Raw genomic sequence first — 56509 nt, forward strand, 5'->3', positions numbered from 1 at the left:
CAAGGAGTTTTCCGTTTCGACTGCGCCGGAAGTGGGGCGAATTATAGGCTTCCAGATTCTGCCGTCAAGGGTTAATTCAAATTATCTATCAACAATGGTCGAAAACGTCGAAAGCCCTGCTTATATAAGAGGCGCACAAACAGTGTGAGCAGTATATTGCTCATGAAGTATGAGTTGAGCATCATGTACCGCGCATATACCTTTCTGTCTCTACTACTCCGGATGATGCCTCGTAATGACTGACCAGCCCCGCAGCCTCGCCTCGACTCTGTTCCCGGTCGGCCTGCTGCTTATTGCCATGGCTTCAATCCAATCCGGTGCCTCTCTTGCCAAAAGCATGTTCCCCGTTGTGGGAGCCCAAGGCACTACGACGCTACGCCTGATTTTTGCCAGCATCATCATGTTGCTGCTGCTACGCCCTTGGCGCGCCAAACTCACAGCCAGGTCCTTGCGCACGGTAGTCGTCTACGGGATGGCACTTGGAGGCATGAACTTCCTCTTCTATATGTCACTCAGAAGCGTCCCTCTGGGAATTGCGGTTGCCCTGGAGTTCACCGGCCCCCTGGCGGTTGCTATATATGCGTCACGCCGGGCGATCGACTTTCTGTGGATCGGCTTGGCGGTCATCGGCCTGCTACTGCTGATCCCCGCGGGCGACACCAGTGCCGGAATCGACCTTATAGGTGCTGGTTATGCGCTTGGCGCGGGTATCTGCTGGGCGTTATATATCCTGTTCGGCCAAAAGGCCGGTGCAGACAACGGCGTTCAAACCGCCGCACTGGGTGTAATGATTGCCGCTTTATTCGTAGCGCCTATCGGCATCGTCCATGCAGGAGCAGCCTTATTGACTCCGTCCTTGATCCCGATAGCCATTGGAGTCGCCATTCTCTCTACTGCCCTGCCCTACACCCTGGAGATGGTGGCCCTCACCAGAATGCCAGCTCGCACCTTTGGCACCTTGATGAGCATCGAACCTGCTTTCGGTGCCTTGTCAGGGCTGTTGTTCCTTCACGAATACCTGTCCCTGGCCCAATGGCTGGCCATTGCTTGCATCATCCTCGCCTCCGTCGGTGCCACCATGACTATGCGCCGCGAATCCAGTCCCTTGCTCGCAGCCGATTGAAACTGGATTTGACGAAGCTCTGGCATTTACCGCTCAATTAGGCCATGTTTAGGCTGTAACTCTGTGTAAGCCTTGGATTTTTCGAATAGGGACATCGTCAACGCGACACGCTAGAGCGGATAAAGCCAGACTCGGGTGCCAGACCCGAAGCGAGCTAAAAGGAAGGGCATGAAACGAGTTTTGATACTGTTAGCCGTACTTGCCATTGCAGGCTGTGCTGCGACCTCAAAAACCGAAACAAAGCGCGGAAAGACGGGACTGCATATCAACTGCTCTGGCCTGTCCTCTTCCTGGGACAAGTGTTACACCAGTGCCGCCAATTCATGCGGCGCCAAGGGCTACAAAGTGATCGCCAAATCGGGCGACGCTGTAGAAGACCCCGGTGACTACCCCTTCGGCCTCAATCCCGCCGGCTATACGAGCCGCAGCATGATCGTCATCTGTAAATAAGCTGACACCGCTTCATTCAACGTGCAGTCTTCTGATCTGGTGACCGATCTCGGCGTAACTCGACTCCAGGACTTTGCTTTGAATCCGGGGATTTACCAGCATCCGCGCCACAACCAGCGCGCCAATGCATTGCGACAAAATCGCCCACGCCAGAGAGTCGCTGCCTAATGTCCGGGCCCAGCATTCCTGCAATCGGCATATCCACTGCTCCGCCTGCTGCCGAACAGCGATGTCGGAGCGAGCGATTTCGGCTCCCAACGCCGGCAAGGCACAACCTGTCTCGGGCTGCTCAACGTGCGCCATGCTCAAATAATGTTTGAGACAACGCTCAAGCCTTGCCCGATTCTGCTCACCATCCCCGCTTAACCGCTCAAGACTCTGACTCAGCTCTCGCTCGACAATCGAACTGAACAGCTCATCTTTTGACGAAAAGTGACTGTAGAAAGCCCCACCGCTGAGCCCTATCGCTTTCATCAAACCGTCGACGCCGACCGTGGAAAAACCTTCTTTCTTGGCCGACACAGCACTGCTTTCCAGCAATCGCTCTCTGGTTTCCTGCTTGTGGCTGGCTGAATAACGCATCGCTCCCCCCTATGAATCTATCACCTTGACGCATTAGAGATCGTAGCATAACGTTCGTTTAGCTAACGATCGTTTACTAAAAAGGCGATACCCATGACTACAGCCATAAATAACAACAAAGTCGTATTGGTGGTCGGTGCAGGCGATGCCACCGGTGGTGCAATAGCCAAGCGTTTTGCCCAGGAGGGATTTATCGCCTGCGTCACTCGGCGTAGCGCTGACAAGTTGCAACCCCTGGTCGATGCCATCCAGGCAGCAGGGGGCCAGGCACATGGCTTCGCCTGCGATGCACGCAAAGAAGAGGATGTGATTGCGCTGGTCGAACAGATCGAGAGCCAGATCGGCCCGATCGAAGCCTTCGTCTTCAACATCGGCGCCAATGTACCGTGCAGCATCCTTGAAGAAACCGCGCGCAAGTATTTCAAGATCTGGGAAATGGCCTGTTTCTCGGGATTCCTGAACGCTCGTGAAGTCGCCAAACGCATGGCCACCCGCCAACGGGGCACTATCCTGTTCACCGGTGCGACAGCCGGGATGCGTGGAGCTGCCGGTTTCGCCGCGTTTGCCGGCGCCAAACATGGAATTCGCGCATTGGCCCAAAGCATGGCCCGCGAACTGGGTCCTATGAACATCCATGTCGCTCATATCGTCGTCGACGGTGCCATTGATACGGACTTTATTCGCGACAGCTTCCCGCAGAAGTACGCGCTCAAGGATCAAGACGGCATCCTTAATCCGGAACACATTGCCGAGAACTATTGGTACCTGCACTGTCAGCCGCGAGATGCCTGGACCTTCGAGCTGGATCTACGACCATGGAGCGAACGCTGGTAAGCCCTCCCCAATAACAATAATCAGAGAGCACCCACCATGAGCAAAACCGTAGAGTTCTTCTTCGACCTCGGCAGCCCCAGCACTTACCTGGCCTATACCCAATTACCAAAAATCTGCGCCCAAACCGGCAGCCAGCTTATCTATCAACCCATGCTGCTGGGCGGTGTATTCAAAGCCACCGGCAACGCCTCCCCCATCAGCATTCCAGCCAAAGGGCGCTACATGCTTGACGATCTGGAGCGTTACGCCAAACGCTATCAGGTTGCGCTCAATTTCAATCCACACTTTCCGGTCAACACCCTTTTACTGATGCGCGCAGTCACCGGCATGCAACTGCGTCATCCGGAACGTTTCCTCGATTTTATCGACTGTCTTTTCCGCGCGTTGTGGGTTGATAAGCGCAACCTCAATGACCCTGCGACAGTCGCTGCGGTGTTGACGGAGAACGGCTTTGACCCGACCGAAATCCTGGCGCTGACCAACGATGAGGAGATCAAAGCCGCCCTTAAGGACAAAACCGAACAGGCGTTGCGACGTGGCGTGTTCGGCGCGCCGAGCATGTTTGTCGATAACCAGCTGTTCTTCGGCCAGGACCGTCTGGACTTTGTCCTCGAAGCCTTGAGCTAAATCTCGATGACCAGCCGACCCTGCGCTTGCCCCGCAGCAAGCAGGTCATAGGCGGCTTCGGCGGTTTGCAAACCGAACTGCCGAGGATCGAGCAAAGGAGTCAGCTTGCCGGCTTCGATCAACCGAGTCGCTTTAGCAAGAATTTGCCCGTGATGATCACGGCCCTTGCCCGTCAGCAACGGCAATAACGTGAACACTCCAGAATAAGTCGCGCCCCGAAAGGACAATGGCGCAAGGCTGTGTTGCCCCCAACCGAGGCAGCTCAGCACATGACCGTAATAGTTGCGCACAGCCTTGAATGACGCATCCAGCGTTTCACCGCCCACCGTGTCGTAAACGATATCGAACCCCTCGCCTGCCGTGTGCTCCTCTACATAATGTTCAACCGGGCTTTGCCGATAGTCGATAAAGGTCGCTCCAAAACCTTCGATAATGCCCCGCTGCCTGGCTGAACCGGTGGCAAACACATCGGCACCGAAGGCTTGAGCGAGCTGCACTGCAATATGTCCGACGCCTCCCGCGCCACCGTGAATCAACACCGACTGCCCTGCTCGTACGTGAGCGCGATCCACCAACCCTTCCCATGCGGTAATCAGCACCAAGGGCAGCGCCGCTGCTTCACGCATACTCAAATTGCGCGGTTTGAGCGCCAACAATTGCGCATCGACGACAGCGAATTCGGCCAGAGAACCTTGCAAACCCGCGATACCGGTCGCCATGGCATAAACCTCATCGCCGATCTTCCATCCGCTTACGCCGGCACCCAGCGCTTCAACGGTTCCTGCCAGGTCCATACCCAGCACCGCAGGCAAAGGTTGACGTGCGTGGGCGGCTTGTCCCGCACGTATCTTTGCGTCCAGCGGATTGACCCCGCTGGCTGCAATCCTGACCAATACCTGGCCCGCGTCTGGTTCGGGGACGTTTAAAACAGCCAAGCGAAAAGGCGCATTAGCCGAATCGACAATCAGAGCATTCATCTCACGTATGTCAGTCATTTTCGCGATCTCATGTCAGGGAAGTTGAGTTGATCATCCACCACCCGACTCATACCGATAAGACGCTATATAGCTATAGTGAGCATGCCCATTTGGCATGAATGAGAACACCCATGGACAAGCTCAATGCAATGGCGATTTTTGTTCGAGTGGTGGAGCGCGGCAGTTTTTCCGCTGTCGCCCGGGAATTGCAGACCAGCCAACCCACCATCAGCAAAGTGCTGAGAGCGCTGGAGATCGAGCTGGGCGGCAAGCTGATTTCCCGTAGCACCCGACAACTGTCGCTGACCGATGAAGGTCAGCGTTACTACACGCAATGTCGGCAAATCCTCGCCGCGGTGGACGCCGCGCAACACAGCTTTCAGTCGGGCCGGGAAACCGTGGCCGGCAACTTGCGGGTCGGCTCATCCGTCAGTTTCGGGCGTTTGCAGATTGCCTCGCGCCTGCCGGGCTTTCTGGCGAGTTATCCACAGGTGCAAATTGACCTGCAACTCAACGACCACAATCAGGATCTGGTCAGCGAGGGCCTGGACGTCACCTTCCGGATCGGCGAACTGAACGATAGCGGCCTTATCGCCCGCAAGGTCGGTACCACCTACCGTGTGACGGTTGCCAGCCCTGACTATCTCGCCCGCCAGGGCCTGCCACTCACGCCCGAAGAACTGAGCCAGCACAACTGTCTGCTGTTCAACCTGCTGAGTAGCCAGAACCAATGGATTTACCAGAAGAATGGAGAACGCCACAACGTGCGGATCAAGGGCAATGCCCAAAGTAATAGCTCGGAGGCGATACGCGAAATGGTGCTCGCAGGGCTAGGCATTGCGCTGTCGCCCGTGTGGTTGTTCAGTGAGGATTTACGGGCCGGTCGGGTAGTGGCGATTCTGCAGGACTACAGCCCACAGTCGCTGCCAATTTATGCCGTGTCCCCGGCGAATCGTCGCCAATCCGCCAGGGTCAACGCATTCATCGACTATATGACCGAGGCGCTGGCTCACGCGCCTGAGCTTGCGCCACCGCCCAGGGCTGATGACGCTGAGCTGATTTAAATAGCCGCCGTTCGGGTGTTCAGCCACTCCAGAGCGGCGCCTTCAAGCAGTGGACTCAAACGCTCACGCACTTGCGCGTGATAGCCGTTGAACCACTCTTTCTCGTCTTGAGTCAGCAACGCCGGCTCCAGGCAACGGGTATCGATCGGGCACAGGGTCAGGGTTTCGAACTTGAGGAACTCACCGAACTCGGTGCTGCCCGCTTCACGATTCAACACCAGGTTCTCGATCCGCACACCCCAGCGGCCAGGACGATACGTGCCCGGTTCAATTGAGGTGATCATTCCCGGCTGCATCGCCGTTTGTGGTGCCGGCGCCGCCTGGTAGGCAATCACCTGCGGACCTTCATGGACGTTGAGGAAGTAACCGACACCATGACCGGTGCCATGACCGTAATCGACACCCTCGGCCCAAATCGGCGCACGGGCGATGGAGTCCAGCAGCGGCGACAGAATGCCCCGCGGGAATTGCGCCCGGGACAACGCGATCACGCCTTTGAGCACCCGCGTGCAGTCACGCTTCTGCTCTTGAGTCGGTGTACCGACCGGCACCATGCGGGTAATGTCGGTGGTGCCGCCCAGGTACTGACCGCCGGAGTCGATCAGCAGCAAACCATCGCCTTCGATCAGCGCGTGCTCTTCTTCGGTGGCGTGGTAGTGCGGCATCGCGCCATTCGCATTGAACGCCGCGATAGTGTTGAAGCTCAACGAGACATAGCCCGGACGACGGGTACGCGCTGCCGTCAGGTGCTCATCGATGGTCAGTTCGGTAATCCGCTCGCTACCCAACGCAGTGTCCAGCCAGGTGAAAAACTCACAGAGTGCCGCGCCGTCCTGCTCCATGGCCTGACGAATATGCTCGGCATCGGCGAGGCTTTTTTGCGACTTGGACAAGGTGGTCGGGTTCAGCCCTTCGATCAGTTTGACACCACTGCCCAGGTTATCCAGCAGACCCGCCGTCACCCGCGCAGGGTCGACCTGCAGGCTCGCGCCGCTCGGTATAGCACTCAATGCCGCGGCGACTTCGCTGTAATCGCGCAAGGTCACGCCATCCTGTTCGAGGATCGCGCGCAGTTGCGCATCGACTTTGCTCAGTGCCACAAACAGTGTCGCCTGCTGCTGCCCGATCAATGCGAACGAAACGAACACCGGGTTGAACGACACGTCAGCGCCACGCAGGTTGAACAGCCAGGCAATGTCATCGAGGGTCGCGATGAAATGCCAATCGGCACCGCGCTCCTTCAGGCTCTGGCGCAGCCTGGCGAGTTTCTCGCCACGGCTTATGGTGGCCTGAGGCGGCAAGTGTTGATAGATCGGCTGATTCGGCAGCGCTGGACGGTCTTGCCAGACTTCGTTCAACACATCGATATCAGTGCGCAGCCGAGCGCCACGCTCCTGGAGTTTACTACCCAGACTACGCGCCGAAGCCAGCGCCATGACCGCGCCATCGACGGCCACCACGCCGCCTTCGGGCGTTTGCTCAGCGAGCCAGTCCAGCGGGCCTGGTTGCCCAGGCTGGAGTTTCACCAACTCGATGCCGCTGCCCTTGAGCTCCTTGGTCGCCTGCTCCCAATAACGGCTGTCAGCCCAGACGCCGGCGAAATCCGCGGTCACGATCAGCGTGCCGACCGAACCATGAAAACCCGACAACCATTGCCGTCCCTGCCAATAGCCCGGCAAATATTCCGACAGATGTGGATCGGCTGACGGCACCAGCAGGGCGTGGATGCCCTCCCGGCTCATCAGCTCGCGTGTTTGCGCCAGGCGCCGGGAAACCACTCCGTTGGTCAAAGACTGCGTGCTCATTGTGTCTCCTGCTAATCACTCATCATTATTATTGGGTGCAGATGCGGATCAGCCCTTATGGCTGGGCAGCTGCCCAGAACGCCGGTGCACTGGCGAATGAAGCTTTAATCAATTGTGCCGCTTGATCGACATCCTGCTCGGTGGTGAAGCGCCCGAGGCTCAGACGGATCGTACGACTCGCCGCCCACCCGTCATGTCCCAACGCAAGTAATACATGGGACGGCGCGTTACTCGCCGAGTTGCAGGCCGAGGTCGCCGAAAAAGCAATCGAAGCACTTAACGCCGCCGGATTGAACTCGCCCTCGTTGAACGTCAGGCTCAAGGTATGGGGAATGCGCTGGGTCGCGCTGCCGTTGAGCTGCAATCCAGGAAGACTGCCGAGTTGCGCCAGCAACCGCTCACGCAAGCGCACAATGGTTGCAGCCTCTTCGTCGAAGAACTCTGCCGCAAGGGCAAACGCCGCGCCCATGGCTGCGATCTGATGAGTCGCCAGGGTCCCGGAACGCAAACCGCCTTCGTGCCCGCCACCATGGATCTGCGCCTGCAAACGTTGCTGCGCACGTGGGCCGACGTATAGCGCACCAATGCCCTTTGGACCATAGATCTTGTGTGCGGAAAACGACATCAGATCCACCGGCCACTCGGCCAGATCGATCGCCACTTTGCCAGCGCCTTGGGCGGCATCGACGTGAAACAACGCGCCTCGTTCACGCACCACCTGGCCGATGGCCGGGATGTCGTTGACGGTGCCGAGTTCGTTATTGACCAGCATCAGCGACACCAGAAAGGTGTCCTCGCGCATCGCTTCACTGACCGCCTGCGCGGTGATCAGACCTTCGGCATCCGGCACCAGATAGGTCACGGCGACGCCGGCATCCTGCAACTGCCTGGCCGTATCGAGAATCGCCTTGTGTTCGATTTGACTGGTAATGATATGCCCACCCGCAACACCGCGAGCCTGGGCGACGCCCTTGAGAGCGAGGTTGTTCGATTCAGTGGCGCCGGAGGTCCAGACGATCTGCGAAGGCTCTGCGCCGACCAGCTCGGCCACCTGTCGGCGAGCGTGCTCAACCGTTTGTCGAGCCTGTTGGCCGAAGGCATGGGAGCTGGAGGCCGGGTTACCGAAGTTACCGCTGAACCCCAGACAGTCGACCATCACCTGAATCACCCGCTCATCCACCGGCGTGGTAGCGGCGTAGTCGAAATACAAAGGACGTTTATTCATAAAAAAGACTCGCAGAGCGTGTTCCGGGATCAGGTGTGCTCGGTGGTGAAAACGTTGGCCGGCGCCAACCCGGGAGCGGCGCAAAACGGTAAAACGTCAGCAATACCTGATCGGATGCAGTTAAAGGAAGACAACTTCTCTTAAAAGTGCGTAGGAACGCTCCTGAAGTTGAGCTTAACAGGCATCGGACTCCGGGTTGAAGCCTAAGTCAGCTAAAGCTTTCGTGCAGCATCGGGTACAGGGAGGCCACCAACAGCAGAGCCATGCCCCAATTGAACACTCGCAACCAGCGCCGATCACGCAGGACATTGCGCAACAGGCTGCCGCAGGCCACCCAGACGCTGACGCTCGGCAGGTTGATCACGGCGAAGACCGCGGCAATGACAATCACATTGGTGAAATAACCCTGCAACGGCGTGTAGGTGCTGATGGCACCGATCGCCATGATCCAGGCCTTGGGATTGACCCATTGAAATGCCGCCGCCCCCCAGTAACTGACGGGTTTGGCGTGACCTTGTCCGGTCTCGGAGACTGGACCGCTATGAGCGATTTTCCACGCCAGGTACAGCAGATAGGCCGCGCCGACATAACGCAACACGGTGTAAAGCAGCGGATAGGTTTGAAACACCGCACCCAGGCCAAACCCGACGGCGAGCACAAGAATGAAGAAGCCGCAGGTGATGCCAAGCATGTGGGGGATGGAGCGGTTGAAACCGAAATTGACGCCCGAGGCCAGCAGCATGGTGTTGTTGGGGCCTGGGGTGATCGAGGTGACAAGGGCAAACAGGGCGAAGCCCAATAGCAAATCCAGCGAGAGGGTCATGGGCGCATTCCATTAGGGTCAGTCAGGTGTTGACCCTATCGCAGCGCCTTGGCAAAACCCACGGACAGTTGCCTCAAAGTTTGAGCAGTACAGTCCACTCAGCTTGGGCGCCGATGGTGGCTCACGCCGCGCTCGGCGTTCATTTCGCCTTTCGTGTCGAAACCAAATGCTTTCTGTGGCTGGCCGAGCAGTTCGGCTTTTTTCATTTGGTATTCATCGTACGACAACCCGCGACGGTTCAATGCCTCCAGCGCCAATTCCTTGCTTTCCTCGGCGGTGTACGGCCGCAATTCAGGGGAAGGATGGCTCGCACAACCGGCGAGAACAGAGGCGGCAAGCAGCAAGGAAGTGACGAATAAACGATTCATGAGGGGCTCCTGACAAGCTGGCGTTAGGCAATGGATACAGGCTACTCCCGCGCCTTCACCGACAAAAATCAACGCTCTCGATAGTCGCTATTGGTTTGGGCAACAGCCGTTCAGGCAAATTCCACATATTCACTATAGTTCTATAAATATCTATTTACGATATTTTGAGGAATAACAAAGAGCCTTTATAACGGACCTGCGCCGCGCTGACTGTTGGCCAGGCAACTGTTGGCCCTGCAACAGTCAATCAACAAAACAGCGCTCAACAAACACACAGCAGCCTGAATAGAAACCGCTGAAAGCCCCGCAGACAAAGGCTTCGGCCGCTTGGTACAGCTCTTGCTCAAACCCGGTCACTACTCATTGCTCCTTGAGCAACTGTTTGAAAAGGAACTGTTCATGTCGCGCCCTTTAAACGTCGTAGCCCTCTCGGGTGGCACTTACCGCCCCTCCCGCACATTGGTGCTGACCCAGGCCGTGCTCGCGGAATTGGCCAGGCAGTTGCCGATACGTTGTTTCGCGTGCACCCACACAATTTGCTGAAAATCGCTTAAGGACCTGTCATGGATGTTTTCTGGTTTCTCCCCACTCACGGCGACGGCCATTACCTGGGCACCACCCAGGGCGCGCGCCCGGTCACGCTCAATTATTTGAAGCAAGTGGCTCAGGCCACGGACAACCTCGGCTATCACGGTGTGCTGATCCCCACCGGGCGTTCGTGCGAAGACTCGTGGGTGATCGCCTCGGCCCTGGTGCCGTTGACCGAACGCCTGCGTTACCTGGTAGCCATTCGTCCGGGGATCATCTCGCCGACCGTTTCGGCGCGCATGGCCGCGACCCTTGATCGGCTGTCCAATGGCCGTCTGCTGATCAACGTGGTGACTGGCGGTGACCCGGATGAAAACCGTGGCGACGGCAGCTTCCTCGATCACAGCGAACGCTACGAAGTCACTGACGAATTCCTCAAGATCTGGCGCCGGGTGCTGCAAGGCGAGTCGGTGGACTTCGAAGGCAAGCATTTACGGGTGCAGAACGCCAAGGCGCTGTATCCGCCGGTGCAGAAGCCTTATCCGCCGCTGTATTTCGGTGGTTCTTCCGAGGCTGCCCATGATCTGGCCGCCGAGCAGGTCGACGTCTACCTGACCTGGGGCGAGCCGCCGGCGGCTGTCGCCCAAAAGCTGGCCGATGTCCGTGAACGCGCGGCTCGTCAGGGCCGTACCGTGAAATTCGGGATTCGCTTGCACGTGATCGTTCGCGAAACGGCCGACGAAGCCTGGAAAGCCGCCGACAAGCTGATCGAACACATCAGTGACGAAACCATCGCCTCGGCACAGAAATCCTTCTCGCGCTTCGATTCCGAAGGTCAGCGACGCATGGCCGCGTTGCATGACGGCCGGCGTGACAATCTGGAGATCGCCCCCAATCTTTGGGCCGGCGTCGGTCTGGTGCGTGGCGGTGCCGGGACCGCGTTGGTGGGCGATCCGCAACAAGTGGCGGCGCGGATCAAGGAGTACGCGGATTTGGGCATTGAGAGTTTCATCTTCTCTGGCTACCCACATCTGGAAGAGGCTTACCGCTTCGCCGAGCTGGTGTTCCCGCTACTGCCGGAACCCTACGCCAGCCTCGCCGGTCGCGGTATCACCAACCTCACCGGGCCATTCGGCGAAATGATCGCCAATGACGTTCTGCCTACAAAAGCCACAGCCTGAACCCCACCTTGCCTCTGTAGGAGCGAAGCTTGCTCGCGATGCAGTCACCGCGGTATGTCCAGACGGACCGCGTTATCGTTCATCACGGGCAAGCCTCGCTCCTACGCAGAGATTGGATCGTCACATAGAAGGAGCATCGCGTGACCGACAAGCCGCAAAGCGCCCTGTTGTCCCCGTTGCAGACCGCCCGTGCATTGGCTGCCGAGTTTGCCCAAACCGCTGTTGAACGCGATGAACGCGGCGGCACGCCGAAAGCCCAGCGTGACGCCTTGCGCCAAAGCGGTCTACTGGCCCTGAGTATTCCTGCCCAATACGGCGGCCTCGGTGCTGGCTGGAGCGAAACCCTGAACATTGTCCGCGAGTTCGCCAAAGTCGACAGCTCGATTGCCCATGTCTTTGGTTTTCATCACCTGATGCTGGCCACGGTTCGGCTGTTCTCGCGACCGGAACGATCAAACCTCGCCGGCTGGCGCGAGTTTTCCGGCAAGAAAAGTTTCTGCTCCGGCGCCAGCGACTCGTAAATGCTGATCGCCTCCGCAGTGGATGAAAGCGCCGGCGGCAAGCTATTGATCGCCGCCATCCCCAGTGGGCGCAGTGGCATCACCCTGTACAACGATTGGGACAACATGGGTCAGCGCCGACCGACAGTAGCGGTGCCAGTTTCGAACGAGTACGGGTGGAGGAATCAGAATTGCTGCTCGACCCAGGCCCACTGAGCACACCCTTCGCCTGCGCACGCAAACCCTGCACGACCCGGTGGACTACAAACTTCATGAACCAGTCCCTGCTGATTCCGACTTTCTATTCATAGCCTTTTATTCATGGAACGTCCCCATGCAACTTTTGACCTTACCGCCTTCACCCGCGCTGGCGACCTCGATCCGGGCCACCGCCCAGATCTTCGAAGACCCGAAATCCCGGGCCTTGCTGGCGCATTTGCGGTAGGTTGCGCCGAGCGAAGCCAGCGTACTGATCATCGGCGAAACCGGTACCGGGAAAGAGCTGGTGGCACGACATATCCACAACCTCAGCACCTGGCACAATCAGCCGGGGGATATCCTGCCGCTGACCCGACACTTTATCGAGTCTTACAACCAGCGCTTGGGTTATGGCGCGATCATCAGCAGTGAGGCCGAGCACAAACTCAGGACCTACAGTTGGCCGGGCAATATCCACGAACTGGAAAACGTCATTCATCACACCCTGCTGATCTGCCGCAACGGCGTGATCGAGCGCGACGACTTACGCTTGTCGAACATGCGCATCGAGCGTCAAGACGACAGCCACGCAAGCCTCAATTATTCGGCCGAAGCCTTGCTCGACCGGGCGTTTCAAAAGTTCTTCGAAGAACAGGCTGGTGCGCTGCATGAGAAAGTCGAAGACGCGTTGCTTCGGGCCGCTTACCGCTTCAGCCATTACAATCAGGTACACACCGCTAACCTGCTGGGTTTGAGTCGTAACGTCACCCGAACGCGGCTGATCAAGATCGACGAACTGGCCGTCAACAAATGCCGGCCTGTGGATAACCTTCAGGGCGAACGGATGCTGCAATTGTCGATCTAGCTCACCAGGTTGCAGTGCAACGCACTGTCATGGCTGCGCTCGATGCTGCGCAGCACCTGGAACGAACCAAAGGTAACGGTCCTGGCCTGATAGGCGCGGATCAGCTTCCAGAAATCCTGTTCGCCATTTTCAAAGCTCTGGAAAGCTGCCTCACCCGCCTCCCGTGATTGCCATTGCAGGTAATTGAGCACCCGCCGCCCGTCATCGCTGGCCTGCACGCTGGCACTGAGAAAACCGTGGTAGCCCTGCGCCAGGCGCTCGGTCTGTTCAGACAAGGCCCAAACCAGTCCTTGTTGCTGATGAGGTTCGATCTCGAATTCGATCAGTTGCGTGAAACTACGATTTCTCTCTAGTGACTGCATGAAAAGTCCCCACTGACAGGTAAGCAGGATCTTGCGATCCGAGGCCATGCAGGGTAAAACCTCTAGTTAACTAGAGGTCAAGCGGCAAATCACATGATCACTAAAGAAGCCATCAACAAAGAGCTGACCGTCGGCCAATTGGCGGCGCGCAGCGGCGTCGCGGTTACCGCCCTGCACTTCTATGAGTCCAAGGGGCTGATTAAAAGCAATCGCAACCAAGGCAACCAACGCCGTTATCCGCGGGAAGTACTGCGACGGGTGGCGTTGATCAAGGTCGCACAGCGATTGGGAATCCCCTTGGCGGAGATCGGCGACGCCTTGAAGTCACTGCCAGATCGGGCGCCGACCGCAGCGCACTGGAAGCAACTTTCAGCTCAGTGGAGCAACGACCTGGATGAACGAATCAACCAACTGATCAAGTTGCGCGACAAGCTCAACGGCTGCATTGGTTGCGGTTGTTTATCGATGGAGGCCTGCCCACTGCGCAACTACGGTGATGTGCTGGGTGAACGTGGGCCGGGAGCGCTGTTGTTGGAGTCGTCAGTCGATCCAGAATGATCGTTCCCACGCTCCCGCGTGGGAATGCAGCCCGTGACGCTCCGCGTCACATAAAAGCGGACGCGGAGCGTCCAATGAGGCATTCCCACGCAGAGCGTGGGAACGATCAACGCCGCATGTGGGAACGATCATTGAATCCCTCAAAACCCCGGCGCAATCTGCCCTTTGTAACGGGTCAGAATGAACTGGCGGACCTCAAACGCGAGATCCACCCGGCTGACCGAACGCGCCAGCAACGTCCCTTCCAGCTCGCGAATTTTCAGATGTTTGGGGTTTTCAATGATCTCGCGCTGAGTCGCCAGGGTATTGCCCGGATCCTTGAGTTTGATCAATCCGGCTTCGTGCAGCAGCACCAGCAGAAGCGCCACGGTGACCACCATCACGTCGGTCTGAAAACGCTGATAGCCGTAGCGGATCGCCAGATCACCAAGGCCGCCACCACCAATCACGCCAGCCATCGCCGTGTAATCCACCAGCACAATGGCCGTAACGGTGACCGCTGCCAGCAGCCCGCCGCGCGCCTCGGGCAATAATGTGTGGCGAATGATTTGCCAGGTGTTGGCGCCCATTGCCTGGGTCGCTTCCACCACACCACGGTCGACTTCGCGCAAAGCGGTTTCCACTAACCGCGCGAATGTTGGAATACAGATCGACAATGTCGACGGGCACCTGCCGACTGCGATCGCGCTCGGCGTCCTGTTCCAGCAGCACCGCAGCCACGCGCTCGGCCACGAGCAGGGCTTGGGCGTCCTCACGGATCAGATCGGCGGCTGGAGGATGGATCGGATAATCGGCAGATTCAGGCAAGGCAGACATACAACGCTCTCGGGTCAACAGTGATTGCAATGAGCAATTTCAGCCTCTGTGCCTGAACGCTTGCCCCTTTGTTTTCAGTGGGTTGGGAGCCTCTTATAGCCATTCGATTTAGTGCAGCGAAGCAATCTGATGCTTTGCTGTTGATGGCTGAACAGTAGCCATGCTGCTGCCCGTCGGCCCCTCAGTTGCGCTACCTGTCGTGGCCTATAGTGAATCGACCGGAAAACGGTGAAGGATTACGTTCATCCCCAGCAAAAAAAGGAGAACCAACATGAGCGTTAAACCGATACCCGAGGGTTACCACAGTATCACGCCCTATCTGGGCATCAAAAAAGCCGCCGAAGCGATCGAGTTCTACAAGAAAGCGTTCGGTGCGACTGAAGTCATGCGTCTGGTGGCGCCCAACGGCGACATTGGCCACGCCGAACTGCGCATTGGCGACTCGGCCATCATGCTCGCCACCCCATGCGCAGCGGCATCCCTGAGCAGCCCAGAACAGGCCGGCATCTCGGTGGGGCTGCATTTGTATGTGAACGATGTCGACAAGCAGTACAAGCAGGCGATTGCTGCTGGAGGTGTGGCTGTCTCTGAAGTGAAAGACCAGTTCTACGGCGATCGCTCAGGCACCCTGAAAGATCCATACGGTCATTTGTGGTTTATCTCCAGCCGTAAGGAAAATCTGTCGAAAGAAGAAATCGCCAAACGTGCCGCAGAGATGTTCAAGCAGGGATAAGCAGCAGGCATAAAAAATCCGGAATCTTTCAGATTCCGGATTTTTTACTGATCAAGGTTGTGTCGACAGTTACTTGGCAATGATGCGATCCAGCGACAGCTTGCCAGCACCTTCGAGCAGAACCGCTACCGTACCGCCCAGCAAGGCCAGAGCGAATTCATAACCATTGTTGGCCATGAACAAACCGTTGCTGATATGCACCGAGAAGATCGCCACCAGCAGCGTGAACGTCAGGCCCAGTGCCGCAGGACGGGTCAGCAAACCGATGATCAGTGCCAGGCCGCCGAAGAACTCGGTACCACCCGCCAGCAGGGCCATCAGATGCCCCGGCGCCAGACCGATGCTTTCCATCCACTGCGCCGTGCCGGCCAGACCGTAACCGCCGAATAGACCAAAGAGCTTTTGCGAACCGTGAGCAGCGAAGATGATGCCGACGAAGATCCGCAGTACAGCCAGGCCGTAGCCTGCGCGGGTAGACAGTGCGGTTTTGATCAGTGTGCTCATGCTGTGTCTTCCTTTTGATGTAGGGGTTGGTTGGTCGCTATATTAATCAGTAAATATCATGTTAAAAGCGCAAAAATCCCGCCATAACAATCAAATTTATCGATCATTTCCGTAAGGCGACCTTTTGCGGCTGGGTCTCCAGCGACCCCCGTTCCCGATCGAACGCCAGGTAGTACTTGTTGACGCTATTGACGTAGCTGACGGCGCCCATCCCCGCCTGCTCCAGGGCGATGCGTTCCACCTGGAAAAACCACTGGTCGGGATTCAAGCCGCGCCGTCTGGCCTCGGTGCGCATGCCCTGAACCCGCTCCGGGCCGATGTTGTAGGCCGCAAGCACAAAGGCCATGCGCTCGCGCTCGTTGAGCTTGGGGCTGGCGAAGAACTTGCGGCGGATCAGCCCCAGGTACTTGGCACTGGCCTGCACATTGCCGTCCAGTGACTGAATATCATTGACCCCCACCCGCTGAGCCGCCGAAGGGGTAATTTGCATCAAACCCGTGGGACCGCCGCCGCTCTTCGCGCTCGGTTGCAGCGCTGACTCCTTGAACGCCAGCGCGGCCAGGTTCAGCCAGTCCAGGCCCTGTTCGCGGGCATGTTTTTGCAGGACCGGGCGTAGTTTTTCCAGGCGCTGGCGGTCGGCGTGGGCCAGAGGATAGTGGACCTGATCCAGGCGTCGATAGATGCGCAGAAACGCGACGTCCTGGTCCGCTGGTGTTTTATAGGTTTTCAGGAAGCGATCGATACTCGTCCGTAGCATCGACGCGTCGCGCCGCACAAACCAATGCTCTTCGCCCGACTCACTGATGATCACCTGCCGATCGAAACGCAGCTTGGGCAGAATCTTGCCCCAACGCTCGGCAATCGGTTGCTCGACGATGGTCAGGTGGAAAATCCCGCCCTGAACCATTTCCAGCACATCTTCGACGGCAAGGCTGGGATCGACCCACTCGACCTTGACCGGCGGCAACTTGCGCAACGCCAGTTTCTGATTGATCTGATTGATCGCCTCACCCGCCGCGCTCCCCATGGTCAGCGCCAAAGTGTGCCCGGACAGCTGCTCAAGGCGGGTGAAATGCCGCTCACCTTTGATTCCTACCAACAACAACGGAACGTTACTGATGATCGGGTCACTGGAGCTGATAGCGTGTCCTGACTGAGGGCTCAGCAATTCGCCGGGAGCAACCAGATCTCCCTCGCCGCGCTCAAGGGCACCGAGCAATTGATCCTTGGCTTTGGGAATGATCTTGAGGTTGATTTCCTGACCGTCAGGGGCCTGGCCGTTGAGGTATTGTTCGAAGGCACGCAGGCGATGGTATTCGACGCCAATGGTCTGGCCCTGGACTTCGCCGGAACTGTTGCGGCTCTGGTTGACCAGCACCCGCAGGACGCGACTGTCACGGATCTGCGCCAGGTCGCGAACCTTGCCTGACGCAACAGCCACCGGGGGGCCGGCCAAACGCGCAACCGCGGGCATCGGCAGCAGCAACGACAAGCACAGCACAAGCAAAACCGAGGGTCTCGTCATCCGCTCTCCGGGAAGATACTGTCCAGCCTCTCGAGTAATTTCGGGAAGTTGGGCGACAGAAACAGAGCGCTTAGAGCGCTGGCAGCGTGCGAAAGACTGGCAAGCGATGGTTGGACGGCCAACCGAAGCTTTCTTCCGGCATCAAAAGACAGCTTTAACTCATTGTAGTTCTTGGTTTTTCTTATAAATCTACAGCTCTGATATGCTTTCCGGCCTTTGGTCCGAGGTAGCACCATGCAACTCATCGATATCGGCGTCAACCTGACCAACCCAAGTTTTGCCGACAAACACCAGGCAGTACTCGACCGCGCCTATGCCGCCGGAGTCTGCCAACTGGTCCTCACAGGCACCAGTGTCGAGGGCAGTGAGCAGGCGCTTGAACTGTGCCAACAACTGGACGAAACCGGGCAACGACTGTTCTCCACGGCGGGGATTCACCCTCACTCGGCCAGTGACTGGAACGCCGATAGCGCTCAACGCTTGCGCGGCCTGCTCAAAGAATCGAGCGTGCGTGCCGTGGGTGAATGCGGCCTGGACTTCAATCGCGACTTCTCGCCACGCCCGCAGCAGGAAAAGGTGCTCGAGGAGCATTTGGCGATGGCGGTTGAACTGCAACTGCCAGTGTTCCTCCATGAGCGCGACGCCAGTCAGCGACTGCTGGAAATCCTGCGCGACTTCCGTGACCGTTTGCCCGCCGCCGTGGTGCATTGTTTTACCGGTGAGCAACGGGCGCTGTTCAGCTACCTCGACCTCGATTTGCACATCGGCATCACTGGCTGGATTTGCGACGAACGCCGTGGCACTCACCTGCACCCACTGGTTCGCGAAATTCCGCGCGGGCGCTTGATGCTGGAAAGCGATGCGCCGTACCTGTTACCGCGCAGTCTGCGGCCGAAGCCGAAAAACGGTCGCAACGAACCCGCTTACCTGACAGAAGTTTTGCGCGAAGTCGCGTTGCATCGCGGTGAGAGCCTGGAAGATGTGGCAGCACACAGCACGGCGTGTGCCCGGACGTTTTATGGACTGCCGTCGATAGAGTGAATCAGAAAAGTCCACGTTGATTGTACCGTCGCCTCGCGGACAAGCCTGGCTCCTACGGGGATTACGGTGCCTTTGCAGGAGCGAGGCTGCCCGCGAAGAGGCCCTGACAATCAACAAAATCTGTCGCCCATCCCCCCACCATTGACCCACATCAACAACCCTTCGCCTGGATAGCGGCACAATAATGGCACCTTGCCAAAACTGTTTCCGCTATCAGAGAAGACCTTCCATGGGTGCCTGGCTTAGCAACATCTCGCTGAAGTACAAATTCTGGGCCGTCAACGCGGTCGCATTCATCACTACCCTGCTGTTGGTGCTGTATGCCGTACAGCTCGAACAGCAGGCTCGCAGCCAAGCCTCACAGACCTCAGCCCAGGCCCAGGCGCGCTTGCTGAATGCCTGGCCCGTCGGACAATCCTTGCCCAAGGCAGACCACTTGCTGAGCTTCAGTCGGGGCCAGACTCCCTCCCTGAACGGACAGCCATTATCGGCGTTAAACAACGCCAGCGGCTGGGTCGAGCTCAACGCTATGCCGCTGTTGGGCGACAACCCGTTGCTGGGCGCCGACATTGTGTCCCGAGCGGACGGCGAACAGGTCGCGGTACTGGCCTATGGCCCAAGCCTGAGCCAGGTGTTCGGTGAGCGATTGGCCAACTACGCGGTGGCGGTGTTCATCCTGATGTTGGCAATGCTTGGTGCCTCGCAGTTGCTGATCCGTTTTTTGCTCAGCCAGCTCAACACCTTGAAAGACGTGATGCTGCACGTGGAAAAGACCGGCGACCTGTCGGCCCGCGTGCCATTGGCCTGCAAAGATGAAGTCGGGCAAATGGCCAGCGCCTTTAACGCCATGCAGGCCGGCTACCAACGGGTGGTCAACACCGTGGCGCATACCGCCGAACAATTGGATGTCGGCGCTGCACGGCTGGCCGCGAGCATGAATGAGGTGCGCCACGGCATGCTTGGCCAGCAAAGCGAGACCGATCAGGCCGCGGCCGCGATCAACGAGATGTCGGCCACGGTTTATCACATCGCCCAGCATGCCGGAGCGACGCGCGACTTGTCGCAAACCGCCGACACCCTGGCCGGCAGCGGGCAGGATGTGGTCAGCCGCGTGCGGCAATCAATTGCCGGGCTTTCCAGCGGCGTACGGCAAACCGCGGAGATGATTCAGCGATTGGCCGAAGACAGCCAGAAGATCAACGGTGTAGTCGGCGTGATTCACAGCATTGCCGAGCAAACCAATCTGCTGGCACTTAACGCCGCGATCGAAGCCGCCCGGGCCGGTGATATGGGCCGTGGCTTTGCGGTGGTCGCCGATGAAGTGCGCAACCTGGCCAAACGGGTGCAGGCCTCCACCGACGAGATCACCCTTATGGTCTGCGCCCTGCAAGCCGGGACCCGGGATGCCGTGGACTTCATGCAGGAAAGCTCGTTCAAGGCTGACGATTGCGTGCAGCAGGCCGAGGAAGCGGGCCTGGCACTCGCAGAAATCACCGGTGCTGTAGCGCAGATGCGCACAAGCAACACACAAATCGCCGTGGCCGCCGAACAGCAGAGCCAGGTCGCAGAAGAAATGAATCGTGCGGTGGTGAGCATTCGCGACGTGACCGAGAACACCGTGCAACAGACCATCGACTCGGCCACCACCAGTAATGAACTGGCGACATTGGCCGGTGAGTTGAGCAAGGCGATAGGCCAGCTCAAGCTGTAAGGACGCTATCGCGGGCAAGACTCGCTCCTACAGGATTGCCAGTGCCCTTGGAGGAGCGGGGCTTGCCTGCGATGACAATAAAGCAGCTAACATCAATCTCGAGATACCTATTGCAGCGATAGCCAGCCTTGATTCGCCGAAGCCGTTTGCCCGACCTATTCTTTATTCATGGGTTTTACACGGATCGAGGATTTCCAGCATGGGCAAACGTCACCCCAATCTCCCCGCCTGGCAATGGCGGGCGCCCCCCGAAAACCATCGCAACCCGACTAATCTGGTGTTGCACCTGATTGCCGTGCCGCTGTTCATCCTGGCGTTTCTACTGATCGTTTCGGGTGTGTTCGGGATGAGCTTTCTGAACGTTGCCATCGGCGTCGTTGGCTTGCTCGCAGCCTTGGGCCTGCAGCGCCACGGCCACAGCCTGGAGGTGCAAGCCCGCGAGCCGTTCAGTGACCGCAAAGACGCCGTGCAACGCCTGAAGGTCGAACAGTTCCTGACCTTTGCACGGTATGTCTTGAGCGGTGGATGGTGGCGCGCCTGGCGTGAGCGCCACCGGCATTGACCGGTTTTAACCGAAGACGGTAACCGTCTGCCGACTCATGGCGATCAACTGTCCTTCAGGGCTCCACAACGCTGCTGCCGCATGGCCATAACCGTCGCGGGCGTGCTCGATGACCACGCGGTACTTGCACCAGTCCAGCGTGCTCAGCGCCAGCAATGGCTGCACGAATTCGATGGTCCAGGTCAGGGTGCTGCCCGCCGCCGGTTTGCTCAAGTGCGGCAACAGGGCCGGAGGCCAGGCATCCACCAGCGCCAGAATATGTGCCTCGGTCAGTGGCTCTTCCTTGACATCCCCGCGCAAACGCACCCAACCGCCCATCTCCCGCGACTTGTTGCCAGTAAATGGCAAACCGCCAACACTCCAACGCATCGCCAGGTGGCGCATGAATTCCGGGGTCACACCCTTGATATAAGGCAGTTCCTCACAGTCATCCCAGTGTTTCATTTCGGGGGCCGGTTCGGCCGCCACGTCGATTTCCGAAGCGCGGGAGGCGCCAAAGCTGCCCTGGACCAGCGTTACCACTTGCCCGTTCTGCATGGCCCGACCCAGCACCTGGCTGACAGCCTTGCCTTCGCGCAATACATCCACCTCAAAGCTGACGGGCACACCAGGTTCAGCCGGGCCGACAAAGGTGATCGCCAACGAACGTACCGGACGATCTGCCGGAACTTTTGCGCGCATGGCCTCGTACTGCAATGCGGCCATCAGCCCGCCAAAACTGGCACGCCCCTGAGCCCATTGCGTCGGGATAGACAGCTCGAGCGGAGTGCTGCGCACGGCGTCGACTAAATCACAAAAGCGCATAAAAGCCTCAAGCCAGAAAAAAGACTCAAGGATCTTAACCATCGGACGGGGACTGCACAGCACCTATTCCGGCCAAAAAAGCGGACAGATAAGCCGAACGCCACTGGCAACCCGCGGACTTGTAGCAGCTGCCGAAGGCTGCGTTCGGCTGCGAAGCAGTCGTGAATACGGTTATTGCGGTGTAACTGTTAATCCGCGTCGGCGGGTTTTACGACTGCTACGTCCGAACGCGGCCCGAGCCGAACGCTGCCTTCGGCAGCTGCTACGACGGGTGTGTTCAGGATTTGAAGCAAGCCGCGCTCAGCGTGTCCAGCACCAGATCTGCGCTTGCCTGGGCCTTGACCATGGTCACTCGCCAAACCTCCACACAGGGCTGCAAATCGGACTCTTGCTCAGCTTTGGCCAGCCATTGCCAGCAATCATGCCAGTTGCCGAGCGCCTCTTGAGCGGCTTTCAATCGAGGCATAGCCTTGACCGGTAACGGGTCCAGTTCAGGATAGGATTCGGCTGCGTAACGCACGCGCTTGATCAACAGGCGCAAGCGATGTCGGTCATGCTCTGGATCGTGCAATGCCTTATCCAGAGCGTCCCACAGTTTGGCCAGACGCTTTTCGATGCGTTGACGCAAGCCTTTGAGTAATCCCTGACGCTGGGAGGCTCGCAGAAAGCGCGGAAACGCGTCGAGTATGAGAAACAGTTGCGCCAGCTCAGGACCCGTCGCCACCGCGGGATAGGCTTTAGCCATTTGCACCGTGCGGCGCAGGGCCGCTTCATGCTGACCATGACTGTGCAAGTAGGCGGCCAGTACTTCCCGGTCGCGCAAGGGGGTGGTCAGGTTGCCGACTCCGGCCGCCGCCGCTTCCAGTTGCTCGACTCCGGGTAAACCACGCAGGGGTCGCAGCAGACTGCGCAGCCGGCGAACCGTGGTGCGCAGATCATGCAGCGCTTCATCATCAGTCGTCGCACTCAGTCGCGCCTGGCAGGCCCGCAAGCGAACTTCCAGGCTCAACACCTGAGCCACCAACCGATCAACCAAGGCAGACATGGCTTACTCCCGAATCGAACATTCAATGTTGCGACGGCAAACCTGCAGCAATGATGCCGCAAAGCCCTGCTCTACCTCATCAATCCTTTGATCAACGACCGGCACGCGACTCACGAATGTAGAAACGGGCCTTCTCGGCTTTTTTGGTACAGCCTTCGTACGCCTCGAACTGCTGCTGAGTCTTGGCCCCGGTCAACAAGGACAGTGCCTTGGAGTAACTGACGGTGCCCGCGAAACCTTCGGCCTTGGCCAGGTCCAGCTCCTGCCAGGCCGCGTCCAGCTGGCTACCGCAACTGTCACGATACGCCGTTTTACCGGCACAACCAGCCAGAGCCAACGCAATCAACGGCAGACAAATCCAGGCTTTCATCGATGACACCTCAAGATAGAAAAACAATCGTGCACGGTATGACGGCCAGCACCGTAAAAAGTGCCTTGCCCCCCTGATGAATATAGCTGGGGCGAGAATACTCGCCTGTCGCCATTGATTATCGAAAAAACGACCTTGCCCCCAAACCCTCGATCAGCAGCGATTGAAGCAAGGCCCATGATGGGTGCATTGTTGACTCAAGTTTGACGAAGGGGCGAGTCATGAAAAAACGTGTCGCGTTGGTGCTGGGCTCCGGTGGCGCCAGGGGCTATGCCCATATCGGGGTCATCGAAGAAATTGAACGACGCGGTTACGACATCGCCTGCATCGCCGGTTGTTCCATGGGCGCGGTGGTCGGCGGGATCTATGCTGCAGGCAAACTCAACGACTACCGCGACTGGATTGAAAGCCTGGACTACCTCGACGTGTTGCGTCTGGTAGATGTCAGCTTCCGTCTCGGAGCGATTCGTGGGGAAAAGATCTTCGGGCAGATCCGCAAGATCGTCGGCGAAATCAATATCGAAGACCTGCGCATCCCCTACACGGCGGTCGCCACGGACCTGACCAATCAACAGGAAATCTGGTTCCAGGAAGGTTGCCTGCACCAGGCAATGCGCGCCTCGGCAGCGATCCCCAGCCTGTTCACCCCGGTGATGCAGGGCAACCGGATGCTGGTGGACGGCGGTCTGCTCAATCCACTGCCGATCGTGCCGGTGGTCTCGAGCCACTGCGACCTGATCATCGCGGTCAACCTCAACTCGACTAACCAAAGGCGCTATCAATTGCCGGTGATCCAGCGCCCAGCGGCGTTCAAAATCCGCTTCGACAGTCTGATCAACTCCCTTGGCTCGCGCTTACCGTTTCGTCGAAAACAAGCTGAAAAGTTGCTGTTACTCGAACAGGAAGCCCTGCGAGCAGATGCCGACGACATCAATAACCCGTGGATCGAGTCCGCCGAACCTGAGGCTCAGCAACCGGCCGCCGCCCCGCAAACCCCTGGTGCACCGAAGTCAGCCACCGGCTCGTTCATTATCGACAACGTCGGCCCGGCATCATTGCTGGACTTGATCAACCAGAGTTTCGAAGTGATGCAGACCTCACTGGCACAATACAAAATCGCTGGCTACCCGCCGGATGTCCTGATCAACGTGCCGAAACGGGTGTGCCGGTTTTTCGAGTTTTACAAAGCGCCGGAGCTGATCGCCCTGGGCCGGGAGATCGCCCGCGATACGCTGGATCGCTATGAGAATGATCAGCTTTGAAGAGCGTTGCCGGGGCGCGACCTAACCCAAGGCATCAATCAACCGATACCCGACACCCGCCTCGGTCACGATAAACCTCGGTTGGGTCGGGTCGTCCACCAGCTTTTGCCGTAGGTGACCAACCACAATCCGCAGGTAATGACTGTCTTCGGTGTGGGTCGGGCCCCAAATGTCCTTGAGCAATTGCTGTTGAGTGATGACGCGTCCGGGGTGCCGAGCCAATTGCGCCAACACCGCGTATTCCTTGCGGGTCAACGCCACTTCAGTGTCGTCCAGCAGCACGCGGCGATAGGCCAGGTCCACCGTCAGCGGACCGAACCTGAGCGCCGCTTCCTGTGCCTCACCTGCGGGTGAGTGACGCAGCAAGGCGCGCACCCGGGCGAGAAACTCCTGAATGCCGAAAGGCTTGGTCACGTAGTCGTTGGCACCGCCATCGAGGGCTTCGACCTTCTGCCCCTCGCTGGCGCGTACCGACAACACCAGCACCGGCACCTTCGACCATTCGCGAAATTCGCGTAGCACTTGTTGGCCGTCCATGTCCGGCAAGCCGAGGTCGAGCACCAGCAAATCCGGTTTGTTCAGCGCGGCCTGAGCCAAACCTTCGCTGCCGGTGCCGGCCTCCAGTACTTTATAGCCCTGAGAAACCAGGCTGATGCGCAGAAACTTGCGAATCTGTGGTTCGTCGTCGATGACCAAAATGGTTGCGGTCTGGCTCATGGTTTCTGATCAAGATAAAGAAGTGACGCTAGAGTAGCGCATGGAATGTCAGGCTTCACTTTCAAGTCCGGGCTGCTCCTGCAACGGTAAATGGATCGTGATGCAGGTGCCGCGACCTTCGATACCCTCAGCCACACTGATACGCCCGCCATGGGCGCCGACCATGCCCTGACAGATCGCCAGACCGAGCCCAGTGCCCTGCCCTCCCCGATCACCGCGAGCAGCGGTGTAGAACATGTCGAAAATCTTTGCGCGCTCGGCTTCTGGAATGCCCGGCCCTTCGTCGCTCACCGCAAAGAACAGCTCGCTATCGGTCGAACCGGCGCACAGTTGCAAACGCCCCTGAGCCGGAGAAAAACGTGCAGCGTTTTCCAGTACGTTAACCAGCGCTTGCTCGATCAACGCGGCATGCACGTAGAGCAACGGTAATTCGCTCGGCACATCGATGCTGACTTGTAACGGTGCCAGTACCGCGCGCAGCCGATTCAGCGCACTGCCGACGATATCAGCCGGCGACACCCAATCGCGCGCCAGCTTCAGCGCGCCATGCCCAAGACGGGTCATGTCCAGCAGGTTCTGAATATAACGATCCAGTCGCTCGGCTTCATCGCGGGTACCTTCGAGCAACTCCCGACGGTCCTCCAATGAAATCGCCTCGCCCAAGGCCAGCAAGCTGTCGATGCTGCCGCGCATGGAGGTCAGCGGGGTACGCAAGTCGTGGGACACCGACGCCAGCAAAGCGCTGCGCAGTTGCTCGGTTTCACCATGCAGACGTGCTGCCTCCAGATCCTCGGCCAATTGCGCCCGGGCCAGGGCTTGAGCCAATGGCTGACTCAGCGCAGTCAACAAACGCCGCCGCTGACCGCTGAGTGGCTGGCCGTCTTTGGTGCACACCCCGAGTAACCCCAGCGGCCCCTCTTCCACCGACAATGGCCACCACCACCAATGCCCGAATGGCAGGGTCCCGGTGCCCATGCCCGCGGGTTGATCGTGTTGCCAGGCCCAGTCGGCGGCAGCGCGCTCGGCCTCGGAAAACTGCAGCGGGCCGCCGGTTTCGACCTTCCAGCCGCCGGGGGCCAGGCTATCGCGGTTGAGCAGGCACAATTGCAGCTCGTTCCAGCCGTTCAGATGCTGCGCGCCAGCGCTGACTACCGCCTGGCGATCAGTCGCGGCGGTGAGTTTGCGCGACAGGTCGAGCAATTCGCTGGTCTCCTCCTGGGTGTCGCGCAGAGCCTGTAACTGTCGCCGTTGACGCGCGGCGAGGTTACCGGTCAACGCCGCCATCAACAGGAAGAACAGCAGCGTCAGCACATCTTCTTCGCGCTGAATGGCAAAGGAGAAGTTCGGTGGAATGAACAGGAAGTCGTAAGTCAGAAACGACAGCGCCGCGCAGGCCAGGGCCGGGCCGAGGCTGCTGCGCACCGCCACCAGCAGCACGGCAGCGAGGAACACCAGCGAGATGTTCGGCAGCGGCAACACACTGGCCACCGCCCAGGCCAAGGCAGTGGCCAGCACCGTCGCCAACACCGCCAGCGCATAGTCGAACCAGACCAACGAATGTGGCGCGCGCATACGCGGTGCTGGCCGGTCTATGTCACCGTCGAGGACGTTGATTTCCAGCCCTCGCGCATCGCGCAACAAGCGCGAGGCCAGCCCTCCGCCGAACAGCCGACGACGCAAACGCGGCCTTGACTGACCGACCAGCACCAGACTGGCACGGCGCTCGGCGGCGTGTTGAATCAGGGTTTTCGCGACCTCGCCGGCACGCAACAACACCACTTCACCGCCCAGACGTTCGGCCAGTTGTTGGGCGCTTTGCAGGCGTAAACGTGACTGCTCGTCGCGCACACTGCCGTTATCCACATGCACCAGACTCCATGGCAAATGCCGCCGCTGGGCAACCCGACTGGCGTGGCGCACCAGACGTTCGGCCTGCGCGTCACCGTCGACACCCACCAACAGTCGCCCGCGTACCGCCGGTGCTGCCTGGCCCAACTGCCGATAGCCTTGCGCCAAGTCATTATCGACCTGGGCCGCAGCGGTCTGCATCGCCAGTTCACGCAATGCGGTGAGGTTGGTCTGGGTGAAGAACGCGTCGATGGCCGCCCGCGCCTGCTCGGGCACATAAACCTTGCCATCGCGCAGACGCTCCAGCAGCTCCCGGGGTGGCAGGTCGATCAGCAACAGTTCGTAGGCTTCCTGCAACACCCAATCGGGCAACGTCTCGCGCACCTGCACGCCGGTGATTCCGCGCACCTGATCGTTGAGGCTTTCCAGATGCTGGACGTTGACCGTAGTGAACACGTCAATGCCAGCCGCCAGCAGTTCCTGAATGTCCTGCCAGCGCTTGGCATGACGACTGCCGGGAGCATTGGTATGGGCCAGTTCATCGACCAGTACAAGCTTCGCTTTGGCTTTGAGCAGACCGTCGAGGTCCATTTCTTCAAGCACCACGCCGCGGTATTCGGAACGAACCAACGGCTGCTGCGGCAAACCGCCGAGCAGCGCTTCGGTTTCCGCGCGGCCATGGGTTTCCACCACGCCGGCGAGAACTTTGACGCCCTGACGCAGTTGTGTGTGGGCCGCTTGAAGCATGGCGTAAGTCTTGCCAACGCCGGGGGCGGCGCCGAGGAAGACCTTGAGCCGGCCACGACCGTCGCTTGGTAAATCTGCTAACAGCGCGTCGGCTCGGCCGGAATCACTCATGGGCTATCTCTTTTGGCAGGTATTGATCGTTCCCACGCTCCGCGTGGGAATGAATCATTGGACGCTCTGCGCCCGCTTCTGGGACGCTCTGCGTCCCTGGCTGCATTCCCACGCAGAGCATGGGAACGATCATCGTCTACAACTTTTCCAGCGCTGTATTCAAGGCCAGCACGTTCACCACCGGCGGGCCAACCAGGGGCTGTTCGACATGCGTATCCACCAATTGCTGCAGGGTCGAAACCGGCAGGTTGCGTGCGGCCGCAACCCGCGCCAGTTGATAGACAATCGCTGCCGGTGGCAAGTGTGGATCAAGGCCGCTACCGGAGGTGGTGAGCAATGCCAGCGGTACGGCCCCCTGCCCCGGTACGAACAGCTTGTTGGCATCGTCAATCACACGAGTGGCCAGCGCCGGGTTGCTTGGCGACAGGTTGCTGGCGCTGCTCGACACCGTGGCGAAAGCACCCGCCGAAGGCCGCGGATGGAACCAGGCATCACCGGTGAAATCCTGGGCGATCAGCGCCGAGCCACGAACCTTGCCGTCGGCATCGCGCACCAGGCTGCCATTGGCCTGAGCCGGGAACGCCACTTGGGCCACACCGGTCACCACCAGCGGATAGGCCACACCGGTAATCAGGGTCATCAGAACAATCAGGCTCAAGGCCGGACGTAACATAGTGGACATTTCAAATCCCTCGATTCAGAGAATATAAGCAGCGTTTCGCCAGAGACAGCGCGTCGTGTTCTTCGCAGGCAAGCCAGCTCCCACAGGGTTGAGTCGATCACCAGAATTTGCTTCAACCCGGACAATGTGGGAGCGGGCTTGCCCGCGAAGGCGGCAGCCCTGACACACCGCAAAAACCGTCAAACCAAATGCACCGCCGTCAACAGCATGTCGATCAACTTGATCCCCACAAACGGCACCAGAATCCCGCCGACGCCGTAGATCAGCAGATTGCGTCGCAACAACGCCGCTGCGCTCGCCGCCTGCACTCGTACGCCGCGCAGAGCCAGCGGGATCAGCACCACGATGATCAAGGCATTGAAGACGATCGCCGAAAGGATCGCGCTCTGCGGGCTGCTCAGGTGCATGACGTTGAGCACGCCCAGCTGTGGATAAATCGAGGCAAACAGCGCCGGCAGGATCGCGAAGTACTTGGCCACGTCGTTGGCGATGGAAAAGGTGGTCAACGCGCCACGGGTCACCAGCAATTCCTTGCCGATCTGCACCACATCCAGCAACTTGGTCGGGTCGCTGTCGAGGTCGACCATGTTCGCGGCTTCACGCGCAGCCTGGGTCCCATCGTTCATCGCCATACCGACATCAGCCTGGGCCAGCGCCGGAGCGTCGTTGGCACCGTCGCCACACATCGCCACCAGACGACCGTCATTCTGCTCGTGGCGAATACGCGCCAGTTTCTTCTCCGGTGTGGCTTCAGCCAGCACGTCATCGACACCGGCTTCAGCGGCAATGGCGGCGGCGGTCAGCGGGTTGTCACCGGTCACCATCACGGTGCGGATACCCAACTTGCGCAGTTCGGCGAAGCGCTCGCGAATGCCGGGTTTGACCACGTCCTTGAGGTGGATCGCACCGAGCAATTTGCCCTCGGCGCACACCAGCAACGGTGTACCGCCGCTCTGGGCAATCTTGTCGATTTCCCGCGACAGGGCGGACTGCAAATCGCGACGTTGCAGTCCAACAAAGGTCAGCAGCGAATCCACTGCGCCCTTGCGGTAAACGCGGCCCTGGTAGTCAACACCGGACAACCGGGTCTCAGCACTGAATGGCACCGCGGTCAGCACATTAGTGGCGGGTTCAGGCTGTGGATAATGTCCGCGCAGGTATTCGACGATGGACTTGCCTTCCGCCGTGTCGTCAGCGAGCGAGGCGAGCAACGCGCCTTCGGCCAGCTCTTTGGCGCTGACGCCTGGAGCGGGGTAAATCGCCGTGCAGCGACGGTTGCCGAACGTGATGGTGCCGGTCTTGTCCAGCAACAACACATGCACATCACCCGCAGCTTCCACCGCACGACCGGATTTGGCGATCACGTTGAGGCGCACCAAACGGTCCATCCCGGCGATACCGATGGCCGACAGCAGGCCACCGATGGTGGTCGGAATCAGGGTCACCAACAATGCCACCAGGAACACCAGCGGCAGGCTGCCGTTGGCGAAGTGGGCGAACGGCTGCAAAGTCACGACCACCAGCAGGAAGATCAGAGTCAGACCGATCAGCAGGATATCCAGCGCCACTTCATTCGGGGTTTTCTGACGTTTGGCGCCTTCCACCAGGGCAATCATGCGATCGAGTGTCGACTCACCGGGGTTGGCGGTGATGCGCACCAGCAACCAGTCGGACACCAGCCGGGTATTGCCGGTAACGGCCGAGCGGTCGCCACCGGACTCGCGGATCACCGGCGCGGATTCACCGGTAATCGCCGCCTCGTTGACTGCCGCGATGCCTTCGATCACTTCGCCGTCACCCGGGATCATTTCCCCGGCTTCGATGCGGACGATATCGCCTTTGCGCAGGCTGGTGGCGGGCACCACCTGAAAGCTCCCATCGGATTTTTTGCGCCGGGCGCTCAAGCCTTCGCTGCCAGCCTTGAGGCTATCGGCACGGGCCTTGCCACGGCCTTCGGCCAGGGCTTCGGCGAAGTTGGCGAACAACACGGTAAACCACAGCCACAAGGCGATTTGCGCCGCGACGTAAGTCGGCACTGCGGTATCGGGCACGAAGCACAGCACGGTCGTGAGGATCGCCGTCAGCTCCACCACCAGCATCACCGGCGCGCGCTGCAATTGCCGAGGATCGAGTTTGACGAAAGCTTGCACCAGCGCCGGACGCCACAGGGCCGAGATCGCGGTTTTCGGTTGCTCCGGCGCTTTAACGGCAGCGGCTTTTTTCGGTACAGCTTTGTTTGATACAGGAACGGGCATATTCATCATCAAATCCCTCAGCTCTAGAGCCCAAAAGCAGCCATGCTCAGATGTTCAGCGATAGGACCCAGCGCCAGGGTCGGCAGGAACGTCAGGCCGCCTACCAGCAAAATGGTCACAGTCAATAAGGTCACGAACAGCGGGCCATGGGTCGGGAAGCTGTTCTGGCCAATGGGCGCGGTTTTCTTCATCGCCAGGCTGCCGGCCAACGCCAGTACCGGGAGGATGTAACCGAAGCGGCCGATCAACATGCCAAGACCTAGCATCAGGTTATGGAACGCGGTGTTGGCACTGAAGCCGCCGAACGCAGAGCCGTTGTTGGCGCTGGCCGAGGTGTAGGCGTACAGCAACTGGCTGAAACCATGGGGCCCCGGGTTACTCACCGCTGCCACCGGACCCGGCAGACTCGCCGCGATCGCACCGAGCACCAGCACGCCGACCGGCATCACCAGCAAGGTCACCACCAGCAACTGGACTTCCCTGGCCTGGAGTTTCTTGCCGAGGTATTCCGGGGTGCGGCCGATCATCAAGCCGGCGAGGAACACCGCAATCAATACGTTGAGCAACATGCCGTAAAGGCCGGCACCGACGCCGCCGAAGATCACTTCGCCGACCATCATGTTGACCAGCGCGACCATGCCGGTCAGCGGGTTGAGGCTGTCATGCATCGCATTGACCGAACCGTTGGACGCTGCAGTGGTGGTCACCGACCAGAGCACGGTGGCGGTAGTACCAAAACGCGATTCCTTGCCTTCCAGTGGCGCGGTCTGTTCGACCGTGACGTTGTCCAGGGTTGGGTTCGGCTGGTACTCGGCCCACAGCGAGGTAGCGCCGCCGATCAGGAACAGCGCCAGCATGCAGGCGATGATCGCCCGACTCTGACGCAGGTCTTTCACGTAATGGCCAAAGGTAAACACCAGGGCAACCGGGATCAGGATGATCGACGAGACTTCGAACAGGTTGCTCCAGGCCGTCGGGTTCTCGAACGGATGGGCCGAGTTGACGCCGAAGAAGCCACCACCGTTGGTGCCCAGTTGCTTGATCGCAATCTGGCTGGCCGCAGGCCCCAGAGGAATCACTTGATCCACGCCCTGCATCGTCAGCGCGTTCACGTAATGGGCGAAGGTTTGCGGTACGCCTTGCCAGACCAGAAACAGCGCCAGCAGCAAGCACAACGGCAACAAGCCGTAGAGCGTGGCACGGGTCATGTCGACCCAGAAGTTACCCAGGGTTTGCGCCGATTTGCGACCGATGCCGCGACACAAGGCAACCAGCACGGCGAGGCCGGTGGCGGCGCTGACAAAGTTTTGCACGGTCAGTCCGACCATCTGGCTGAGGTAGCTCAGGGAGGCTTCACCGCTGTAGGACTGCCAGTTGGTATTAGTCATGAAACTGATGGCGGTGTTGAACGCCAGCGTCCACTCCTGACCCGCCAGATTTTGCGGGTTGAGCGGCAAGTAGTCCTGAAACAGCAGGATCGCGAACAACAGCAAAAAGCCCGCGAGGTTGAAGGCGAGCAAGGCCAGGGTGTATTTCTGCCAGCTCTGCTCGGTCTGCGGATCGACCCCCGCAACGCGATAACAACCGCGCTCCACCGGCCCAAGAACCGGCGTCAACCAGGTGCGCTGGCCTTCCATTACCTTGTAGTAGAACCGTCCCAGAAAGGGTGCCGGTATCAGCACCAGAGCGAAGAAGGCAAGGATCAGCCAATAGTCATAACTGTGCATAGCCGCTCCTAGTTCCGATCGGCGCGCAACAGCGCAACCAGTAGATAAATGAACAGCCCCACTGCCAGCAGCAGTGACACTCCGTCCAGAACGCTCATGGGATTTCTCCGTCGTACGGCGATTGCCGCGTGTAGAGCCATTGTCCGCAGGAAGGCTGTAAAGGAACGAGATCGAGGGGTGAGGCGCGGCATAAAAAAAGTGTAAAGAGTGTGGGGTACTGCGGTGCCTGATCGTTCCCATGCTCCGTGTGGGAATGCATCCCGTGACGCTCCGCGTCACTTCCAGAACGGACGCAGAGCGTCCATGGCGGCATTCCCACGCGGAGCGTGGGAACGATCAAATAACACAGGTCTAGTGTGGAAGCGGACTTGCTCGCGATAGCGTCAGAACATCCACCACCGCACTCAAGTAGCGCACAAACAGCGGGCATCCAGCCGCGAACATCCTCGATACGACAGTTTTCCGTCCATTACGACGTGCTTTCTCGATATGGCATGCCCGCTGCACACCTCCTCCCCCGAGCACTTCAAACCGTTCGGGGAGCAACGCATGAACACACAACTCAAGCCCACCTTGGGCACGCTGCATTTATGGGGTATCGCGGTCGGTCTGGTGATTTCCGGTGAATACTTTGGCTGGAGTTACGGTTGGGGCGTGGCCGGGACGCTGGGCTTTTTGGTCACGTCGTTGATGGTCGCGACGATGTACACCTGCTTCATCTTCAGCTTCACCGAACTGACGACCGCTATCCCTCATGCGGGCGGGCCATTCGCCTACAGCCGTCGAGCATTCGGTGAAAAAGGCGGGCTGATTGCCGGGCTGGCGACGCTGATCGAATTCGTCTTCGCTCCGCCGGCGATTGCCCTGGCCATCGGCGCCTATCTGAATGTGCAATTTCCCGCCCTAGACCCGAAACACGCAGCGGTCGGCGCCTACATCGTGTTCATGGGGCTGAACATCCTCGGGGTCAAACTGGCCGCGACGTTCGAACTGGTGGTCTGCGTGCTGGCCGTCGTCGAACTGCTGGTATTCATGGGCGTGGTGGCGCCGGCTTTCAGCTTCAGCAACTTTGCCCTCAACGGCTGGGCCGGTACCGATACCTTCGGCGCGCCGGCGATTGCCGGGATGTTTGCGGCGATTCCGTTTGCCATCTGGTTCTTCCTGGCCATCGAAGGCGCGGCCATGGCCGCCGAAGAAGCCAAGGACCCGAAACGCACCATTCCCAAAGCCTACATCAGCGGCATCCTGACCCTGGTGTTGCTGGCCATGGGCGTGATGTTCTTCGCTGGCGGCGTGGGCGATTGGCGCACCCTGTCGAACATCAACGATCCGCTGCCGCAAGCGATGAAAGCAGTGGTTGGCGAAAGTTCTGGCTGGCTGCACATGTTGGTATGGATTGGCCTGTTCGGCCTGGTGGCGAGTTTCCACGGGATCATCCTCGGCTACTCGCGGCAGTTCTTCGCCCTGGCCCGCGCCGGTTATCTCCCTGCATCGTTGGCCAAACTATCGCGTTTCCAGACCCCGCACCGGGCGATCATTGCCGGCGGTCTGATCGGCATCGCGGCGATTTACAGCGATGGCCTGATCAACCTGGGCGGCATGACCCTCACCGCGGCGATGATCACCATCGCGGTGTTCGGCGCCATCGTGATGTACATCATGAGCATGCTCAGCCTGTTCAAACTGCGCAAAACCGAGCCGCTGCTGGAGCGCACTTTCCGCGCGCCGGGCTATCCGCTGGTGCCAGCCATCGCGCTGTTTCTGGCGGTGGTGTGTCTGGTGGCGATGGCCTGGTTCAATACGTTGATCGGGATGATCTTTCTCGGTTTCATGGCGGTCGGTTTTGGGTACTTCCAGATGACCGCACAACTGCGCGCCGATGCCCCCGCCGATGCAATGCTGACCGGGCTGTAAACACTGAGGAAGCGCTATCCAGACGGATCAGGCCTACAATGGAACTACTCAAAGGTGGTATATGCATGACCATTGCGCGAAATCCTTCGCCCGATGGCCTGCCCTTAAGGAGAGCCCTATGCCTTGGTATGCCTGGTTGATTCTGGTTCTTGCTATCGGCTCGATTGTCGGCGGATTACTGATACTGCGCGACACCGCAAACAAGGTGGAGCTGACCGAAGAGCAACGTAAACGCGTGGCTGAACGTAACGCGGAAGCGGACGCCAAGGATGCGCGGGATCGTTGACTAAAAACCCCCGCCATTGAGAACCAATGATGGGGGTTTTCTTATCTATCGCCATGCACAGAACTGTGGCGAGGGAGCAAGCCCTCTCGCCACAAATAGCGCCTGACTTCAAATCCCGGCAAGGGCTCCAGCGCTTCTATTTTTCCCATTCGGCCTTGGCAATGTGCAATCCGTGCATCCCCTTGTAGGCCGCGCGCTCAGGCTGGCTCCAGCCTTCGAGCAATGAATCTTCAAGCCGATAGATCTCCACCCCCAACGGACGACAGACGCTCAGCGGATCCTGCGCATCCGGCCCCCACATCGCGAGCGACAAATCACCTCCCGGGCACGTGGACAAGGCACAGAGCAAATCGATTTCGGCAAAGAACTCCAGATAGTCGCCCTTCTGTGCCGGGCAGGCCTTCATGAAGTACATGTCGTCGTGGTTGAGACCGGTGCACTGGAAGATATTCAGCACATCGTGTACGTCGAACTCGGTCAGGCCATGGGGCAACACGGCGCGGGTCAGGTTCGAATGGCAGTGATGGTGGAAATCTTCACCGGTGAGCATTTTGTTTACATAAGGATCACAGCGGGTGCCCAGCAAATCGTGCAGTCGACCGCCATGTTCATCGATACCGTAACTCGCCAGGCTGTCATCGGTGATGGTCACCAAAGGCCGCAAAAACGGCAGGTTCGACCAGAGCCGGTCATGGGTGCTGACATGCGCGCCCTGCAATTGACGGGTACGTGCAGCCCACAAACGTTCGCGCGGATCATTGGCATTCCAGACATTGAAATCCCCAACTTGCGGGCCGACCGGGGTGGTCACGCGAAAGACATGCCCGGCCGGGACATTCCACGCACGACCCGTGCGGATCGGGACTTCGAACTGGTCGATCAGCGTGCGACCGTCCCTGGTGTCACGGATCCGCTCATAAAAGGCCTTGTCCACCTGCAGGGCCGAGCCTTTGCTGACCTGGTAAGCCGCGGGATAGTCTTTGTACATAGTGAACATCCTCGATCAGGGGTGGGAAGTGTGGCTGAGCATGTCGAGTAACTGCTGCTCGGAGTCGTCGAGGTAAAGATTCATCGCCTCCTGAGCTGCAGGTTTTTTGCCCTCGGCAAGCAAATCGTGAATCTGTCGATCGCGCGCAAGCCAAGGTGTTTGAAAGAGCTCCTCGTCGGGTGCAGCACAAAACACCAAGCGCATCTGGGCGACAATGTTCGTGAAGAACTCATCGAACAAGGGGCTGCACATCAGCCCAACAATATGCTGGTGAAAACACAGGCTGTGGGTGCCGACGGCTTGCCAGTCCTCGCGCTCGCGGGCAAGTTCCGTGGCTTCGATGGCCTCGAGCATGCGATCGGACTGATACTCGCGCAGTGGCTTGCTGGTGGCGATGGCCTGCAACTCCAGAGTGCGCCGGACCTGAAACAGATCGCGCACTTCATCGACGCCGAGGCGCCGCACCACCACACCCTTGTTGCGCACATAGCGGGTCAGCCCTTCCTGCCCCAAGCGATGCAGCGCTTCGCGAATAGTGTTACGCGAAGCGTTGTAGGCTGTCACCAGATCGCTTTCGATCAAGGCCATGCCCGGTAACAATCGGCCACCGATTATGTCGGTCCGTATCTCCAATGTGATGTGATCGGCCAGGGAAAGTCCGCTGCTCATGGTCATCGTCCCTCATGATTGTTCAACAATCGTCAGATAACGAATAACCACTATTCGTGCCAATTCTGCGAATGACGAAAGCTTACGCCTGCCATCGCTTGAACAACACGCTGGCATTGACCCCGCCAAAGCCGAAGCCATTGGACAACGCATACTCGATTGCCAGCGACCGTGCCTGACCATGGACGATGTCCAGCCCTTGCGCCGCTGCATCCGGGTTCTCGAAGTTGAGGGTGGCCGGAACGATTTGATCGCGAATAGCCAGAATCGTGAAGATCGCCTCAATTCCGCCCGCAGCGCCCAAAAGATGCCCGGTGGCGGATTTGGTCGATGTCACCGCAACCTCTTCGTGTGTACCGAATAACGACTTGATCGCGGCGATCTCGCCCAGGTCACCCACCGGCGTAGAGGTCGCATGAGCATTAAGATGCTGCACCTGCGCCGCGCTGATTCCGGCCTGCGCCAATGCCAGCGCCATGGAACGCCGCGCACCGCTGCCATCTTCCGGGCCGGCGGTCAGGTGATAGGCATCGGCGCTGGTGCCATAGCCCACCAGTTCCGCCAACGGTCGAGCGCCTCGGGCCAGAGCATGCTCCAGCGCCTCAATCACCAGAATCCCCGCACCCTCCCCCATGACAAAGCCATCGCGCCCACTGTCGAACGGTCGCGAAGCGCGCTCGGGAGTATCGTTATAGCCACTGGACAATGCCCTGGCCGCCGCAAAACCGGCAAGACTGACACGATCAATAGCCGCTTCCGCGCCGCCGCACACCGCAATATCGGCTTCGCCGCTACGAATCAATCGCGCGGCATCACCAATGGCTTGTACGCCTGCGGCGCAGGCGGTTACCGGCGCCCCCAGCGGCCCTTTGAAACCGTGCTGGATCGATACATGACCCGCCGCAAGGTTGACCAGAAACGATGGAATCGTGAACGGCGACAAACGCCGCGGGCCGCGACTATCAGTCGTTCTCACCGCATCGGCAATGGCACCAAAACCACCGACGCCGGATCCGATGATCGTCGCCGTGCGCTCTTGGGTCCGAGCGTCAGTGGCGGTCCAGTTCGCCTGCTCCAATGCCTCTTTCGCTGCCGCTATGGCGAACATGATGAAGCGATCCATTTTCTTCTGCTCTTTGGGCGGCGTCGTCCGATCAGGATCAAAACCCGCTTCAGCATCCTCTGCCAGAGTTGGCACCACGCCGCCAACCTTGGCCGCCAGATCAGCCACCATCTCCTCCGGCAGCCGCCGCAACCCCGAACGACCGGCCAGCAAACGCTCCCAGACTTGCTCGACACCGCAACCCAGCGGAGAAACCAGGCCCATGCCTGTCACGACAACTCGACGACCGTTCATACGCTAAACACCTCAAATCGTGTCATGGACCAAGCCCCTCACTTGTAGCGAGCTGCCGCGCTGCTCTTCGACAAATTCGGCCCCAACCCATGGCGCGCCGCAACAAAGGCGTGCCAATCCGCCGCATCCGGCAGCGAAGGAATCGTAATCAACTCCCCTTGATCAAAGCCGACCAATACCGCGTCGACCATTTCCCCTGCGTCCATCACCATTTCCGGGGGGATCGCGCTGGCATCGATACCTGAACGCTCCCAGATTTCCGTATGCGTTGCCCCCGGCAACACGGCCTGCACCCGCACGCCCAACCCACTTAACTCGGCGTTCAGGGATTGGGTCAAACTCAAGACGTAAGCTTTGGTCGCGCTATAGGTTGCATTGAAGCGCTCCGGAATCAACGCCACCACCGACGCCAGATTGATAATCGAACCGCGCCCGGCAGCCGAAAAACTCTGCGCAGCAGCAGAAGCCAAACGCGTGACAGCCACTACATTGAGCTGAATCATCCGCTCCATCTGATCCATATCTGCACTGGCCAGCGCCCCATCGGCAGCGACACCGGCATTGTTCAACAACAGACTGATACTTGGGTCGCTGCGCAAGCGCTGTTCAACATTCAGCAGATCCGCCTTGAGCGTCAAATCCGCTTTCAACACTTCAACCTGCACACTGTACTCGTCACGCAACCTGATCGCGGCCGCCTCCAGTCGCCGTTCATCGCGAGCGACCAACAACAAGTCATAACCACGCGCCGCCAGCCGCTCAGCGTAAATCGCACCGATACCGGACGATGCGCCGGTGATGAGGGCTGTACCTTGGGATTGGACCGGGTTCATAGCTGCACTCCTGGGAGAAGCTGTGGGGGATTTGAGTGCCTTGGCAGTCAAGGCACCTCAGGGGGATGCGTGTTTATTATAGGCATAATACAAACAAAATATGATAGACGTAATTTTTACAAATCTAAAAAAAGGCGAAATGACTCGCCTCATTGGATTGCTCATACATCAGAAGACAAAAAAGGCCAGTCAACGACCGGCCTCGAGCACTAACGGATGGGCTTCAATTGACCTCAAGCTTGTCGCGATTCTTGTCCAGAATCGCCTTGCCGATCCCCTTGACCTCCAGCAACTCATCCACCGACGCGAAAGGCCCGTTGCTCTCACGGTAAGCAACAATCGCCTTGGCCTTGGCCTCACCAATCCCCGAGAGCTCGCGTTGCAAGGTAGACGCATCGGCCCCGTTGAGATTGACCTTTGAGGTGGTTTGCCCAGCTGGAGCTACTTGCGCAGCAACGGGCGCAGCAGCCTCCTGTTTGGCAGGTGCAGCGTTGACAGCAAGAGAGGCGCTGGTCAGCAGAGCAAAGACCAGGGACGAGAAGTAGGCTGTACGCATAAGTGACACTCCATGACATCGATAAGGGAGAAGCAGCTTTTCCGAAGCTGCATCTCTAACTTAGGTCATATCATGTACATGTCAAAAATGGCTGCGTTACAGCATATGTGCTGATTCACACTTTAACCAGGCTAAGCCAAGAATCACAACCAGACCGAAAAATGTAGCTGTGAGCAAACCAAATAGCCACTTCGTCGCCGAAGTAGCACCGCGTTTATATTCATGGTAATACAATGTATTTGACCAAGGTTCCTGGAGTCAAGAATTCGACTACAGAGGAAGCCTTCCGGAAAAAGCGGCTGAAAATCCCGCCTATTACATAGGTAGGGCCAATCCCTTAGAATCCAGGTAATCGATAACTATGGGACTTAGCACTAACAGCGGTATAGGCGAGACTTCCAGATACTTCGCACTAACACATGATTCAATGCGCTACAGGTTGCGATTTCCTGGGCTATGACGAAAAAACCTCGACAAGTATTGCTGCCAGACACGAAGAATACGAGACTTCTGTTGGCTCATGACCGCAACAACTTTTGGTCGTAGAACATCTATTTCTCCAAGTTCCTTCTGAAACCATCGGTCGTCCAACCCGTACTCGTTGACCATGACAGCATAATGAGCCGGGCTATTAAGCAGTTTATTTAACTTCAGCAGCCCTATCATTTGATAAGGCTTCCCAAGCCACTGATTATAGCTCAGAAACAACATAGCCTTTTCGATATCCAAATGGAGTTCACTCGGAATATCCTTGCGCTTGAGCAAATCTCCAAAGCCCTCAGATATCTGGTCAGCTGTCACATCGTCGAAAAAACTATCGGCAATGAGGTAGTGCTCATTGATTGTACGAATTGAATTCGTCACCGTCTGGCTACTGGCGTTCTCACCCGGCAAGAGCCTGAAATTAATGAGCTCGCGTTCAAATATATGTATCGGATAGTGCTTGACCAACCGCACCCACATATCCAGATCTGGAAGTTGCCGTAGACGGTTACTATACATACCAAGATGATCATAGCAGGACTTGCGAATCAACATCGTTGGGTGGCAAATGCAATTGCCCAATTCAAAAAAGTGCCTCAGCCAAGCACCTTGCGAGCGATTATCCCGATCGAACGCACCGCCAAAAGAGATGGAGGCCTTATCCATCGCTTGACCGTTTTTGTCTACAAATCGAGCCCGCCCGAAACAGGCCCCGATTTCAGGATTATCCCGCATGAACTGCACTTGGTAAGCGAGTTTGTCACCGTCAATCCAAGAGTCATCGGAGTTAATCAGCGCGATAAATTCGCCTGATGCTCGTTCGATCAGTTCATTGGTAACGACACAGGCTCCCCGATTGACTTCATTAGGAAAGAACTTGATTCTTTCGTCATGAATAGAGGCAACAACGTCCCGCGTGTTATCAGACGACCCGTCATCGGAAATCAAAAACTCAAAATCCACGTCGACCTGACTAAGTACACTCTCAATTGCCTGAGCGACAAAATTTGCGTGATTATAGGTAGCCATAATCACAGAAACTGTTGGCGACGTCATACCGAGCGGCTCCGCTTCACAATTTTAACCAACATATTTTTTAGTGCTACCGGAACAATTGCGCGAATGAAAACCAGAACGATAGGGGGCATATAATTCAACAGCGAAGGGATGACCCGCAAAACTGGCTGGCTTACCGTTTCGGCGACGTTTCCGATTTGCGAAGCCGTGATCACATGCCGCAGACGGGCAGAAAGGTGCTCAAAATCATCATGGAACACATGATCGGTGAGCGCATCATACGCAGGAATTATGTCTAACTGGAACTTCAGCTTTTCGATATGCGGTGTCTGAGTCCAGACGCCCGCAGTATGAAGCCGATAGACTGACATAGGCTCCTGAAGGAACCCAATCAAACTGCTTCGGGCGAGGCAGATATTTGTAATCCAGTCATAAGACTTAATCTCAAACATTGCCTTTGGCAACCTGGCCAATGCCGATCGTCGATACATGCACGTCGAGAAATTACCCACCAGATTGTCGGCAATCAACTCGCGAGCTGAAACCAGCCTGTACCCCTGCCCGGCAGCAACCCTAGGCGTCAGCTGAGCACGATCCTCCTCATAGACAAAATAATTAACGGAGCATAGGTCACTTTCCCAATGTTCCCTCAAAAAATCGGCCTGACGCTTGAGTTTCCACGGACTGGTCCAATAGTCGTCGCCCTCTAGAACAGCTACATACTCTCCAGAGCAGGCCTCATAACCTCTTTGGTAGTTCTTTGTTATGCCTAAGTTGACGCTATTGTCCAGATATTTGAAGATAAACCTGTCGTCCACCCCATCAAACTCTTTGATGATCGAGAGAGTATCATCGCTGGAACCGTCATCAGCCACTACCAGCTCGATAGGCCCATCAATTATCTGACCAAACAGACCATTCATCGCCTGCCGAATGTGCTTTTGATGGTTATAGGTAACCAGCAGAATAGATACATCAACCGTTTCTTTGATCACTGACTTATTCCTCTGCGGGGGGAGAGATTGTGGGGAGCAAAAATCTCCGCATTCCCATCAACTATCATCAAACTTTTACTGAACGCCGTCATTTTCTCAATGGTTCTCTAGTGAGAGGGCGCGCAGGATTACCGACCACCGTCACGCCTGCGGGCACGTCTTTGATCACCACAGCGCCCATTCCAACAATAGCGCCGCGACCAATAGTGAGAGGCTTCCCTGATGCACCCTGAATGATGCACGCACCAGCACCAATATAGGCGTGATCCTCAATGACAACGTTACCGTTGCACCTGACCCCTGGAGCAAAAGTTACGAAGTCGCCGATAACACAATCATGCGCAATGTTAGAGTAGTTATTAGCGTGAAAGTATTTCCCGATTTTCACATTCGAAGTAACGGTGACAAAAGGCGAAAGCATTACACCGCAGCCGATTTCATTTGAATCAAGAATGACAACGTTATCGGCGATAATTGCGAATGGCTTGGCACCTGTACGCTCGCACATTTCCGCGATACGGGCTCTGACTTGTGATGCGCCAATGGCTATATTGAAAAAAATATCGCCTTCCAGGTTTAAAAAAACATCAAGAGAAAGTACCGAATAATTATTAACCTTGTCAGTTGCAACGTCGCCTTCTACTACAAAAAAAAGCTCCGCCCGACCACTAGACAGTTCAGCGGCTAACGCAGCATTCGCTAAAGGCATCACCTCTCGGCCGTGACCGCCAGCTCCAATGATACCGTAATACTTTTTCATGACCGTTACCGCTCTAAGTAATATGGACTATTATTTAGTATCTGATCGAACGCTTAATATACCGACAGATCATATCAATCTCTTCACGCGAGAGGGTATGATAAAGTGGCAAGCACAGAATACGACGCGATATATCTTCCGAAACGGGAGAGCGTTGATCATGCACATAAGGAAGTTCAGATAGCGAAGGATAAAAATATCGCCGCGGGTACACATTATTTAAATTAAGTGCCTCCATAACCCTCAGAAGCATGGCTTCGCTTTCAAAGATCACCGGAAAGTAAGAATTATTGTAGGTTGTATCATCTGCAATTTTCTGAAAGCGTACAGGCAAACCCGAAAGCTCACGCTTATAATGATTACAAAGCTCTGCACGAACCTTCAGGATTTCTTCAACGTATTTTAAGTTGGTCAACCCCATTGCTGCGTGAACTTCGGAGTTTTTGCCGTTAATCCCCACACCGCCAAAATCGGTCAACGACGAATGACCAAAATTTCTCATCATCGCCATATTTTTCAGAATTTCAGGATTAGCTGTAACTACTGCACCACCTTCAATTGTATGAAAAAGCTTTGTCGCATGAAAACTGCAGGTTGCAATATCCCCGTATGACAAAAGCGAACGGTTTTTATATTGCGTACCAAAAGCGTGGGCCGCATCATAGATAACGCGCAGATTGTGCTTCTTTGCAATCAGCTCGATAGCTTCGACATCACAAGGATTACCAAACACATGAGTTGCCAGAATCCCGGTTGTTTCCGAAGTGATGGCTTGCTCGATTTTTTGCGGATCGATATTCAAAGTATCGGAACAAATATCCACCATAACTGGCTTGCAATGTTCCCAGACGATACTAGAAGTAGTAGCAACATAGCTGAATGGGGTGGTTATTATCTCACCGCGCAGATCGAGCGCTCGTATTGCAATTTGAAGCGCAATAGTGCCATTACTAAGAAACAATAAATGTTCAACATCAAGTTTTTCCTTGAGCTTCAGCTCGAGTTCGTTTACCAACGGTCCATTATTGGTAAACCATTCACGATCCCAAACCCCTTGCAGGTAAGCCTGAAATTCACCAAAGGGAGGTACAAACGGCTTCGTAACTGTAATATTCATGAGCGTCCCGAAAAGCAAAACTATTATTTAGTTCTATTAAATAGTGATTTGAGTTTTCCGCACCACGAGGAACGAAACACCTCCAACTCAGCCTCCGCCTCGCCAATACGAAGCTCCAGCATTTCAATTACCTGAGCCTGTTTTGAAGACTCTTCCGCCACTTTGAGTGCATGCGCTACTTGAGCCTCAATGGCCTGTGCCTGGACAAGAGCATTTTCTTCCATCTTGAGAATATGCGCCGCCTGCGTATCGATAAACTGTGCGCGAGCCAAAGACTCCTGCTCTACACGAGCGAGCTTTTGCTCTTGAACTGGAGGATTGTATGTGGAAAGCGAATTAATCCAATCCGCTTCATTTTTAGTAACCACATCAAAATCAACCTGCACTTCAGCTACATCAGATTTTCGTGCTTCAATGATCAGCTCATTGTGAAAAGGTCGAGACTCGAGGCCTCTAAACATCTGGTCAGCGCTGTCGCGGTAGGATTGAAAGGACACCGTCCTGAATCCGGCTTCAACTAGAACTTCAACCAACTCTTCCGCATCGTAAACAAATTGGTGTCCCCAAGAACGCATTCCTTCATTCAACATCATACAGCGCGTATTCGGTTGCCAGAGATCACCCCACTCACCAATGGCCCCTGTCATATATGAGTACGTTAAAAAGCGCAGATTGGGCGTCGTGATCCTTATGGCTCCGTCCGCAGAGAGCACTCTATGGCACTCTTGCAAAAACTGCACAGCTTGCGAACGTGTTATGTGCTCAATGAAGTGTTCATTGAACATATGAGTCACAGAACCATCAGGGAAAGGCAATGGATGTGTAAGATCCAGCAACATATCCGCAGTTGGCGAGTCAAGATCAATATTTATCCACCCTGGGAAATTCACTGACCCACATCCAAGATGGAGCTTATTATTATTCTGGGACATGCGTAATCTCTCGAACCTTTACTTCATTATGCCAATACGCTGCGGCGTATATTTGTGGATGGCCAGCACTCGACAGTGTAAATTTTGTAGAGATAGGAACGAAGTCTGCGACCACCACGTCCCCTATTCTCAGATCCACCGGTTCAGAAAGCATAGACGCTACCACATAGCTTCCCTCACGAAGATACGCAGTGAAGCGCCACTCTATTACATGGACACTCCCTGCCTTGACATCCAGTAGGTGGTTGTCATGCTCGATTCCGGTATCTGAGTAAATAATATCCTGACCGTTCTTGTCGCGAATATGGTATGCCAACCCTAACCTGTGTGTGGCCTTGTTCACCTGCACGACTTGTCGGAGGATCACTTTCTGACCAAAGTTCACTGAATCTATCGCTTGGCCACTTTCATTCAACAACGCAACATTTATGAACTCTGCGACGCCGTTCTTTATCCGCTGAAAGCTGGCCATTGACTGAAAACTTTCAGCGCCATCAGTAAACTCAGCTGAGACCATCACGGACGGCTCGACAGACTCATCTAATACTCGTTCGGCTCGCTGGCTCTCGATCAAAGCAGAGTAATACTTTTCAACTGCCGTATTTACATCGCCCAAAAACTGGCTTCGTCCGGAGTCCAACAACAGTGCACGACTACATAGTGACTTCACTGAAGCTGTATCATGACTGACGAACAGCACAGTGGAACCACCAGCAATTATCGTCTGGATCATCTTCGCACATTTCGCCTGGAAGTATGCGTCACCAACCGATAGCGCCTCGTCAACAATCAAAATATCCGGATCTACATGAATGGCAACCGAAAACGCCAAGCGGACCATCATTCCGCTCGAGTATGCTTTTACTGGCTGGCCGATAAAACTGCCTATGTCCGCAAACTCAACAATCTTATCGTAACGAGCGTCCGTTTCTTCCGTACTCAAACCCAATACGGCCGCGTTCATATAAACATTCTCGCGCCCGGTGAACTCTGGATTGAATCCGGAACCCAACTCGAGAAGCGCGGCGATTCGACCATGGGTCTGAACGCTACCGCTGGTAGGATTCAACGTCCCGCAAATCATTTGCAGAAGAGTGGACTTACCACTTCCATTGCGCCCTATGATGCCAACGGTTTCACCTTTCTTGATCTCGAATGAAACATCATTCAGGGCCCAAAACTCTCGGTAATATTGGCGACCCGACATCAAAAACTGCTTCAATCGATCATGAGGCTGATCATAGATTTGATAGCACTTGCTGAGGTTTTCAACCTTGATAGCGATACCGGATTCAGAGGACATCAGCAAACCCCTTGCGTGTTTTCTGGAACCAGGCGAAACCCAGCCACATCACTAATGTCCCCACCAGCATATGAACTAAAATACTGAAGAAATTGGGCACCTGCCCCCAAAACAGCACATCTCTGGCTTGCTCAATCACAGGCGTCAGCGGATTCAGCATCAAGATAGGTCTATAAGCTTCAGGTAATGCACTCGCCGGGTAGAATATCGGCGACAAGAACATCAGCACCGATGTCAAGATCCCTATGAACTGCGCTATATCACGCAGGTAAACCCCCAGCGCAGCCAAGCCCCAGGACAACCCCATCATCATCAACACCAGTGGAAGTACCACCAGCGGAAGGTACAAAGCGGTGACGTGTGGTGCCCCAAAAAAAATCAGATAAGCAATCATCCATACCCCAAGACTTATCAGAGCATGAAACAGTGCCGCCCCGAGACTTACCCAAGGAAGTATTTCTAACGGATAAACCACTTTCTTGACATAATTCGCATTAGCAATAACTAACCCTGGAGCACGATTTATACATTCCGAAAAAAGGCTGAATACCATCAAGCCGGCAAAAAGAATCAGTGCAAACTCGGTTTTAGAGTCGCTGCCGCCGCTCCAGCGCGCCTTAAATACGACACTGAAAACAAAGGTGTATACCGCGAGCATGAAAACAGGGTTGAAGAACGACCAAAATACTCCCAACACTGAGCCGCGATAACGCCCTAACACCTCACGTTTGACAGAAGCCTTGATCAACGAACGATTTCGAACAAAACTTGCGATCATTTCGCGCGGCGATATTGAAAAATTCTGCATCAGGCAAACTCCCCTGAGTTAATAAGGGCTTTCGATCTGGCCTCTTGGGTTATAAGTAACACCACTGGCGTTGGCATCCTGGACTGCTGCATGATGTTAGCGATCAAATGAAATTCAATCCATTGGCGAAAAATCGTTAAACTTTTTCGAAGGCTTGCGACCAGACAAGAAGACTGGCTTGGCCCTATCCGAAAAAAACCATCTTGTATTTCTTCTACTCGGCGAGCCAGTCTCTGGCACACGTCACTGATTGAGAATAAACACTCAAACTGCCGGGAAAGAGCTAACTGGCACAGTTCTTCAATACTATTCATTTGTTGATGAAAAATAGCTTTCGACCATGCTGTAACACTTCCCTTATAGCTCTTTAGAGTAGAGAAAAAATGACGTGAGACAATGTCAGAGCCCAGGAGTTTCAAAATTCACGAAGCCTTGGATCTATTAGCTGAACAAACACAAAAAGGTCGTTGATCATAGACACTCGCAAAAACCAATACACCTGATAAAATGGAGCCCTGGCTGAACGCCCTAAAGGCGCGTCGAGGATACCTCAAAACGTCAACGAATAATACCTGCGAGCCCGTACCAAGCGGGCGGTTCAGGCCAAGTAGAGCCTCCCCCGCGGGGTTAGGGCATATACCATTTTCCGCCGATGTGCACGGCCAGGTACATGCCACCTGCAGGCGCCTTGACCCAATGGCATGAGCCCCGCCATACAGGCACTCGTGAGAAGGGGGGGCAAGTTTTTTGCGCCCGGAGCTGTCAATCAACCACCCGAATGCACGCAAACACGAAAAGGCGATCTTGTCGAAAATCGAGATTGACACGACCGAAGACTGGTGGTGCAAGCACGCAACACCCTTCTCAAAGGAAACCTCGTGATTACCACCGCAGAAACGACATGGCCGACCCAAGGATCAACTGCGCGCATAGAATCGGCCATCGTATCAGCAAGCGCTCGTCAGGGCTCGAGGCGGCGCTGCTGGTAAATCCAGTCGACAATCTCTCCATCAGGGGTATAGCCACTCACGGTGTCACGCAGCAGCTGCCTGACTCGAGAGTAATCATCCACCTCCACCGCAGCAAGCAACTCAGTCAACCTTGCCTTGAGCACATCCCAAGGCAGATAGTCTTCATTCGCGCTCATGATCATCGGATGCTGGGTCGCCGAGACATTGTCGCCAATCAGCAACTCTTCATACAACTTCTCACCGGGACGCAAGCCGGTGAACTCGATGGCGATGTCGCCATGCTGATTCTTCTCCGAACGAACGCTCAAACCAGACAGATGAATCATCTTCTCTGCCAATTCAACAATCCTGACCGGCTCGCCCATGTCCAACACAAACACGTCACCGCCCTGCCCCATGGATCCAGCCTGAATCACCAACTGCGCCGCCTCGGGTATGGTCATGAAATATCGAGTGATTTTCGGATGGGTAACGGTTAATGGTCCGCCGGATTTTATCTGGTTGTGGAATAGTGGAATTACTGAACCAGAAGACCCCAGCACATTCCCAAAACGCACCATAGTGAATCGGGTCTTGTTGACGCGGGATACATTGGCTTTGTCACCAAATAACACCGGCGCCAATTCGCAACTGAGCGCCTGCAAGGTTAGTTCAGCAAGTCGCTTGGTGCTGCCCATCACATTGGTAGGACGTACCGCTTTGTCCGTCGATATGAGTACAAAGTTCTCAACACCCGCCTGCAAAGCCGCCTGCGCCGTATTAAGCGTACCAATAACATTATTCAGCACGCCTTCGGCAATGTTGTGCTCCACCATCGGAACGTGTTTATAAGCGGCGGCATGATAGACCGTGTCTACATTCCAGGCGTTCATTACATCAAGGAGTTTATGGGGATGACGAATAGACCCCAGGATTGGTAGCAACCGGACAGACGATGACTCACGGTCGATTCGGCGCTCCAGCTCGGATAAAATGCTATAAAGATTGAACTCACTATGATCAAACAACAAAAGCGTGATCGGGCCAAGCGAGAAAATCTGCCGGCAGAGCTCCGAGCCAATTGAGCCGCCAGCGCCAGTCACCAGAACCACTTTTCCCTTGATGCAACGAGCCAACAAATCGGGTTGCGCCGGCACAGAGTCTCGACCCAGCAAGTCGGCTATATCTACCTCCTGGATATCATCGACCTTCACCCGGCCGCTAGCCAGATCGGTGAAATTCGGCACACTTCGTATGTGAAGCGGAAAACCTTCGAGAAAATTGAGTATCTCTCGACGCCGGGCACGAGTCGATGACGGCAGCGCCAGAAGAATCTCCTGAGCACCGGTAACATCGATCATCTGTTGAATATGCTTGGGCTTATACACCTGCAAACCGGATATTGATCGATCCGCGATACTCGCATCATCATCAATAAACGCCACGGGGCGCATCACACGCCCCATACGCAACGCTGCGACCAGTTGGTTACCCGCCACACCGGCGCCGTAAATGGCAACCTTGGTCAAACCGTCATCCCGGTTGGTGAACGGCACATGCTGAGCGGCGGTAAACCAGTCCCCCATGAAATACTGGCGCATGCAAAGGCGCAGGCCACCAATGATCACCAGGCTCAACCACCAGTAATTGAAAATGATGGAGCGCGGAACCACGTTCTCATGGTTGCTGTACCAATAGACTACAACCGCCAGAATCAACGATGAAAGGCTGACTGCCTTGATGATGGCAATGAGGGCATCATTGCCAAAATAGCGCATGACCGCGCGGTACATTCCGAACCGGATGAATAGGGGGATCGCGACCAATGGCGCACAAATGAAAAGCCAGGAATGCACTTTTAGCGGATTGTACATATCATCGACACCCAGACGGACGATGAAAGCCAACCACAGCGCAACCCAGACAAGGAAAACGTCAGTGCCAACCTGCAACAGCCTTTTCTGCCGTCGCGGCAAGCCCAATAAAAACGATCGTAATTTATCCATTGACTCGCCCGATCACCGCTCCCACTCCCACTCCCACCCCCCAAAACTTAGTAACTCCCGGCATTGTAGCCTCCTTCATGAACAGAATACGACCACCGGGGCACCCCTCGTCGGTCCACACCTGATATGACTGTCTGGACGATCAAAGGTTGCGGGGCAAGCCCGCTCGTCAGCGCCTCCCCAATCCTGTTAAGCTTGCCAGACAATGCCTACCTCGTGATGACTGCTGAAACCACCGCCGCAACTGACGTATCCCAAAGACAAAACCGTTCGAAATCATACTCATCCCTTCTTTATCGGTACTAGATTTACTATATAGCTGGCGCGCGAGAGATCGAAATCATGGAAAATCAAAACAACGGCCGTCATTTTCGAGCCCCCGCCCCCTCATCGTCGCGAGAGACCCGGCCGGACGACACTGACAAAGTTGCAGTACTTATTTGCACTTACAACGGTGCAAAATTTCTTTCTGAGCAGCTTGATTCGATTTTAAACCAGTCGCACAAAAACTGGTCAATTTACGCCTCGGACGACGGTTCGGAAGACGAAACACTGAAAATACTGCAGAGTTACCAACAGCGACTCGGCGCCGATCGACTTTCCATTCTGTCTGGCCCACGCCAAGGCTTCGCCAGAAACTTCTTATCACTAATAAAAAACACGACAATAATTGCCGACTACTTTGCGTTCAGCGATCAAGATGATATTTGGCTTGAGAACAAGCTAGAGAGAAGCATCGCTCAGATAAATGATACCCCAGGACAGCCAGCCCTTTATTGCTCAAGAACAAGACTGGTAAATTCAAAACTGGAGCCCATGGGCTACTCCCCTCTATTCAAAAGTCGTCCATGCTTTAAAAACTCATTGGTGCAAAGTATTGCAGGTGCCAATACGATGCTAATCAACAATGCAGCCCGAGAACTCATGCTGCGCATCGCCGCCGATGCCCCTGTTGTGGCACACGACTGGCTGGCGTATCTTTTAGTGAGTGGTTGCGGCGGAAAAATCGTATATGACCCTCTACCCACGCTAGACTATCGCCAGCATGAGGGCAACCTTATTGGTGCCAACGCCGACTTGAAGAACCGACTTCTGCGAATTAGAAAAATGTTGACCGGTAGGTTCAGAGAGTGGAGTACTCAAAACCTTATCGTCATTAATTCAGTCAAAGAAAGTTTAACACCTGAAAACAAACAGACACTTCAACAGTTCGAGCTCGCGCGACAAAGCGGATTAATTTCACGACTTCGCCTTATAAAAAACAGCGGTGTCCATCGCCAGACACTGAAGGGAAACGTCAGCTTAATAGCAGCCGCAATTCTTAATAAAATTTGACCCGTGCCACCCTTCACGCCCCTTTGCAAAGCTTCCAGCTACAACTTAAAACTGAAAAGAAAGGGGCGTTTGCAGTAGCCGCCCCAAAGGAAAAACCATTTCATCAGCACTTTTTATCCGTGTGTCGGCCTCGCAGCGAGCGATCAGCGCACCACTCCCGCGTGGAATTTCCACGCAAGATAAAAGAGCGGGGAATAAGCAAGAAGGCATCCCCAACCGCCCCCCAAGCCTCCAGCACCAACGAATAGTGATATGGGTAATAACCAGCCTATATTTATCAAGATAACGGCTACTGTGACCACCAGATGATTTTTTGAGCCTTGAGCTGCATGCTGATAAGCGTGACTACGATGAGCCTGATACACCTTATCCCCTCTTACCAGCCGCCGCACTAAAGTCCATGTTGCATCGACAATAAAAACACCGAGCAATATCAGCCAGCTCCATAACAGCTCAGGCTTTTCCCAAGCCGCGTGGAGCACTAATCCGCCTAGAACGATGCCAAGAAACCCGCTTCCGGCGTCCCCCATGAAAATCTTAGCGGGTGGGAAATTCCAGCAAAGAAACCCTGCGACTGCCCCAGCCAAAATAAGCGGAGCCCACATTAAATTCGTGTTTCCACCAAGCCAATAAACCAGACAAATCCCCAGGCACACACTTATCGCCTCAGCGCTAGCCAGGCCATCGATGCCGTCCATGAAGTTGTAAAGATTGAGCATCCACACCAGATAGATCAGCGCAAGGATGTTACCAATCACACTTAAGTCAACCAGAACTCCAAACAGTGAGATGGGGGCAAGGCCATTGAGCCAGAAGAGTGCCCAGCCGGCTGCTATAAAATGCCCCAACAGCCGCCATCTGGCGGCGATATGCCCATGATCATCGGCAAACCCAATGACCGCTACCAGCAACCCCGAGCCCAAGAGCCCTATAAGCGCTGGCGCACTCAACAGCCCCAACGCGGTCAGTACAGGGAGAGCCAATGCAAACGCGACCACGATAGCCACCCCTCCGCCACGTGGCGTAGGAACGGAGTGGGAACTGCGCTCATTGGGGATGTCCATCAGGCTTTTGGCCAAAGCATAACGGCGCAAGACCAGGGTAAAAATCCAGGAAACGGCGAATACCGCTAGTAACACCCACCAAAAAGTCATTTAGTTTGCTTGTCTCAAAAATGGTCTGCGGTCTGACGCAGGGCTCTTGCGGTACTTATTGGGGGAGCCCAATGCAACAGTTCCCTTGTCTGGTTGATATCAACTTGCAACGAGTCACATAAACGCTGAGCAACCGTTTTTTTGCCCAAGATTGAGGCCGCAAGGTTTAAAAGCACCTTGGGAATCGGTAACAATCGGGCGCTTTTGCCCAAGGCATGGGCCATACGTTGCAGCAGCTGGGTTGTGGATAAGTCTTCACCGTCACTCACCAGGAAGGTATTATTAGCGGCAGCCGGATGATCGATACAGGTCACCACGAGGTCTACCAAGTTACCTATTGCCACCAAGCTGCGCTGATTGTGAATAGCGCCCAAAGGCATCGGCACGCCCTTGTCCAGCCATCTCATCATGCTTAGGAAGTTGGCTTTGACTCCTGGACCGTAAACCAGCGGCGGCCGGATGATGACGACCTCCATGCCTGTATCCAGACTGATTTGCCTCAGCGCATCTTCGGCCTCACGCTTCGATATCCCGTACGGATCGACAGGCGCTGGGCGATCGTCAGCCTTGAAAGGCATGCCCGGGACGGTACTTTCGCCGTTAACCTTGATCGAGCTGATAAAGATGAAACGTTTTACGCCAGACTTTGCGGCTTTCTGAGCGAGTCGCACAGTCCCGTCAACATTGACTTTTCGAAACTCCACCAGGGCATCCACCGCGGTTTCGTTCATCACATGCACCCGGGCAGCGCAGTGAATGACAACCTGAACATCATTCAGGGGGGGCAACACCGTTGTCTCATTCAGATCGAATGGCACAACGCGACACAAGCCACTCAAGCGTGTAACACCGCGAACGGCCGCCACAGGGGTGAACTTCTTATCGAGCAATAACCTGAAGACCACAGCCTCGCCTACAAACCCCGTCGCGCCTGTGACTAAAACCTGCGGGCCTTTCATTTAGCTTTTTTCCCGATCACCGCCGTGGCGCAACAAATACAAAAGAAGAACACCTTATCGCGCGCACGTCGTCGGCATTTCCAGGCACTCAGTGAAAGCTTTAATAGTTGCCTGCGCCCAAGGCGCAGCCACCCTTGGACAAAGGGATTGCCACTTTGCCCAACCAGGCATGTGATGAGCCGGACTTGAGAGAACCACCAGCCGTCATGAATGGTTTTATAGCGTGCAATCAACGGGTTTATCCCGGTATTGGCTCCCACCTGATTTCGCTCATGTTGACGGTAGTGCATGGTCGGTAGCGGGTCGATGAACCATACATAGCCATGGCTTCGCGCATAGGCATAGCAGTACCAGTCGTGCAGGCTGACGTCTTGCAGTTGCTGCCAATTGGCGAGTATGGAAGCCTTCAACGACGTCGCCAGACTCTTGCCAAACACGTAAGTGCAGCCTGGCCCGGCCGCCTCGAACAAGAAGTCCCAAGTGACCTGCGGCTGAGCCTTATCCAGTAACAGGGTTCTGCCATTCGGCCAGAAGGCGGTGACGTTACTCGAATAAGCAGCATATTCGCCGGTATTCAGAGTCCGAGTCGCCCTCGAGAGTTTATCAACGTGCCAAACGTCATCCTGATCGGCAAAGGCAATAAAGTCATAGCCATCGAAATCAACATCACGGATCAGCCGGAAAAAATTACGCGAGGCACCACCAAAAGAGCCGGCAGCCGGCAGAAGGACCACGCGAGTATGCTCAGCCGCATACGCTGCACACCAAGCCTCGGTACCGTCCGTTGAAGGGTCGACGCTGATATAGATCGTTACGTCTACCGCTGACTGAATGAGGATCGAGGCAATCTGCTCCTCGATCCATTGCATTCCGTTGTAAGCCGCCAGTAAAACCGCAACTTTGGGATGTTCTACTGGCATACCTATCCTGCTTGCACCGGCTGAACGTAAGCGTTCGAAAGGATAACGCTCGCCGGTCAGTGGGAGCTCGAGTCCAGCAGCTTCTGCAGGTACTGACCATAACCGGTCTTCTTCAGAGCGTCAGCTTGAGCGCCCAGTTGTTCGGCAGTGATCCAGCCATTGTGGAAAGCAATCTCTTCCAGGCAAGCTACTTTCAGCCCCTGGCGCTGCTCGATCGTATGCACGAAGTGGCTGGCTTCAAGCAGCGAGTCGTGGGTACCGGTGTCCAGCCAGGCAAAGCCGCGCCCAAGCATTTCGACGTTGAGGGTCTTCTGCTCGAGATAAGCACGGTTGACGTCGGTAATTTCCAGCTCGCCGCGCTCGGACGGCTTGATGTTCTTGGCGATTTCGACAACCTGGTTGTCGTAGAAGTACAGACCGGTCACCGCGTAGCTGGATTTTGGCTTGAGCGGTTTCTCTTCGATGCTCAGTGCGCGGCCCGATGCATCGAACTCAACCACACCGAAGCGTTCGGGATCGGAAACGTGATAACCAAATACCGTGGCGCCATGCTGTTGAGTGCTGGCGGAGCGAAGATTGTCGGAGAAGTGCTGACCGTAGAAGATGTTGTCGCCCAGGATCAGGCAGCATGGATCCTTACCGATGAACTCCTCGCCAATGATGAAGGCTTGAGCCAGGCCATCCGGGCTTGGCTGTTCGGCGTAGGTCAGCTTGATGCCGTACAGGCTGCCGTCACCCAGCAGCTTGCGGAAGCACGGCAAGTCTTCCGGGGTGGAGATAATCAGAATTTCACGCATGCCCGCGAGCATAAGCACCGACAGCGGATAAAAGATCATCGGCTTGTCGTAGATCGGCAGCATCTGCTTCGAAACACCCAAGGTCAACGGGTGCAAACGTGTGCCCGAGCCGCCAGCGAGGATGATGCCTTTGCGATTTGTCGTGTTGATCATTTATCTAGAACTTCCATAAGCATTCGGGTTACGCCACTTTGCCAATCCGGCAAGTGCAAAGAAAAGTTATCACGCAGCTTCTGAGTATTCAGACGCGAATTCAGCGGCCGACGCGCAGGTGTTGGGTAGGCAGTGGTATCGATCGGATTGATTGCCGTCACCATCAGTTGTTCGCCATGGCCACGAGCGAAATCGATCACATGACTAGCATAGCCGTGCCACGAGATTTCGCCGCCAGCCGCCAAGTGATACACGCCTCCCAGCTCAGGGCGCTTAACGACTTGCTGAATAGCCAAGGCTGTAACGTCTGCGATCAAGTCTGCACCAGTGGGCGCTCCAACCTGATCGGCAATGACGTTCAGTGTTTCCCTGTCTTTGGCAAGACGCAGCATGGTCTTGGCAAAATTGTTACCACGAGCACCATAGACCCAGCTGGTGCGGAAGATCAGGTATTTGCAGCCGGTACCTATAATGGCCTGCTCACCAGCGAGCTTGCTCGCGCCGTAATGATTCACTGGCGCGACTGCGTCATCTTCTTTCCATGGCGCTTGTCCGCTGCCACTGAACACGTAGTCCGTAGAATAGTGAATCAGCCAGGCATCAAGGGACAATGCTTCTTCGGCCATGACCCGACTTGCCAGGGCATTTATGCGAGTTGCGAGCTCAGGCTCTGATTCGGCTTTATCCACCGCAGTGTAAGCCGCAGCGTTGACGATGACGTCGGGTTTGACCTGACGAATCGCTGCTCGCAGCGAGTCAAGATCGGACAAGTCGCCACACAGCCCATCGACCGTTTGACGGTCGAGCGCTATCACTTCACCGAGTGGCGAAAGGGAGCGTTGCAGCTCCCAGCCGACCTGGCCGTTTTTGCCAAGAAGAAGGATTTTCATGCTTTGCTTGAACGGTCAGTGTAGTTTTTATCAATCCACTGTTGATAGCTGCCACTTTTCACGTGAGCAACCCATTCGGTGTTATCGAGGTACCACTCGACGGTTTTACGAATCCCGGTCTCGAAGGTCTCTTCAGGCACCCAGCCCAGCTCACGCTGGATTTTGCTGGCATCGATTGCGTAGCGCTGGTCATGGCCAGGGCGATCCTGGACATAGGTGATCAAGCTGGCGTGAGGGCGATGCGGTGAATCGGGACGCAACTCATCAAGCAGAGCGCAGAGCGTGTGCACCACTTCAATATTTTGCTTTTCGTTATGGCCGCCAATGTTGTAAGTCTCGCCGACGACGCCTTCGGTCACGACTTTATACAGGGCACGTGCGTGGTCTTCGACGTAGAGCCAGTCACGAACCTGATTGCCTTTGCCATACACCGGAAGCGGCTTGCCTTCCAGCGCATTGAGGATGATCAGCGGGATCAACTTCTCAGGGAAATGGCATGGGCCGTAGTTGTTCGAGCAATTGGTGACCAGGGTCGGCAAGCCGTAAGTGCGGCTCCAGGCACGAACCAGGTGATCGGAACTGGCTTTACTGGCCGAATACGGCGAGCTTGGCTGGTAAGGCGTGGTTTCGGTGAAGAGGTCTTCCGGACCTTCAAGGTCTCCGTAGACTTCGTCGGTAGAAATATGGTGAAAGCGGAAATTGGCTTTGCGCTCATCATCCAGGGTGCTCCAGTAGTGGCGAGCAGCCTCCAGCAAGGTGTAAGTGCCGATAATGTTGGTCTGGATGAATTCAGACGG

General features: G+C 56.3%; 52 protein-coding genes and 4 pseudogenes (1 of these 56 cut by a window edge). 18 read left to right on the top strand and 38 right to left on the bottom strand.

Annotated features, from left to right (window positions below; all coding sequences use genetic code 11):
• Positions 1-235 precede the first annotated feature (235 nt).
• Positions 236-1123, top strand: a complete 888-nt coding sequence (rhtA, locus tag AC07O1_RS15760; protein ID WP_495089289.1) for a threonine/homoserine exporter RhtA — start codon at positions 236-238, stop codon at positions 1121-1123.
• A 168-nt stretch (positions 1124-1291) separates the two neighbouring features.
• Positions 1292-1573: a hypothetical protein gene (locus tag AC07O1_RS15765; protein WP_494993851.1), complete on the top strand. Its 282-nt coding sequence runs from the start codon at positions 1292-1294 to the stop codon at positions 1571-1573.
• Between the two features lie 12 nt (positions 1574-1585).
• Here AC07O1_RS15765 and AC07O1_RS15770 read toward each other — a convergent pair whose 3' ends face one another.
• Positions 1586-2155 (bottom strand): TetR/AcrR family transcriptional regulator, encoded by a 570-nt coding sequence (locus AC07O1_RS15770; protein WP_495089290.1) that lies wholly within the window; start codon positions 2153-2155, stop codon positions 1586-1588.
• Between the two features lie 93 nt (positions 2156-2248).
• On the opposite strand from AC07O1_RS15770, the gene AC07O1_RS15775 reads away from it, so the two are divergent.
• Together AC07O1_RS15775 and AC07O1_RS15780 are read left to right on the top strand one after the other, a co-directional pair.
• Positions 2249-2989 carry an SDR family oxidoreductase gene (locus tag AC07O1_RS15775; protein ID WP_495012806.1) on the top strand — a complete coding sequence of 247 codons (741 nt, stop codon included), beginning with the start codon at positions 2249-2251 and terminating at the stop codon, positions 2987-2989.
• A gap of 36 nt (positions 2990-3025) precedes the next feature.
• Complete coding sequence (locus AC07O1_RS15780) at positions 3026-3616, top strand: 2-hydroxychromene-2-carboxylate isomerase (RefSeq protein WP_495089291.1); 591 nt, start codon at positions 3026-3028, stop codon at positions 3614-3616.
• Here AC07O1_RS15780 and AC07O1_RS15785 read toward each other — a convergent pair.
• Positions 3613-4611, bottom strand: coding sequence for a zinc-dependent alcohol dehydrogenase family protein (locus tag AC07O1_RS15785; RefSeq protein ID WP_495089292.1), 999 nt, complete (start codon positions 4609-4611; stop codon positions 3613-3615). The genes AC07O1_RS15780 and AC07O1_RS15785 overlap by 4 nt on opposite strands.
• Positions 4612-4724: 113 nt before the next feature.
• Between AC07O1_RS15785 and AC07O1_RS15790 the strand changes: the two genes are divergently transcribed.
• A complete protein-coding gene (locus AC07O1_RS15790) occupies positions 4725-5657 on the top strand; it encodes a LysR family transcriptional regulator (RefSeq protein ID WP_495089293.1) in 933 nt (310 codons plus the stop codon).
• Here AC07O1_RS15790 and AC07O1_RS15795 read toward each other — a convergent pair.
• The 4 genes from AC07O1_RS15795 to AC07O1_RS15810 all read right to left on the bottom strand — a co-directional run bounded on the left by AC07O1_RS15795 (position 5654) and on the right by AC07O1_RS15810 (position 9878).
• Positions 5654-7462: an aminopeptidase P family protein gene (locus AC07O1_RS15795; RefSeq protein WP_495089294.1), complete on the bottom strand. Its 1809-nt coding sequence runs from the start codon at positions 7460-7462 to the stop codon at positions 5654-5656. The two genes, AC07O1_RS15790 and AC07O1_RS15795, sit on opposite strands and share 4 nt — an antisense overlap.
• Positions 7463-7517: 55 nt before the next feature.
• Positions 7518-8687 (bottom strand): aminotransferase class V-fold PLP-dependent enzyme, encoded by a 1170-nt coding sequence (locus tag AC07O1_RS15800; RefSeq protein WP_495089295.1) that lies wholly within the window; start codon positions 8685-8687, stop codon positions 7518-7520.
• A 208-nt stretch (positions 8688-8895) separates the two neighbouring features.
• Positions 8896-9510, bottom strand: a complete 615-nt coding sequence (locus tag AC07O1_RS15805; RefSeq protein WP_494993843.1) for a LysE family translocator — start codon at positions 9508-9510, stop codon at positions 8896-8898.
• Between the two features lie 98 nt (positions 9511-9608).
• Positions 9609-9878, bottom strand: coding sequence for a hypothetical protein (locus AC07O1_RS15810; protein ID WP_494993842.1), 270 nt, complete (start codon positions 9876-9878; stop codon positions 9609-9611).
• Positions 9879-10277: 399 nt separating this feature from the next.
• Here AC07O1_RS15810 and AC07O1_RS15815 point away from each other — a divergent pair.
• From AC07O1_RS15815 to AC07O1_RS15830, 4 genes and pseudogenes are all read left to right on the top strand, one after another.
• A pseudogene (locus AC07O1_RS15815) lies at positions 10278-10388 on the top strand (FMN reductase); the annotation flags it as partial.
• 53 nt (positions 10389-10441) lie between these two features.
• Complete coding sequence (ssuD, locus tag AC07O1_RS15820; RefSeq protein ID WP_495089296.1) at positions 10442-11587, top strand: FMNH2-dependent alkanesulfonate monooxygenase; 1146 nt, start codon at positions 10442-10444, stop codon at positions 11585-11587.
• Positions 11588-11727: 140 nt separating this feature from the next.
• A pseudogene (locus AC07O1_RS15825) lies at positions 11728-12326 on the top strand (acyl-CoA dehydrogenase family protein); the annotation flags it as partial.
• Positions 12327-12421: 95 nt separating this feature from the next.
• A pseudogene (locus AC07O1_RS15830) lies at positions 12422-13150 on the top strand (AAA-type ATPase lid domain-containing protein).
• On the opposite strand, the gene AC07O1_RS15835 reads toward AC07O1_RS15830, so the two are convergent.
• A complete protein-coding gene (locus tag AC07O1_RS15835) occupies positions 13147-13512 on the bottom strand; it encodes an antibiotic biosynthesis monooxygenase (RefSeq protein ID WP_495089297.1) in 366 nt (121 codons plus the stop codon). The pseudogene AC07O1_RS15830 and the gene AC07O1_RS15835 sit on opposite strands and share 4 nt — an antisense overlap.
• Before the next feature lie 93 nt (positions 13513-13605).
• Here AC07O1_RS15835 and soxR point away from each other — a divergent pair, with 93 nt between their 5' ends.
• Positions 13606-14070, top strand: coding sequence for a redox-sensitive transcriptional activator SoxR (gene soxR, locus AC07O1_RS15840; protein WP_495089298.1), 465 nt, complete (start codon positions 13606-13608; stop codon positions 14068-14070).
• Between the two features lie 140 nt (positions 14071-14210).
• Here soxR and AC07O1_RS15845 read toward each other — a convergent pair.
• Positions 14211-14711 (bottom strand): annotated as a pseudogene (locus AC07O1_RS15845) (MetQ/NlpA family ABC transporter substrate-binding protein); the annotation flags it as partial.
• Positions 14712-15157: 446 nt separating this feature from the next.
• Here AC07O1_RS15845 and AC07O1_RS15850 point away from each other — a divergent pair.
• On the top strand, positions 15158-15619 hold the full coding sequence (locus tag AC07O1_RS15850; protein WP_495012801.1) for a VOC family protein: 462 nt from the start codon (positions 15158-15160) through the stop codon (positions 15617-15619).
• Between the two features lie 69 nt (positions 15620-15688).
• On the opposite strand, the gene AC07O1_RS15855 is transcribed toward AC07O1_RS15850, so the two are convergent.
• Positions 15689-16123, bottom strand: a complete 435-nt coding sequence (locus tag AC07O1_RS15855) for a DoxX family protein (RefSeq protein ID WP_494993839.1) — start codon at positions 16121-16123, stop codon at positions 15689-15691.
• A gap of 103 nt (positions 16124-16226) precedes the next feature.
• Complete coding sequence (locus AC07O1_RS15860) at positions 16227-17648, bottom strand: MltF family protein (protein ID WP_495089299.1); 1422 nt, start codon at positions 17646-17648, stop codon at positions 16227-16229.
• A gap of 234 nt (positions 17649-17882) precedes the next feature.
• On the opposite strand from AC07O1_RS15860, the gene AC07O1_RS15865 reads away from it, so the two are divergent.
• The 3 genes from AC07O1_RS15865 to AC07O1_RS15875 all read left to right on the top strand — a co-directional run bounded on the left by AC07O1_RS15865 (position 17883) and on the right by AC07O1_RS15875 (position 20962).
• A complete protein-coding gene (locus AC07O1_RS15865; protein WP_494993837.1) occupies positions 17883-18689 on the top strand; it encodes a TatD family hydrolase in 807 nt (268 codons plus the stop codon).
• A 229-nt stretch (positions 18690-18918) separates the two neighbouring features.
• Positions 18919-20400, top strand: coding sequence for a methyl-accepting chemotaxis protein (locus AC07O1_RS15870; protein WP_495089300.1), 1482 nt, complete (start codon positions 18919-18921; stop codon positions 20398-20400).
• A 199-nt stretch (positions 20401-20599) separates the two neighbouring features.
• On the top strand, positions 20600-20962 hold the full coding sequence (locus tag AC07O1_RS15875) for a terminase (protein WP_495089301.1): 363 nt from the start codon (positions 20600-20602) through the stop codon (positions 20960-20962).
• Between the two features lie 6 nt (positions 20963-20968).
• Here the strand turns inward: AC07O1_RS15875 and AC07O1_RS15880 are convergent, their stop codons facing one another.
• The 3 genes from AC07O1_RS15880 to AC07O1_RS15890 form a co-directional block, all read right to left on the bottom strand.
• A complete protein-coding gene (locus tag AC07O1_RS15880) occupies positions 20969-21766 on the bottom strand; it encodes an acyl-CoA thioesterase (RefSeq protein ID WP_495089302.1) in 798 nt (265 codons plus the stop codon).
• Between the two features lie 277 nt (positions 21767-22043).
• Positions 22044-22811 (bottom strand): CHAD domain-containing protein, encoded by a 768-nt coding sequence (locus AC07O1_RS15885; RefSeq protein ID WP_495089303.1) that lies wholly within the window; start codon positions 22809-22811, stop codon positions 22044-22046.
• Between the two features lie 91 nt (positions 22812-22902).
• Complete coding sequence (locus tag AC07O1_RS15890) at positions 22903-23181, bottom strand: hypothetical protein (protein ID WP_494993832.1); 279 nt, start codon at positions 23179-23181, stop codon at positions 22903-22905.
• 221 nt (positions 23182-23402) lie between these two features.
• Between AC07O1_RS15890 and AC07O1_RS15895 the strand changes: the two genes are divergently transcribed.
• Entirely contained in the window at positions 23403-24443 is a 1041-nt protein-coding gene (locus tag AC07O1_RS15895) for a patatin-like phospholipase family protein (RefSeq protein WP_495089304.1), read from the top strand.
• A gap of 21 nt (positions 24444-24464) precedes the next feature.
• On the opposite strand, the gene AC07O1_RS15900 is transcribed toward AC07O1_RS15895, so the two are convergent.
• From AC07O1_RS15900 to kdpF, 6 genes are all read right to left on the bottom strand, one after another.
• Positions 24465-25160: a response regulator gene (locus AC07O1_RS15900; protein WP_495089305.1), complete on the bottom strand. Its 696-nt coding sequence runs from the start codon at positions 25158-25160 to the stop codon at positions 24465-24467.
• Between the two features lie 48 nt (positions 25161-25208).
• The gene (locus tag AC07O1_RS15905; RefSeq protein WP_495089306.1) at positions 25209-27866 is read right to left on the bottom strand and encodes a DUF4118 domain-containing protein; all 2658 of its coding nucleotides are present in this window, start codon (positions 27864-27866) and stop codon (positions 25209-25211) included.
• Between the two features lie 136 nt (positions 27867-28002).
• Positions 28003-28548, bottom strand: coding sequence for a potassium-transporting ATPase subunit KdpC (gene kdpC / locus AC07O1_RS15910; RefSeq protein WP_494993828.1), 546 nt, complete (start codon positions 28546-28548; stop codon positions 28003-28005).
• Between the two features lie 179 nt (positions 28549-28727).
• On the bottom strand, positions 28728-30809 hold the full coding sequence (gene kdpB / locus AC07O1_RS15915; protein WP_495089307.1) for a potassium-transporting ATPase subunit KdpB: 2082 nt from the start codon (positions 30807-30809) through the stop codon (positions 28728-28730).
• A 17-nt stretch (positions 30810-30826) separates the two neighbouring features.
• A complete protein-coding gene (gene kdpA, locus AC07O1_RS15920) occupies positions 30827-32530 on the bottom strand; it encodes a potassium-transporting ATPase subunit KdpA (protein ID WP_495089308.1) in 1704 nt (567 codons plus the stop codon).
• Between the two features lie 8 nt (positions 32531-32538).
• Positions 32539-32628 (bottom strand): K(+)-transporting ATPase subunit F, encoded by a 90-nt coding sequence (gene kdpF, locus AC07O1_RS15925; RefSeq protein ID WP_007899818.1) that lies wholly within the window; start codon positions 32626-32628, stop codon positions 32539-32541.
• A 451-nt stretch (positions 32629-33079) separates the two neighbouring features.
• On the opposite strand from kdpF, the gene eat reads away from it, so the two are divergent.
• Entirely contained in the window at positions 33080-34444 is a 1365-nt protein-coding gene (gene eat / locus AC07O1_RS15930; protein ID WP_495012792.1) for an ethanolamine permease, read from the top strand.
• 118 nt (positions 34445-34562) lie between these two features.
• Positions 34563-34730, top strand: coding sequence for a DUF2897 family protein (locus AC07O1_RS15935; RefSeq protein WP_495089309.1), 168 nt, complete (start codon positions 34563-34565; stop codon positions 34728-34730).
• A 136-nt stretch (positions 34731-34866) separates the two neighbouring features.
• Here AC07O1_RS15935 and AC07O1_RS15940 read toward each other — a convergent pair whose 3' ends face one another.
• From AC07O1_RS15940 to AC07O1_RS16000, 13 genes are all read right to left on the bottom strand, one after another.
• Positions 34867-35718 carry an urea carboxylase-associated family protein gene (locus AC07O1_RS15940; RefSeq protein ID WP_495089310.1) on the bottom strand — a complete coding sequence of 284 codons (852 nt, stop codon included), beginning with the start codon at positions 35716-35718 and terminating at the stop codon, positions 34867-34869.
• 15 nt (positions 35719-35733) lie between these two features.
• Entirely contained in the window at positions 35734-36387 is a 654-nt protein-coding gene (locus AC07O1_RS15945; protein WP_495089311.1) for a GntR family transcriptional regulator, read from the bottom strand.
• Positions 36388-36469: 82 nt separating this feature from the next.
• Positions 36470-37744, bottom strand: coding sequence for a beta-ketoacyl-ACP synthase II (fabF, locus tag AC07O1_RS15950; protein WP_495089312.1), 1275 nt, complete (start codon positions 37742-37744; stop codon positions 36470-36472).
• A gap of 38 nt (positions 37745-37782) precedes the next feature.
• Positions 37783-38577 (bottom strand): SDR family NAD(P)-dependent oxidoreductase, encoded by a 795-nt coding sequence (locus AC07O1_RS15955; RefSeq protein ID WP_495089313.1) that lies wholly within the window; start codon positions 38575-38577, stop codon positions 37783-37785.
• Positions 38578-38800: 223 nt separating this feature from the next.
• Positions 38801-39133: a ComEA family DNA-binding protein gene (locus AC07O1_RS15960; protein ID WP_495089314.1), complete on the bottom strand. Its 333-nt coding sequence runs from the start codon at positions 39131-39133 to the stop codon at positions 38801-38803.
• Positions 39134-39565: 432 nt separating this feature from the next.
• Positions 39566-40672, bottom strand: coding sequence for a glycosyltransferase (locus AC07O1_RS15965; RefSeq protein ID WP_495089315.1), 1107 nt, complete (start codon positions 40670-40672; stop codon positions 39566-39568).
• Positions 40669-41628 (bottom strand): glycosyltransferase family 2 protein, encoded by a 960-nt coding sequence (locus tag AC07O1_RS15970; RefSeq protein ID WP_495089316.1) that lies wholly within the window; start codon positions 41626-41628, stop codon positions 40669-40671. The genes AC07O1_RS15965 and AC07O1_RS15970 overlap by 4 nt, the downstream gene beginning before the upstream one ends.
• An 88-nt stretch (positions 41629-41716) precedes the next feature.
• Positions 41717-42388: an acetyltransferase gene (locus tag AC07O1_RS15975; RefSeq protein ID WP_494993816.1), complete on the bottom strand. Its 672-nt coding sequence runs from the start codon at positions 42386-42388 to the stop codon at positions 41717-41719.
• Between the two features lie 34 nt (positions 42389-42422).
• The gene (locus tag AC07O1_RS15980) at positions 42423-43505 is read right to left on the bottom strand and encodes a DegT/DnrJ/EryC1/StrS family aminotransferase (protein WP_495089317.1); all 1083 of its coding nucleotides are present in this window, start codon (positions 43503-43505) and stop codon (positions 42423-42425) included.
• Between the two features lie 23 nt (positions 43506-43528).
• The gene (locus tag AC07O1_RS15985) at positions 43529-44437 is read right to left on the bottom strand and encodes a class I SAM-dependent methyltransferase (RefSeq protein WP_495089318.1); all 909 of its coding nucleotides are present in this window, start codon (positions 44435-44437) and stop codon (positions 43529-43531) included.
• A complete protein-coding gene (locus AC07O1_RS15990) occupies positions 44424-45740 on the bottom strand; it encodes an ABC transporter ATP-binding protein (RefSeq protein ID WP_495089319.1) in 1317 nt (438 codons plus the stop codon). The genes AC07O1_RS15985 and AC07O1_RS15990 overlap by 14 nt, the downstream gene beginning before the upstream one ends.
• On the bottom strand, positions 45730-46548 hold the full coding sequence (locus AC07O1_RS15995) for an ABC transporter permease (RefSeq protein WP_495089320.1): 819 nt from the start codon (positions 46546-46548) through the stop codon (positions 45730-45732). Before AC07O1_RS15995 ends, AC07O1_RS15990 begins: the two co-directional genes overlap by 11 nt.
• Before the next feature lie 961 nt (positions 46549-47509).
• Positions 47510-49504: a polysaccharide biosynthesis protein gene (locus tag AC07O1_RS16000; protein ID WP_494993811.1), complete on the bottom strand. Its 1995-nt coding sequence runs from the start codon at positions 49502-49504 to the stop codon at positions 47510-47512.
• 342 nt (positions 49505-49846) lie between these two features.
• Between AC07O1_RS16000 and AC07O1_RS16005 the strand changes: the two genes are divergently transcribed.
• Positions 49847-50839 (top strand): glycosyltransferase family 2 protein, encoded by a 993-nt coding sequence (locus AC07O1_RS16005; RefSeq protein ID WP_495089321.1) that lies wholly within the window; start codon positions 49847-49849, stop codon positions 50837-50839.
• A gap of 143 nt (positions 50840-50982) precedes the next feature.
• Here the strand turns inward: AC07O1_RS16005 and AC07O1_RS16010 are convergent, their stop codons facing one another.
• The 6 genes in view from AC07O1_RS16010 to rfbB are tightly spaced (at most 56 nt apart) and all read right to left on the bottom strand, a layout consistent with a single transcriptional unit that may run on beyond the window.
• Positions 50983-51993, bottom strand: a complete 1011-nt coding sequence (locus AC07O1_RS16010) for an MraY family glycosyltransferase (RefSeq protein ID WP_495089322.1) — start codon at positions 51991-51993, stop codon at positions 50983-50985.
• Between the two features lie 14 nt (positions 51994-52007).
• A complete protein-coding gene (locus tag AC07O1_RS16015; protein WP_495089323.1) occupies positions 52008-52952 on the bottom strand; it encodes a UDP-glucose 4-epimerase family protein in 945 nt (314 codons plus the stop codon).
• Positions 52949-53872 (bottom strand): glycosyltransferase, encoded by a 924-nt coding sequence (locus AC07O1_RS16020; protein WP_495089324.1) that lies wholly within the window; start codon positions 53870-53872, stop codon positions 52949-52951. The genes AC07O1_RS16015 and AC07O1_RS16020 overlap by 4 nt, the downstream gene beginning before the upstream one ends.
• A gap of 56 nt (positions 53873-53928) precedes the next feature.
• Positions 53929-54819: a glucose-1-phosphate thymidylyltransferase RfbA gene (gene rfbA, locus AC07O1_RS16025; protein ID WP_495089376.1), complete on the bottom strand. Its 891-nt coding sequence runs from the start codon at positions 54817-54819 to the stop codon at positions 53929-53931.
• The gene (gene rfbD / locus AC07O1_RS16030; RefSeq protein ID WP_495089325.1) at positions 54819-55712 is read right to left on the bottom strand and encodes a dTDP-4-dehydrorhamnose reductase; all 894 of its coding nucleotides are present in this window, start codon (positions 55710-55712) and stop codon (positions 54819-54821) included. The genes rfbA and rfbD overlap by 1 nt, the downstream gene beginning before the upstream one ends.
• Positions 55709-56509, bottom strand: the 3' portion of a protein-coding gene (gene rfbB, locus AC07O1_RS16035; RefSeq protein ID WP_494993805.1) for a dTDP-glucose 4,6-dehydratase. 276 nt of this gene lie beyond the right edge of the window; the window shows 801 of its 1077 coding nt (coding positions 277-1077); its start codon lies off the right edge, out of view; its stop codon occupies positions 55709-55711. The genes rfbD and rfbB overlap by 4 nt, the downstream gene beginning before the upstream one ends.

The sequence above is a fragment of the Pseudomonas sp. GW821-FHT07G10 genome, assembly GCF_059418545.1.

What these genes read in the sequence shown, in the direction of transcription:
- rhtA (WP_495089289.1), top strand. Translation starts at nt 236, where the DNA reads ATGACTGACCAGCCCCGCAGCCTCGCCTCGACTCTGTTCCCGGTCGGC.
- AC07O1_RS15765 (WP_494993851.1), top strand. Translation starts at nt 1,292, where the DNA reads ATGAAACGAGTTTTGATACTGTTAGCCGTACTTGCCATTGCAGGCTGT.
- AC07O1_RS15770 (WP_495089290.1), bottom strand. Translation starts at nt 2,155, where the DNA reads ATGCGTTATTCAGCCAGCCACAAGCAGGAAACCAGAGAGCGATTGCTG.
- AC07O1_RS15775 (WP_495012806.1), top strand. Translation starts at nt 2,249, where the DNA reads ATGACTACAGCCATAAATAACAACAAAGTCGTATTGGTGGTCGGTGCA.
- AC07O1_RS15780 (WP_495089291.1), top strand. Translation starts at nt 3,026, where the DNA reads ATGAGCAAAACCGTAGAGTTCTTCTTCGACCTCGGCAGCCCCAGCACT.
- AC07O1_RS15785 (WP_495089292.1), bottom strand. Translation starts at nt 4,611, where the DNA reads ATGACTGACATACGTGAGATGAATGCTCTGATTGTCGATTCGGCTAAT.
- AC07O1_RS15790 (WP_495089293.1), top strand. Translation starts at nt 4,725, where the DNA reads ATGGACAAGCTCAATGCAATGGCGATTTTTGTTCGAGTGGTGGAGCGC.
- AC07O1_RS15795 (WP_495089294.1), bottom strand. Translation starts at nt 7,462, where the DNA reads ATGAGCACGCAGTCTTTGACCAACGGAGTGGTTTCCCGGCGCCTGGCG.
- AC07O1_RS15800 (WP_495089295.1), bottom strand. Translation starts at nt 8,687, where the DNA reads ATGAATAAACGTCCTTTGTATTTCGACTACGCCGCTACCACGCCGGTG.
- AC07O1_RS15805 (WP_494993843.1), bottom strand. Translation starts at nt 9,510, where the DNA reads ATGACCCTCTCGCTGGATTTGCTATTGGGCTTCGCCCTGTTTGCCCTT.
- AC07O1_RS15810 (WP_494993842.1), bottom strand. Translation starts at nt 9,878, where the DNA reads ATGAATCGTTTATTCGTCACTTCCTTGCTGCTTGCCGCCTCTGTTCTC.
- ssuD (WP_495089296.1), top strand. Translation starts at nt 10,442, where the DNA reads ATGGATGTTTTCTGGTTTCTCCCCACTCACGGCGACGGCCATTACCTG.
- AC07O1_RS15835 (WP_495089297.1), bottom strand. Translation starts at nt 13,512, where the DNA reads ATGCAGTCACTAGAGAGAAATCGTAGTTTCACGCAACTGATCGAATTC.
- soxR (WP_495089298.1), top strand. Translation starts at nt 13,606, where the DNA reads ATGATCACTAAAGAAGCCATCAACAAAGAGCTGACCGTCGGCCAATTG.
- AC07O1_RS15850 (WP_495012801.1), top strand. Translation starts at nt 15,158, where the DNA reads ATGAGCGTTAAACCGATACCCGAGGGTTACCACAGTATCACGCCCTAT.
- AC07O1_RS15855 (WP_494993839.1), bottom strand. Translation starts at nt 16,123, where the DNA reads ATGAGCACACTGATCAAAACCGCACTGTCTACCCGCGCAGGCTACGGC.
- AC07O1_RS15860 (WP_495089299.1), bottom strand. Translation starts at nt 17,648, where the DNA reads ATGACGAGACCCTCGGTTTTGCTTGTGCTGTGCTTGTCGTTGCTGCTG.
- AC07O1_RS15865 (WP_494993837.1), top strand. Translation starts at nt 17,883, where the DNA reads ATGCAACTCATCGATATCGGCGTCAACCTGACCAACCCAAGTTTTGCC.
- AC07O1_RS15870 (WP_495089300.1), top strand. Translation starts at nt 18,919, where the DNA reads ATGGGTGCCTGGCTTAGCAACATCTCGCTGAAGTACAAATTCTGGGCC.
- AC07O1_RS15875 (WP_495089301.1), top strand. Translation starts at nt 20,600, where the DNA reads ATGGGCAAACGTCACCCCAATCTCCCCGCCTGGCAATGGCGGGCGCCC.
- AC07O1_RS15880 (WP_495089302.1), bottom strand. Translation starts at nt 21,766, where the DNA reads ATGCGCTTTTGTGATTTAGTCGACGCCGTGCGCAGCACTCCGCTCGAG.
- AC07O1_RS15885 (WP_495089303.1), bottom strand. Translation starts at nt 22,811, where the DNA reads ATGTCTGCCTTGGTTGATCGGTTGGTGGCTCAGGTGTTGAGCCTGGAA.
- AC07O1_RS15890 (WP_494993832.1), bottom strand. Translation starts at nt 23,181, where the DNA reads ATGAAAGCCTGGATTTGTCTGCCGTTGATTGCGTTGGCTCTGGCTGGT.
- AC07O1_RS15895 (WP_495089304.1), top strand. Translation starts at nt 23,403, where the DNA reads ATGAAAAAACGTGTCGCGTTGGTGCTGGGCTCCGGTGGCGCCAGGGGC.
- AC07O1_RS15900 (WP_495089305.1), bottom strand. Translation starts at nt 25,160, where the DNA reads ATGAGCCAGACCGCAACCATTTTGGTCATCGACGACGAACCACAGATT.
- AC07O1_RS15905 (WP_495089306.1), bottom strand. Translation starts at nt 27,866, where the DNA reads ATGAGTGATTCCGGCCGAGCCGACGCGCTGTTAGCAGATTTACCAAGC.
- kdpC (WP_494993828.1), bottom strand. Translation starts at nt 28,548, where the DNA reads ATGTCCACTATGTTACGTCCGGCCTTGAGCCTGATTGTTCTGATGACC.
- kdpB (WP_495089307.1), bottom strand. Translation starts at nt 30,809, where the DNA reads ATGAATATGCCCGTTCCTGTATCAAACAAAGCTGTACCGAAAAAAGCC.
- kdpA (WP_495089308.1), bottom strand. Translation starts at nt 32,530, where the DNA reads ATGCACAGTTATGACTATTGGCTGATCCTTGCCTTCTTCGCTCTGGTG.
- kdpF (WP_007899818.1), bottom strand. Translation starts at nt 32,628, where the DNA reads ATGAGCGTTCTGGACGGAGTGTCACTGCTGCTGGCAGTGGGGCTGTTC.
- eat (WP_495012792.1), top strand. Translation starts at nt 33,080, where the DNA reads ATGAACACACAACTCAAGCCCACCTTGGGCACGCTGCATTTATGGGGT.
- AC07O1_RS15935 (WP_495089309.1), top strand. Translation starts at nt 34,563, where the DNA reads ATGCCTTGGTATGCCTGGTTGATTCTGGTTCTTGCTATCGGCTCGATT.
- AC07O1_RS15940 (WP_495089310.1), bottom strand. Translation starts at nt 35,718, where the DNA reads ATGTACAAAGACTATCCCGCGGCTTACCAGGTCAGCAAAGGCTCGGCC.
- AC07O1_RS15945 (WP_495089311.1), bottom strand. Translation starts at nt 36,387, where the DNA reads ATGAGCAGCGGACTTTCCCTGGCCGATCACATCACATTGGAGATACGG.
- fabF (WP_495089312.1), bottom strand. Translation starts at nt 37,744, where the DNA reads ATGAACGGTCGTCGAGTTGTCGTGACAGGCATGGGCCTGGTTTCTCCG.
- AC07O1_RS15955 (WP_495089313.1), bottom strand. Translation starts at nt 38,577, where the DNA reads ATGAACCCGGTCCAATCCCAAGGTACAGCCCTCATCACCGGCGCATCG.
- AC07O1_RS15960 (WP_495089314.1), bottom strand. Translation starts at nt 39,133, where the DNA reads ATGCGTACAGCCTACTTCTCGTCCCTGGTCTTTGCTCTGCTGACCAGC.
- AC07O1_RS15965 (WP_495089315.1), bottom strand. Translation starts at nt 40,672, where the DNA reads ATGACGTCGCCAACAGTTTCTGTGATTATGGCTACCTATAATCACGCA.
- AC07O1_RS15975 (WP_494993816.1), bottom strand. Translation starts at nt 42,388, where the DNA reads ATGAAAAAGTATTACGGTATCATTGGAGCTGGCGGTCACGGCCGAGAG.
- AC07O1_RS15980 (WP_495089317.1), bottom strand. Translation starts at nt 43,505, where the DNA reads ATGAATATTACAGTTACGAAGCCGTTTGTACCTCCCTTTGGTGAATTT.
- AC07O1_RS15985 (WP_495089318.1), bottom strand. Translation starts at nt 44,437, where the DNA reads ATGTCCCAGAATAATAATAAGCTCCATCTTGGATGTGGGTCAGTGAAT.
- AC07O1_RS15990 (WP_495089319.1), bottom strand. Translation starts at nt 45,740, where the DNA reads ATGTCCTCTGAATCCGGTATCGCTATCAAGGTTGAAAACCTCAGCAAG.
- AC07O1_RS15995 (WP_495089320.1), bottom strand. Translation starts at nt 46,548, where the DNA reads ATGCAGAATTTTTCAATATCGCCGCGCGAAATGATCGCAAGTTTTGTT.
- AC07O1_RS16000 (WP_494993811.1), bottom strand. Translation starts at nt 49,504, where the DNA reads ATGGATAAATTACGATCGTTTTTATTGGGCTTGCCGCGACGGCAGAAA.
- AC07O1_RS16005 (WP_495089321.1), top strand. Translation starts at nt 49,847, where the DNA reads ATGGAAAATCAAAACAACGGCCGTCATTTTCGAGCCCCCGCCCCCTCA.
- AC07O1_RS16010 (WP_495089322.1), bottom strand. Translation starts at nt 51,993, where the DNA reads ATGACTTTTTGGTGGGTGTTACTAGCGGTATTCGCCGTTTCCTGGATT.
- AC07O1_RS16015 (WP_495089323.1), bottom strand. Translation starts at nt 52,952, where the DNA reads ATGAAAGGCCCGCAGGTTTTAGTCACAGGCGCGACGGGGTTTGTAGGC.
- AC07O1_RS16020 (WP_495089324.1), bottom strand. Translation starts at nt 53,872, where the DNA reads ATGCCAGTAGAACATCCCAAAGTTGCGGTTTTACTGGCGGCTTACAAC.
- rfbD (WP_495089325.1), bottom strand. Translation starts at nt 55,712, where the DNA reads ATGAAAATCCTTCTTCTTGGCAAAAACGGCCAGGTCGGCTGGGAGCTG.